Annotated in this window: 45 protein-coding genes and 4 pseudogenes (1 of these 49 running past the window's edge); 27 read left to right on the top strand and 22 right to left on the bottom strand. The window is 67.3% G+C overall.

The window, feature by feature from the left end:
* Positions 1–163 precede the first annotated feature (163 nt).
* The 12 genes from AVME950_RS22400 (at position 164) to AVME950_RS22455 (ending at position 13,659) form a co-directional block, all read left to right on the top strand.
* The gene (locus tag AVME950_RS22400; RefSeq protein WP_284431512.1) at positions 164–904 is read left to right on the top strand and encodes a 16S rRNA pseudouridine(516) synthase; all 741 of its coding nucleotides are present in this window, start codon (positions 164–166) and stop codon (positions 902–904) included.
* 158 nt (positions 905–1,062) lie between these two features.
* Complete coding sequence (locus AVME950_RS22405) at positions 1,063–2,022, top strand: YncE family protein (protein ID WP_502869444.1); 960 nt, start codon at positions 1,063–1,065, stop codon at positions 2,020–2,022.
* 15 nt (positions 2,023–2,037) lie between these two features.
* Positions 2,038–2,853 carry a polysaccharide deacetylase family protein gene (locus AVME950_RS22410; protein ID WP_284431513.1) on the top strand — a complete coding sequence of 272 codons (816 nt, stop codon included), beginning with the start codon at positions 2,038–2,040 and terminating at the stop codon, positions 2,851–2,853.
* A 38-nt stretch (positions 2,854–2,891) separates the two neighbouring features.
* Positions 2,892–3,935, top strand: coding sequence for a sterol desaturase family protein (locus tag AVME950_RS22415; protein WP_284431514.1), 1,044 nt, complete (start codon positions 2,892–2,894; stop codon positions 3,933–3,935).
* A gap of 37 nt (positions 3,936–3,972) precedes the next feature.
* The gene (locus AVME950_RS22420; RefSeq protein ID WP_284431515.1) at positions 3,973–4,848 is read left to right on the top strand and encodes an EI24 domain-containing protein; all 876 of its coding nucleotides are present in this window, start codon (positions 3,973–3,975) and stop codon (positions 4,846–4,848) included.
* Complete coding sequence (locus tag AVME950_RS22425; protein ID WP_284431516.1) at positions 4,845–5,666, top strand: competence/damage-inducible protein A; 822 nt, start codon at positions 4,845–4,847, stop codon at positions 5,664–5,666. Before AVME950_RS22420 ends, AVME950_RS22425 begins: the two co-directional genes overlap by 4 nt.
* A 169-nt stretch (positions 5,667–5,835) precedes the next feature.
* The gene (glnA, locus tag AVME950_RS22430) at positions 5,836–7,251 is read left to right on the top strand and encodes a type I glutamate--ammonia ligase (protein ID WP_272551879.1); all 1,416 of its coding nucleotides are present in this window, start codon (positions 5,836–5,838) and stop codon (positions 7,249–7,251) included.
* Between the two features lie 194 nt (positions 7,252–7,445).
* Positions 7,446–7,952 (top strand): hypothetical protein, encoded by a 507-nt coding sequence (locus AVME950_RS22435; protein ID WP_284431517.1) that lies wholly within the window; start codon positions 7,446–7,448, stop codon positions 7,950–7,952.
* Positions 7,953–7,957: 5 nt separating this feature from the next.
* Positions 7,958–9,031, top strand: a complete 1,074-nt coding sequence (gene glnL, locus AVME950_RS22440; RefSeq protein ID WP_502869442.1) for a nitrogen regulation protein NR(II) — start codon at positions 7,958–7,960, stop codon at positions 9,029–9,031.
* Positions 9,032–9,073: 42 nt separating this feature from the next.
* Positions 9,074–10,690 (top strand): nitrogen regulation protein NR(I), encoded by a 1,617-nt coding sequence (ntrC, locus tag AVME950_RS22445; RefSeq protein ID WP_284431518.1) that lies wholly within the window; start codon positions 9,074–9,076, stop codon positions 10,688–10,690.
* Between the two features lie 195 nt (positions 10,691–10,885).
* Positions 10,886–11,854: a ferritin-like domain-containing protein gene (locus tag AVME950_RS22450; RefSeq protein WP_284411663.1), complete on the top strand. Its 969-nt coding sequence runs from the start codon at positions 10,886–10,888 to the stop codon at positions 11,852–11,854.
* A gap of 668 nt (positions 11,855–12,522) precedes the next feature.
* A complete protein-coding gene (locus AVME950_RS22455; protein WP_284431519.1) occupies positions 12,523–13,659 on the top strand; it encodes a hypothetical protein in 1,137 nt (378 codons plus the stop codon).
* 36 nt (positions 13,660–13,695) lie between these two features.
* On the opposite strand, the gene xth is transcribed toward AVME950_RS22455, so the two are convergent.
* The 3 genes from xth to AVME950_RS22470 all read right to left on the bottom strand — a co-directional run bounded on the left by xth (position 13,696) and on the right by AVME950_RS22470 (position 16,386).
* Entirely contained in the window at positions 13,696–14,472 is a 777-nt protein-coding gene (gene xth, locus AVME950_RS22460; protein ID WP_284431520.1) for an exodeoxyribonuclease III, read from the bottom strand.
* Positions 14,473–14,813: 341 nt separating this feature from the next.
* Positions 14,814–15,182, bottom strand: a complete 369-nt coding sequence (locus AVME950_RS22465; RefSeq protein WP_284427740.1) for a response regulator — start codon at positions 15,180–15,182, stop codon at positions 14,814–14,816.
* A 130-nt stretch (positions 15,183–15,312) separates the two neighbouring features.
* Positions 15,313–16,386, bottom strand: a complete 1,074-nt coding sequence (locus AVME950_RS22470) for a mechanosensitive ion channel family protein (RefSeq protein ID WP_284431521.1) — start codon at positions 16,384–16,386, stop codon at positions 15,313–15,315.
* Between the two features lie 402 nt (positions 16,387–16,788).
* Between AVME950_RS22470 and AVME950_RS22475 the strand changes: the two genes are divergently transcribed.
* A complete protein-coding gene (locus tag AVME950_RS22475; RefSeq protein ID WP_284431522.1) occupies positions 16,789–21,705 on the top strand; it encodes a PAS domain S-box protein in 4,917 nt (1,638 codons plus the stop codon).
* Between the two features lie 12 nt (positions 21,706–21,717).
* Positions 21,718–22,848 carry a response regulator gene (locus AVME950_RS22480; protein ID WP_284427742.1) on the top strand — a complete coding sequence of 377 codons (1,131 nt, stop codon included), beginning with the start codon at positions 21,718–21,720 and terminating at the stop codon, positions 22,846–22,848.
* 91 nt (positions 22,849–22,939) lie between these two features.
* Here the strand turns inward: AVME950_RS22480 and AVME950_RS22485 are convergent, their stop codons facing one another.
* Positions 22,940–23,872: an inositol monophosphatase family protein gene (locus AVME950_RS22485; RefSeq protein ID WP_284427743.1), complete on the bottom strand. Its 933-nt coding sequence runs from the start codon at positions 23,870–23,872 to the stop codon at positions 22,940–22,942.
* A gap of 137 nt (positions 23,873–24,009) precedes the next feature.
* Between AVME950_RS22485 and AVME950_RS22490 the strand changes: the two genes are divergently transcribed.
* Together AVME950_RS22490 and cysE are read left to right on the top strand one after the other, a co-directional pair.
* Entirely contained in the window at positions 24,010–24,804 is a 795-nt protein-coding gene (locus AVME950_RS22490) for an RNA methyltransferase (protein ID WP_284431523.1), read from the top strand.
* A gap of 45 nt (positions 24,805–24,849) precedes the next feature.
* On the top strand, positions 24,850–25,635 hold the full coding sequence (cysE, locus tag AVME950_RS22495) for a serine O-acetyltransferase (protein ID WP_284402731.1): 786 nt from the start codon (positions 24,850–24,852) through the stop codon (positions 25,633–25,635).
* Between the two features lie 106 nt (positions 25,636–25,741).
* Here cysE and mog read toward each other — a convergent pair whose 3' ends face one another.
* The gene (mog, locus tag AVME950_RS22500) at positions 25,742–26,356 is read right to left on the bottom strand and encodes a molybdopterin adenylyltransferase (protein ID WP_284431524.1); all 615 of its coding nucleotides are present in this window, start codon (positions 26,354–26,356) and stop codon (positions 25,742–25,744) included.
* Complete coding sequence (gene yjgA, locus AVME950_RS22505) at positions 26,349–27,014, bottom strand: ribosome biogenesis factor YjgA (RefSeq protein WP_284431525.1); 666 nt, start codon at positions 27,012–27,014, stop codon at positions 26,349–26,351. The genes mog and yjgA overlap by 8 nt, the downstream gene beginning before the upstream one ends.
* Positions 27,015–27,100: 86 nt before the next feature.
* Between yjgA and pmbA the strand changes: the two genes are divergently transcribed.
* Positions 27,101–28,510, top strand: a complete 1,410-nt coding sequence (gene pmbA, locus AVME950_RS22510) for a metalloprotease PmbA (protein ID WP_284402734.1) — start codon at positions 27,101–27,103, stop codon at positions 28,508–28,510.
* Between the two features lie 85 nt (positions 28,511–28,595).
* Here the strand turns inward: pmbA and AVME950_RS22515 are convergent, their stop codons facing one another.
* The 7 genes from AVME950_RS22515 to AVME950_RS22545 form a co-directional block, all read right to left on the bottom strand.
* Complete coding sequence (locus AVME950_RS22515; RefSeq protein WP_284431526.1) at positions 28,596–29,282, bottom strand: IPTL-CTERM sorting domain-containing protein; 687 nt, start codon at positions 29,280–29,282, stop codon at positions 28,596–28,598.
* 212 nt (positions 29,283–29,494) lie between these two features.
* The gene (gene hpaI, locus AVME950_RS22520) at positions 29,495–30,295 is read right to left on the bottom strand and encodes a 4-hydroxy-2-oxoheptanedioate aldolase (protein ID WP_284431527.1); all 801 of its coding nucleotides are present in this window, start codon (positions 30,293–30,295) and stop codon (positions 29,495–29,497) included.
* Between the two features lie 56 nt (positions 30,296–30,351).
* The gene (locus AVME950_RS22525; RefSeq protein ID WP_284431528.1) at positions 30,352–31,362 is read right to left on the bottom strand and encodes an NAD(P)-dependent oxidoreductase; all 1,011 of its coding nucleotides are present in this window, start codon (positions 31,360–31,362) and stop codon (positions 30,352–30,354) included.
* Between the two features lie 100 nt (positions 31,363–31,462).
* Positions 31,463–32,500 carry a Bug family tripartite tricarboxylate transporter substrate binding protein gene (locus tag AVME950_RS22530; protein WP_284431529.1) on the bottom strand — a complete coding sequence of 346 codons (1,038 nt, stop codon included), beginning with the start codon at positions 32,498–32,500 and terminating at the stop codon, positions 31,463–31,465.
* Positions 32,501–32,690: 190 nt separating this feature from the next.
* Positions 32,691–34,160 (bottom strand): NAD-dependent succinate-semialdehyde dehydrogenase, encoded by a 1,470-nt coding sequence (locus AVME950_RS22535; protein ID WP_502869445.1) that lies wholly within the window; start codon positions 34,158–34,160, stop codon positions 32,691–32,693.
* A gap of 120 nt (positions 34,161–34,280) precedes the next feature.
* The gene (locus AVME950_RS22540; protein WP_284411691.1) at positions 34,281–35,831 is read right to left on the bottom strand and encodes a UxaA family hydrolase; all 1,551 of its coding nucleotides are present in this window, start codon (positions 35,829–35,831) and stop codon (positions 34,281–34,283) included.
* Between the two features lie 96 nt (positions 35,832–35,927).
* A complete protein-coding gene (locus AVME950_RS22545; protein WP_284431531.1) occupies positions 35,928–36,932 on the bottom strand; it encodes a tripartite tricarboxylate transporter substrate binding protein in 1,005 nt (334 codons plus the stop codon).
* Positions 36,933–37,081: 149 nt separating this feature from the next.
* On the opposite strand from AVME950_RS22545, the gene AVME950_RS22550 reads away from it, so the two are divergent.
* The 3 genes from AVME950_RS22550 (at position 37,082) to AVME950_RS22560 (ending at position 40,044) form a co-directional block, all read left to right on the top strand.
* Positions 37,082–37,540 (top strand): thioesterase domain-containing protein, encoded by a 459-nt coding sequence (locus AVME950_RS22550; protein ID WP_284431532.1) that lies wholly within the window; start codon positions 37,082–37,084, stop codon positions 37,538–37,540.
* Between the two features lie 111 nt (positions 37,541–37,651).
* A complete protein-coding gene (locus AVME950_RS22555) occupies positions 37,652–38,593 on the top strand; it encodes a LysR substrate-binding domain-containing protein (protein ID WP_284431533.1) in 942 nt (313 codons plus the stop codon).
* Positions 38,594–38,721: 128 nt separating this feature from the next.
* A complete protein-coding gene (locus AVME950_RS22560; protein ID WP_284431534.1) occupies positions 38,722–40,044 on the top strand; it encodes a hypothetical protein in 1,323 nt (440 codons plus the stop codon).
* Positions 40,045–40,122: 78 nt separating this feature from the next.
* Here AVME950_RS22560 and AVME950_RS22565 read toward each other — a convergent pair.
* Positions 40,123–40,517: pseudogene (locus AVME950_RS22565) on the bottom strand (isocitrate/isopropylmalate family dehydrogenase); the annotation flags it as partial.
* 214 nt (positions 40,518–40,731) lie between these two features.
* On the opposite strand from AVME950_RS22565, the pseudogene AVME950_RS22570 reads away from it, so the two are divergent.
* Positions 40,732–41,235 (top strand): annotated as a pseudogene (locus AVME950_RS22570) (Crp/Fnr family transcriptional regulator); the annotation flags it as partial.
* Positions 41,236–41,277: 42 nt separating this feature from the next.
* Positions 41,278–41,481, top strand: a complete 204-nt coding sequence (locus tag AVME950_RS22575; RefSeq protein ID WP_284431535.1) for a hypothetical protein — start codon at positions 41,278–41,280, stop codon at positions 41,479–41,481.
* Here the strand turns inward: AVME950_RS22575 and AVME950_RS22580 are convergent.
* The 3 genes and pseudogenes from AVME950_RS22580 to AVME950_RS22590 form a co-directional block, all read right to left on the bottom strand.
* Positions 41,468–42,772, bottom strand: coding sequence for a glycosyltransferase family 2 protein (locus AVME950_RS22580; RefSeq protein WP_284431536.1), 1,305 nt, complete (start codon positions 42,770–42,772; stop codon positions 41,468–41,470). The genes AVME950_RS22575 and AVME950_RS22580 overlap by 14 nt on opposite strands.
* A 4-nt stretch (positions 42,773–42,776) precedes the next feature.
* A pseudogene (wecB, locus tag AVME950_RS22585) lies at positions 42,777–43,895 on the bottom strand (non-hydrolyzing UDP-N-acetylglucosamine 2-epimerase).
* 694 nt (positions 43,896–44,589) lie between these two features.
* Positions 44,590–45,681, bottom strand: a complete 1,092-nt coding sequence (locus tag AVME950_RS22590; protein ID WP_284431537.1) for a tartrate dehydrogenase — start codon at positions 45,679–45,681, stop codon at positions 44,590–44,592.
* Between the two features lie 108 nt (positions 45,682–45,789).
* Between AVME950_RS22590 and AVME950_RS22595 the strand changes: the two genes are divergently transcribed.
* Positions 45,790–46,740 (top strand): LysR substrate-binding domain-containing protein, encoded by a 951-nt coding sequence (locus AVME950_RS22595; protein WP_284431538.1) that lies wholly within the window; start codon positions 45,790–45,792, stop codon positions 46,738–46,740.
* Positions 46,741–46,819: 79 nt separating this feature from the next.
* On the opposite strand, the gene AVME950_RS22600 is transcribed toward AVME950_RS22595, so the two are convergent.
* The gene (locus AVME950_RS22600) at positions 46,820–47,266 is read right to left on the bottom strand and encodes a GatB/YqeY domain-containing protein (protein WP_284431539.1); all 447 of its coding nucleotides are present in this window, start codon (positions 47,264–47,266) and stop codon (positions 46,820–46,822) included.
* Between the two features lie 118 nt (positions 47,267–47,384).
* Entirely contained in the window at positions 47,385–47,597 is a 213-nt protein-coding gene (gene rpsU, locus AVME950_RS22605; protein WP_007833691.1) for a 30S ribosomal protein S21, read from the bottom strand.
* A 300-nt stretch (positions 47,598–47,897) separates the two neighbouring features.
* On the opposite strand from rpsU, the gene AVME950_RS22610 reads away from it, so the two are divergent.
* Complete coding sequence (locus AVME950_RS22610) at positions 47,898–51,194, top strand: EAL domain-containing protein (RefSeq protein WP_284431540.1); 3,297 nt, start codon at positions 47,898–47,900, stop codon at positions 51,192–51,194.
* On the opposite strand, the pseudogene AVME950_RS22615 reads toward AVME950_RS22610, so the two are convergent.
* Positions 51,152–51,537: pseudogene (locus AVME950_RS22615) on the bottom strand (antibiotic biosynthesis monooxygenase family protein). The gene AVME950_RS22610 and the pseudogene AVME950_RS22615 overlap by 43 nt on opposite strands.
* Positions 51,534–51,929, bottom strand: coding sequence for an NIPSNAP family protein (locus AVME950_RS22620; protein ID WP_284431541.1), 396 nt, complete (start codon positions 51,927–51,929; stop codon positions 51,534–51,536). The pseudogene AVME950_RS22615 and the gene AVME950_RS22620 overlap by 4 nt, the downstream one beginning before the upstream one ends.
* Before the next feature lie 156 nt (positions 51,930–52,085).
* On the opposite strand from AVME950_RS22620, the gene AVME950_RS22625 reads away from it, so the two are divergent.
* The 3 genes from AVME950_RS22625 to AVME950_RS22635 all read left to right on the top strand — a co-directional run bounded on the left by AVME950_RS22625 (position 52,086) and on the right by AVME950_RS22635 (position 56,643).
* Positions 52,086–52,829 carry an ArsR/SmtB family transcription factor gene (locus AVME950_RS22625; RefSeq protein WP_284431572.1) on the top strand — a complete coding sequence of 248 codons (744 nt, stop codon included), beginning with the start codon at positions 52,086–52,088 and terminating at the stop codon, positions 52,827–52,829.
* A gap of 317 nt (positions 52,830–53,146) precedes the next feature.
* On the top strand, positions 53,147–55,489 hold the full coding sequence (locus AVME950_RS22630) for an FdhF/YdeP family oxidoreductase (protein WP_284431542.1): 2,343 nt from the start codon (positions 53,147–53,149) through the stop codon (positions 55,487–55,489).
* 38 nt (positions 55,490–55,527) lie between these two features.
* Positions 55,528–56,643: a catalase family protein gene (locus tag AVME950_RS22635; RefSeq protein WP_284431543.1), complete on the top strand. Its 1,116-nt coding sequence runs from the start codon at positions 55,528–55,530 to the stop codon at positions 56,641–56,643.
* 60 nt (positions 56,644–56,703) lie between these two features.
* Here the strand turns inward: AVME950_RS22635 and AVME950_RS22640 are convergent, their stop codons facing one another.
* Positions 56,704–57,671 carry the 3' portion of a BaiN/RdsA family NAD(P)/FAD-dependent oxidoreductase gene (locus AVME950_RS22640; protein WP_284431544.1) on the bottom strand. Its footprint extends 286 nt past the window's final position, so only the last 968 of its 1,254 coding nucleotides appear in the window; the start codon falls outside the window, past its right edge — the gene reads right to left on this strand; the stop codon is at positions 56,704–56,706.

A 57,671-nucleotide genomic window follows, 5' to 3' on the forward strand; every position in this document is an offset into this window, starting at 1 on the left:
CAGGACAGTGAAACGACTTTGCGCCGATGATAGTGCGGGTTCCCGTGTGAAAGTAGGTCATCGTCAGGCTCTTACAGCCCAAACCGCCCCGACATCCAACGATGTCGGGGCGTTTTGCTTTGGGGAATGAAAATTTTGAATCAAGCAATGCAGTTGTAGTCACATGCAATTACAAGATATTCTTTATTCTCAGGGTTTCGGAACACGAAGGGTATGTGCAGGGTTGATTCAACGGGGCTTAGTGCGCTTGTTTGACCCGGAAGCTAATGCATTCAGCGTTTGCGTGGATTCCTGCGTTGATGTAACTCCGGATGGATTGCGTTTTCAGGTTCAAGAGGAAACGTGGGTGTACCAACCCAAAGCCTATGTGATGCTTCATAAGCCATCTGGAACCGAATGCTCTCAGAAGCCTTCCACATATCCAAGTGTCTATACGTTGCTGCCTGTGCCGTTGCGACAACGACCTTGTAAAAGTGCGATACAGGGTGTGCAAGCGGTAGGGCGTTTGGATCAAGACACAACGGGACTGCTGTTACTCAGCGATGACGGGCAATTCATTCATCGCATGAGTTCTCCCAAAAAACATGTTCCCAAAGTGTACGAAGTGGCGACGAAACACCCTGTGAGTGCAGTTCAAATTGCTCGCTTGCTCGAAGGCGTGGTGCTTGATGACCATCCTGTTGCGGTAAAAGCCGCTGCTTGTGTTCAGACATCCGATCACGGTGTAAGCCTTACTTTGACGGAGGGTAAGTACCATCAGGTCAAACGCATGCTCGCTGCAGTGGGGAACCGGGTAGAGACATTGCACAGGTCGCGTGTCGGCAATCTGGCATTGCCGGCGGACCTGGCGCCAGGGCAGTGGAAATGGCTTGATGACAAGGATCTTGCAGCATTGACGAGCTAGCCTGCCGCCGACCGTCAATTGGTCTCTTGGGGTGGTTGAAGAGGCGCTGGGTTGTTACCTGAATGGGCAGATGCGGTGTACTTGCACCGGCTACACTGCCGCGTGTTGTGAAAGTACATGCTGTGAAGTTTTCATTTGGCGGAAGTTTCCGCGGTGCGTTGTTGGGGTGGACTTTTTTTGCTGCGACCGTGGTCAGTGCGGCCCCTTCGTCACCGCCTCCTGTGTTCGTGCTGAACTCGCTTGAAGCGGATATCAGCGTGATTGATCCGGCTACTTGGACGGAAACCTCTCGAATTCCCACGGGGAAAGAGCCGCACCACATGTACCTGACACCAGACGAGAAATCTCTCGTGGTGGCAAATGCGTTGGCAGATACGCTGACCTTCATTGATCCGAAGACCGCTCAAGTGCAACGCACGGTGCGAGGCATTGTTGATCCTTACCATTTGCGGTTCACCCCCGATATGAAGTGGTTGATCACCGCGGCCAATCGCTTGAACCACGTGGACTTTTATCGTTGGGATGGCAAAGACCTGACTTTGGTACAAAGGGTGGCGACGGCCAAAACCCCGAGTCATCTTTGGGTGGATAGCCAGAGCCGAACGGTCTACTCCACGATGCAAGACAGTGATGAACTTGTGGCGATCGACATCGCAACCCAGAAGATCAAATGGCGAATCAAGACCGGCGCCATGCCGGCCGATATCTACGGAAGCCCAGACGATAAATTCCTGTTCATCGGTTTGACTGGCAGCGATAGCGTCGAGGTGTTCGACGTGTCTGAAAATCCGCCTCGCAGCGTCCAAAGGATCAAGACCGGTAGCGGTGCCCATGCTTTCCGCGGCGCGGGTGACAAGCGCCATGTGTTTGTCAGCAATCGGGTCGCCAATACGATCAGCAAGATCGACATGGTCAAACGTCAAGTGGTCGATACCTATCCGGCGCCTGGCGGACCAGACTGCATGGACGTTTCTGCCGATGGCCGATGGATCTACGTCAGTGCCCGATGGGCTCGCAAGATGCTGGTCATCGACACGGTAGAACGGAAGGTCGTTCAGAAAATCAATGTGGGCAAATCGCCTCACGGCGTCTGGACCCTTCAGCACGCTCCACGGTGAGGACTCAAGGAAAAGATGGCATTGCGCAACCAGACGCTCTTAGGGCTGTATGCTATTTTTTTAATAGCATCTGTGCCCGTCAATATTGCGTTAGCGGCCGAAACTGCCGATTGTCAGAAACCGCTGTACCTGACCTTCGATACGGGGCACATGGAAATTGCCCCCTTGGTTGCTGATGTGCTTAAACGAAAAAAAGTCCTCGTCACTTTTTTTGCAGCCAATGAAAAAACAAAAACGGGCGATGGCAGTTTGGGGGCTGCGTGGGCACCGTGGTGGCATGCCCGGGCGGCAGAGGGGCATGCTTTTGCCTCTCACACGATGGACCATACCTATTGGCGCGCCGATGCTGGTGCGCCGAATGCGCCGCAGTTCCATGTGCGTTCCTCATCTGGCCCCCAGGCAGGCAAGGATTTGACCCTCAGCGCAGAGCAGTACTGCACCGAGATACGAAGGGCTTCCGATCGCCTGCGCGAAGTGACGGGCAAGGCACCCCTTCCACTTTTCCGAGCGCCTGGCGGAAAGACATCGCCTCGCCTTCTGGCCGTTGCCAAATCCTGCGGCTATGCGCACGTGGGGTGGTCGCCGGCAGGTTTCTTGGGCGATGAACTGCCCAGTGAGAAATTCAGTAATGCAGCGTTGTTGAAGAAAGCGCTGGACAATATTCGCGGCGGAGACATTCTGCTGGCCCATCTGGGTATCTGGTCGCGGAAAGACCCGTGGGCTCCAACGGTGCTGGAGCCCCTGATCGACGGGTTGAAGCAGCGCGGGTTCTGCTTCAGAACGCTGAATGACCATCCCGATTACCGTGATTGGCTGGCGGGCAAGCGTTGAGTCCAAACAGTCGATGGACAGGACAGGAGTTGTGAGCGATGGATTGGTTGAGTAACGGTTTCGACACCGCACAGCAATGGCTGTTCGAGTCGGTGATTCAGCCTGTCATGTTCGCAACGGGCATGGCGGGGCTGTTGGAGGATGGCTATGCTGCCACCGGGTGGCTGCTGGTCGGATTGCTGCAGTTGGTCGTGATGTTGGCAATCATTGCGCCGCTGCAGCGCTGGCGGCCCGTGGAGCCCCTGGTTGACCGGGCCGCGGTGCGAACGGACATCCTCTACACACTGATTCACCGCCTCGGCTTGTTCCGGTTGGCGCTTTTTTTCAGTGTCGATCCGTTGTGGGATGCATTTTTCGGTGCGCTGCGCATGGATGGGATCAGCACGTTCCATCTGGATGCGTTATGGCCGGGCGTGACCGACCTGCCTTGGGTCAGCCTGCTGGTTTATCTGGCAGTGTTTGATTTTCTGGACTACTGGATTCACCGCGGACAACACCATTTCGAATGGTGGTGGCGGCTGCATTCGCTGCACCATTCGCAGCGGCAAATGACGATGTGGAGCGACAACCGCAACCACCTTCTGGATGATCTGCTTCGGGATGCCATCGTGGTCACTGTGGCGCAACTGATCGGTGTGGCCCCGGGCCAATTCGTGGCCATTGTGGCCTTGACCCAGTTGAGCGAGAACTTCCATCATGCCAATTTGCGTTTGTGGTTCGGTCCCTGGGGGGAGCGTCTCTGGGTGAGTCCCCGGTTTCACCGCCTGCACCATGCGATCGGCATCGGGCATGAATCGGTGGCAATGCGCTCAGTCCCGTCTCCAACGAAGGTGATGGCGGAGCGGTATGTCCAGGCTGAGCCCGTTCAGAAGCCCGTCACGGTGTTGGGCGGCTGCAATTTCGGCGTGTTGCTGCCTTGGTGGGACATGCTCTTTCGGACTGCCAATTTCGAACTCCGATACGATCCGACCGGCGTCCGTGATCAGGTCCAGCCAGGGCCGGATGGCCGCGTTCGCAACTATGGGCAAGGGTTCTGGGCGCAGCAGTGGCGAGGTGTTTTGCGCCTGCTGGGCAAAGCCTAGCCGCCGACTGGACTCGTGTCCACGCTATGCTCGCGCCATGGCATTGCTGATCGATTCCTTCTGGCGCGCGGCCGCCTATTGCCTGCACCCCCGCGTGATTGCGCTTTCCCTGCTGCCGTTGCTGCTCATGCTGCTGCTGGCCTGGGTGGCCAGTCATTTTTTCTGGGGCATTGCGGTGCAGGCGGTCCGCTCCGCACTGGAGTCATCGGACATCCTGGCGATGGTGTGGGGATGGTTCCAGGCCTGGGGCATCGAGCAGGCACCCGCCGCCATCGCTCCTTTGATCGTGGTGGTTCTCTCGACACCGGTGATCATGATCGTTTCGGTGCTGGTGGTCGCAGTGATCATGACGCCTGCGCTCGTGACAGTCGTGGCCAGGTGCCGTTTCCCATTGCTGGAGCGCAAGCGCGGCGCGTCGATGGTGGCCAGCCTGGCATGGTCTCTCGGCGCGACGATGGCCGCCATGGCGGCGCTGGTGGTGTCCGTTCCGCTCTGGCTCATTCCACCGCTGGTGCTGGTGCTGCCACCGCTGATCTGGGGTTGGCTGACCTATCGCGTCATGGCGTTTGACGCCTTGGCCGAGCATGCGAGCCGACAGGAGCGCGAAGCCATTTTCAAGCGCCACCGCATGCGCCTGCTGACCATCGGCATCTTGTGCGGCTACCTGGGGGCAGCGCCTGGAATCGTCTGGGCGTCCGGGGTGTTGTTCGCCGCGGCGTTTTTCGTCCTGATTCCGTTGGCCGTCTGGATCTACACCCTGGTGTTCGCCTTCTCCTCCTTGTGGTTTACCCACTACGCGCTGGACGCGCTGCAGCAGTTGCGCGCCGAGCACGCTGGCGGTCCTGGTGGTGGCGTTGGCACTCCACCAGCCCCCATCCTTCCCCCCATTGCCCTCGCAAACCCGACACCATGACCCCCTCTTTCGGACTCATCATCATTGGCGACGAAATCCTTTCCGGCAAGCGCGCCGACAAGCACCTGCCAAAGGTGATCGAGCTGCTGGGCGCGCGCGGTTTGCAGCTGGCCTATGCCGACTATGTGGGTGACGACCCAGGCCGCATCACCGCAACCCTGCAGCGAGCCTTTGCTTCCGGGGATGTGGTGTTTTCCTGTGGTGGCATCGGTGCCACGCCCGACGATCACACCCGCCAGTGTGCTGCGCGCGCGTTGAGCGTTCCGCTCCGATTGCATCCGGAGGCCGAATCGCTGATTCGGGAGCGGATGCAGGATGTCGCGATGGAGCAGGGCGTGGCTTATGAACCCGACCGTGCGGACAATGTGCACCGGCTGAACATGGGGGTGTTTCCCGAGGGGGCTCGCATCATCCCGAATCCGTACAACAAGATTCCTGGTTTTTCATGCGATGGCAGTGCCGGTGGTGCCGTGCACTTCGTGCCAGGCTTTCCCGTGATGGCGTGGCCGATGGTGGAGTGGGTGCTGGACCATCACTGTGCGCAGTGGTTCAACCGTGCGCCCCAAACCGAGCACTCCGTCGTCGTCTACGGCGCGATGGAGGCAGCTTTGACGCCGTTGATGGAGCGCATTGAAAGCCAGCACGCGTCGGTACGTGTTTTCAGCTTGCCGAGCGTGGACCATCCCGTGCACGGGCGCCATATCGAACTCGGCGTCAAGGGGCCTGCAGAGCTTGTACCTGCCGCCTGGACCGCTTTGCAGGTGGCTTTGCATGAATTTGGTGCAAACTGCGGCCCTGAAATGGTGCGAGATATTTGAAACGACGCTGCGCTCGATGATTTGCACTTTAATGGTGCAAATTCGGTGGCGCGGCAGGTTTGGAGGAGGGCGTGCTCCGCCTTAGTGCATTGCAGCACCTGGCTGGCACGCAACCTGCTTTTCTTTCGTGGTGTTTTTTTCAACAAGCGCTTAAATCCTGGAGAACCTGATGGCAAAGACCGTTGCAGACGTGATGAAGATGGTGAAGGAGAACGAGGTCAAGTTTGTTGACTTTCGCTTCACCGATACCCGCGGCAAGGAACAGCACGTGACTGTGCCCGTGTCCCATTTCGATGAGGACAAGTTCTCTTCGGGTCACGCATTCGACGGCTCTTCGGTGGCGGGCTGGAAGGGCATTGAAGCTTCGGACATGCAGCTCATGCCCGACCCCAACACCGCCAACATCGACCCGTTCTTTGAGGAAACCACGCTGTTCCTGCAATGCGACGTGATCGAGCCAGGCGATGGCAAGGCCTACGACCGTGACCCCCGCTCCATCGCCAAGCGCGCTGAGGCCTACCTGAAGGCTTCCGGCCTGGGCGACACGGCCTTCTTCGGCCCCGAGCCTGAATTCTTCATCTTCGACGGCGTGCGCTGGTCCAATGAGCCCGGCAAGGTCATGTTCGAGATCGAAGAATACGAAGCGCCCTGGAACTCCGGCGCCAAGCTCGAAGGCGGCAACCGCGGCCACCGTCCCACGGTCAAGGGCGGCTACTTCCCGGTGCCCCCCGTCGACAGCACGCAGGACATGCGCGCTGAAATGTCCCTGATCCTCGAATCCCTGGGCATTCCGGTCGAAGTGTTCCACCACGAAGTGGCGGGCGCAGGCCAGAACGAGATCGGCACCAAGTTCAGCACGCTGGTCGAGCGTGCCGACTGGACCCAGGTCCTGAAGTACGTGGTCTGGAACGTGGCCAATGCCTACGGCAAGACCGCGACCTTCATGCCCAAGCCTTACGCTGGCGACAACGGCTCCGGCATGCACGTGCACCAGTCCATCTGGAAGGACGGCAAGAACCTGTTCGCTGGCGACGGCTATGCAGGCCTTTCGGACTTCGCCCTGTACTACATCGGCGGCATCATCAAGCACGCACGTGCCCTGAACGCCATCACCAACCCTGGCACCAACAGCTACAAGCGCCTGGTGCCCGGCTTCGAAGCCCCGGTGAAGCTGGCCTACTCGGCCCGCAACCGCTCGGCCTCGATCCGCATTCCTTACGTGGCCAACCCCAAGGGCCGCCGCATCGAGGCACGCTTCCCCGATCCATCGGCCAACCCGTACCTGTGCTTCTCGGCCCTGATGATGGCCGGCCTGGACGGCGTGGAAAACAAGATCCATCCCGGCGAAGCCGCCACGAAGGATCTGTACCATCTGCCGCCCGAGGAAGACAAGCTGGTGCCGACCGTGTGCCACAGCCTCGATCAGGCGCTGGAGTATCTGGACAAGGACCGCGGCTTCCTGACCAAGGGCGGCGTGTTCTCCGATTCCATGCTCGACGCCTACATCGACCTGAAGATGGGCGAGGTCACGCGTTTCCGCATGGCTCCCCACCCCGTGGAATACGACATGTACTACTCGCTGTGATCCCTGGGCTGCGGCCACGGGACACACCACCAAAAGGCGGCTTCGGCCGCCTTTTTTCATGGCGCTGCCAGCGCCGTGGTCCCTGGGCGAATAACCGCTCCCGACCGGGGGCGCCGATTGGCGAGGCCCAGCGATTGGGAGATACTCCCCTGGCATCTCCCGCATGCCGCCGGCATGCCTTGCGAGGAACCTGAATGAAAAAAACACTCATCGCACTGATGGCCATCGCCGCCGTGGCGCCCGCCGCGTGGTCGCAGGATCGCATCTACCGCTGCGGCAATGAATACACCAACAATGCCAGCCAGGCCAAGGAGCGTGGCTGCAAACTGGTCGAAGGCGGCAATGTGACGGTCGTGCAGGGTGCGCGGCCAGGCGGGACGCCAGCGGCCTCGGGTGGCAGCGCGCCGAGCGCCAGCACCTCGCCCGCCAACGCCCCCCGGGTGGACACCAACGACCAGCGCGCAAGGGACTCCGATGCTCGCGCCATCCTGGAAGCCGAACTCCGCAAGGCCGAGGCACGTCAGGCCGAGATCGCCAAGGAATACAACAACGGCGAGCCCCAGCGCACGGCCCTCGAACTGCGCAACCCCCAGCTGTGGATGGAGCGCACCGCCGAGCTGAAGGCCAGCCTCGCCCGTGCGGACAGCGATGTGGCCGGCATCAAGCGCGAACTCGCCCGCCTGCCCGCGGCCAATCGCTGAGCGTGGTGGCTTCTTCCAAATCCGATACCGCGCGCTACCAGGCGCTGGACCTCGTGTCCACGCTGGTGGCTGTGCTGCAACCCGACGGGGCCGTGCTGTTCGCCAATGCGTCCCTGGAGAACATGCTGGGGCTGTCGCGGCGCACGCTCGAAGGCTCTGACTTCAGCGGCTATTTTTCCGACCCGGCGCTGCTGCAGACAGCCCTGGCCGGAGCGCGCGGACAGGACTTTGCCGCGCTGCGCTTCGAGGCCGCGCTGCGCCGTGCACAGCAGCAGGATGCGATGCCCGTTCATGTGCACCTGGCGGTCGCAGAGCACACCGGCGAGATCCTGGTCGAGCTGTGGCCCCTGGAGGCTCAGGCCCGGCAGGACCGCGAGGAGCGCCTGCGTGAACAGGCGCTGGCCAACAAGGAGTTGATCCGCAACCTGGCGCACGAGATCAAGAACCCCCTGGGCGGCATTCGCGGCGCGGCGCAGTTGCTGGAGATGGAACTCGACAATCCCGAGCTCACTGAATACACCCAGGTCATCATCCACGAGGCGGACCGGCTGCAGAGCCTGGTGGATCGCCTGCTGGCACCGCACCGCCATCCGCACCTGGTGGGCGACGTGAACATCCACGAGGTGTGCGAGCGTGTACGGTCGCTGGTGCTGGTCGAGTACCCGCAGGGGCTGCGAGTGCAGCGCGACTACGACACCTCCATTCCCGAGTTCCGCGGCGACCGCGCACAACTCATCCAGGCGCTGCTGAACATCGTGCAGAACGCGGCGCAGGTACTCACGGATCGCATCGCCGTGGGCGACGCGCTGATCACGTTGAGCACGCGCGTGGCGCGCCAGGTCACCTTCGGCCGGCAGCGTTATCGGCTGGCACTGGAATTGCATGTCATCGACAACGGACCGGGCGTGCCCGAAGCCATCAAGGAGCGGATTTTCTATCCCTTGGTGACAGGGCGTGATGGGGGATCGGGGTTGGGGCTGACGCTGGCGCAAACCTTTGTGCAGCGGCACCACGGATTGATCGAGTGCGACAGCGTGCCGGGTCGCACCGATTTCCGAATCCTCATTCCCTTGCCTTGAGGTCCCGATAAGCAATCCATGGGAACAAGGTAGAACCAACACATGAAGCCGATCTGGATAGTAGATGACGACCCCTCGATCCGCTTCGTCCTAGAGAAGGCGCTGGCACGCGAGAGCTTGCCGACGCGCAGCTTCACCCACCCGCGCGAGGTGCTGGAAGCGCTGGCTGAAATCACCCCCGGCGATCCCGAGCGGCAAGGTCCGCAGGTGCTGGTGAGCGACATCCGCATGCCGGGTGGCTCGGGCCTGCAACTGCTGGAGAAAGTGCGCGAACAGCAGCCGGGCCTGCCCGTCATCATCATGACGGCGTATTCCGATCTGGACAGCGCGGTCTCGGCCTTCCAGCGCGGCGCTTTTGAATATCTTCCCAAGCCCTTCGACCTGCCCAAGGCGGTGGAATTGATCCGCCGCGCCGTCGAAGAAAGCCAGCGCGAAGAAGTCACCGAAGAGCGCCAGACCGCCACCCCTGAAATGCTGGGACAGGCCCCGGCCATGCAGGACGTGTTCCGGGCGATCGGTCGGCTGAGCCAGAGCCAGGTCACGGTGCTCATCACCGGCGAATCGGGTTCTGGCAAGGAGCTGGTGGCGCGCGCGCTGCACAAGCATTCGCCCGTGGCCGGCGGCCCCTTCGTGGCCATCAACACCGCGGCCATCCCGAAAGACCTGCTGGAGAGTGAACTGTTCGGCCACGAGCGCGGCGCCTTCACCGGCGCGCAGACGCAGCGGCGCGGGCGCTTCGAGCAGGCGGAAGGCGGCACGCTGTTCCTTGATGAAATCGGTGACATGCCCTTCGACCTGCAGACGCGGCTGCTGCGCGTGCTGTCCGATGGCCAGTTCTACCGGGTAGGTGGCCATGCCGGCGTCAAGGCCCACGTGCGCGTGATCGCGGCGACCCACCAGGACCTGGAACGCCGGGTGAAGGACGGCGTGTTCCGTGAAGACCTTTTCCACCGCCTCAACGTCATCCGGCTGCGCCTGCCCGCGCTGCGCGAGCGCCATGAAGACGTGCCCATGCTGACGCGGCATTTCCTGCAGCAGAGCGCGCGGCAACTGGGCGTGGAACCCAAGCGCATCTCCGACGCCGCGCTCGTCCGGCTGGGCCAGTTCGGCTTTCCTGGCAATGTGCGGCAGCTGGAGAACATCTGCCACTGGCTGACCGTGATGGCGCCGGCGCAGGTGATCTCGCTGCAGGACCTCCCGCCCGAAGTGCTGGAGGCGCCCGTGGCGGCGGCGCCACTGGAAGCTGCACCGGCCGTGCCGGAGCCGCGCAGCGAGGCGCCGGTTTCCACGCTGGCGGCCCCGGCTTTACAAGGCACTGCACCGGCCATTCCTGCGGCGGCGGCGCCCCGGGAAGACCGGGTGTTTGCCGCACCGGCCCTGGGGACGGCCTTCCCGCCGGCCGGGGCGTCGCAGGCGATCCTGGCGGACTCGCCGGGTTGGGAGCAGGCTCTGGAGGCCGAGGCGCACAAGCTGCTGTCCGGGGGGCAGACCGAGGTCTGGGATGCGCTGTCGCGGCGTTTCGAGTCGCGCCTCATCCGCACGGCGCTGGCCGCCACGCACGGCCGGCGCATGGAGGCGGCGCAGCGCCTGGGCATTGGCCGCAACACCATCACGCGCAAGATCCAGGAGCTGGGCCTGGACGCGCCCGAAGATGCATGAAAAAAAGGCCTCCACGGCAATGAAAACGCCGGCATGTAGCTATTAATTTTGTAGCAAAGAAGCAATATTCGGCCAGTGTTTTCACACAGGCCTGTGCAGGCACGAGTCCTACAGGCGTGCGGTGCACAGGCCGACCTCCGGCGCAATGGATGCCTTGAAGAATGAAGGCACTGTTCAACCAACCGGAGTTACTTCATGTCCGATTTCAACGATGCAAACCGCGACCCTCTGACCAACGAGCCTGGCGCGCACCCCGTGGGCACCGGCGTCGGCGCTGCTGGTGGCGCAATGGCGGGAGCGGCGGCCGGTGCCTTCGGCGGCCCGATCGGCGCGGCCGTCGGCGGTGTGGCGGGTGCCGTGGTCGGCGGTCTGGCCGGCAAGGCCGCCGCCGAGTCGGTCAACCCCACCGTGGAAGATGCCTACTGGCGTGAAAGCTACGACCGCGAGCCCTACTACGTGAAGGGCCGCGCCTATGACGAATACCGTCCTGCCTACGAGCTGGGCTGGAGTTCAGTTGGCCGCTACGACGGCGATTTCGACGCCGTCGAACCCAACCTGGCCCGCGATTGGGGCACGGCACGTTCCACCAGCCGCCTCGAGTGGGAAGAGGCCCGCCCCGCTGCCCGCGCCGCCTGGGAGCGCGCAGGCCGTGGCACCACGCTGGGCTCCGACTCCGCTTACGGCAACACCTACGACAACACCACTGCCCTGGTGGACAACGACGACGTGGTCGATGTGCTGGACGACCTGCTCGAATCCTGCCGCGACGGCGAATACGGCTTCAAGGCATCGGCCGAGCATGCCGACTCGCCTGAACTGAAGGGCATCTTCCTGCGCCACGCCAGCGAATGTGCGGCGGCCGCCACCGAGTTGGAGCGCGAAATCCGCAACCACGGCGGCGAGCCTTCCAGCGGTGGTTCCATGTCCGGCGCACTGCACCGCGGCTGGGTGTCCGTCAAGGCGGCGATGTCCACCCGTGACGACAAGGCGGTGCTGGAAGAGTGCGAGCGCGGCGAAGACGCGGCCGTGGCCCGTTACCGCAAGGCGCTGAAGGCGTCCCTGCCGGCGAACGTGCGTGCCATGGTGGAACGCCAGGCCGAGGGCGCACAGCGCAACCACGACGAGGTGCGTGCCTTGCGCAATCGCTTCCAGGCTGCGGCATAACGCTTGTATAGCCGGTCTGCGAAAGCTGAGGAGCCGCTGTTACCGCCACCGCGGTGACCATGGCGGCGTCCATTTCGCTGCAACCCAATCCCCCCAAAGCCCCGGACCCGGGGCTTTTTTTCGTCTGCGGGCAATTCCTCACATCCGTTCGCATCGTGCTGCGGCGCTTCGCATGGGGGCTTTGAACGGTCCATGGACGAACCCTAGAGTGAGCGGTTCACCGGTGTTGTAACAACCCGGTCGACCATTTCGTTCACAACAAAGGGGGGGATTTCATGAACGCAATCTACAGCAGCCCGGTATCCGCACGGCGACCGGTCCCCGAGCGGGGGCAGAGCTTTCCTGGTGCCGATCGGCGCGAGGCCAATGCCAACAGGGCTGAGCCCCAGCAACGCTCCCGTACGCGCACCACGGTCTCTTCCGACGGGCTGCAGCCGCTTTTTCCGCGCTCTGGCCGGCTGAACGGCGGTGCCGCCATGCCTTCGCCCCGGGCCGAATTGCCGCGCCCATCGGGGCCGGTGCAGCCGGCTGGAGACGTACATGCCGCCGTGCCTGGGTCAATCTTCCTGGAGGCCGCTTCATTCGTCGAGGTCGACCTGTCCGACAGTATGTCCGATCAGACATCGGTCTATTTCTCTGGCAGAACGTCTCTCCCTCGGGAGGAGGCATTGCATGACGTTGTCGAGGACACCATCGCCGCTCTCCTGGGCCCGACCGCCGCGCAGGCACCGGACGTCGTCGCGCGGCTGGAGCGCAACACCGAAGTGCTTTTCACGAAAGGCATCGACACCCCGAAGAAGCTCCACGATTTCCTGAGCCAGGCGTGGCGGCACGATGCGGTGCTGAGTTTTATCGGGATGGGCTTTGCCGACGGCGCGGGCTACATGGCCGGCATGACGGCGGCCAACGAAAAGCTGGTGGCGATGCTGCCGTTGACGCTGCTCAGGAATCCCTCGCTGCTGGGGCTGGCGGTGGGCGTCGGCGTGGGCGCGGTCGATGTGTTCACCAGCGTGGTGGGCGGGGCCGTCATCAAGCCCGGCATCTACAACGACTATGGCGGCAACGCCCGGTTGCCGGCGTCGTTGCGGCCGGATCCGCACGCGGAGATTCTGAAGAACGCGGGCGTTTCGGCGGGTCTCAACGTGGCCAAGAACCTGCCCAGGACGGTGGAGCCCTACATCCAGGCTGCCATCGAGGGCCGGGGCGACCACAGCGTGAACCGTGCCTGGGCGGACCGCATCGACGCGACTTTCATCGATGGGTTCGGCGGCATGCTGGCCGCCGGGGCGAAAAACGTGATGAAGCTGTCGCAGACGGTGCCATATGACGCCCGCATGCTGCTGCGCGACGACCTGCCCGAAGTCATCGACAAGACCCAGACCTCCTGGGGCGACAGGATCAAGGCCATGGGCCCGTCGGCGCTGCAGGGCGCCAAATCCCTGGTGACCTCGCCCGTGCCGGTCGCGGTGGTGGCCACGGTGGGCCTGTTTGCGTCCGAGCTCTTTGCCGCCAACGCCAGCATCGACCTCGCAGGATCGCCGGCATCGCTGCCCCCCGACCGGGCCGATGCCGGCATGCTGGCGGGCAAGCGGGCCTCGTCGGTCATGCTGTTCGGACTCATGTCGGGGTTGATCGAAATCGGGGTCCCGTATGTGGCCCAGGGCGGTGCATACGCCGCCCGGAAAATCCAGGACGGCTGGCAGCAGGCGCCCAACGTGATGGCCTGGGCGCAGGAGCGCCTGGGGCCCGCCGCCCGCAGGCCGCTGGATGTGGAAATGGGGCTGGCGGGCACGGCCCGTCGCTGACCGCCGCCGGCCCGCGAGGGGCCGCGGTTTCGTTGGTCAGTCCAGCGTGGCGACGACCGGCGCGTGGTCGCTGGGCTGCGGGTTCTTGCGCGGCGCGCGGTCGATCGTGCAAGCGGTCACGCGCGCCCGCAGCGCTTCGCTCACCAGGATGTGGTCGATGCGCAGGCCGCGGTTCTTCTGGAAGCCCAGCATGCGGTAGTCCCACCACGAGTAGCTCTTTTCGGGCTGGTCGAACAGTCGGTAGGCGTCGGTCAGGCCCAGTTGCAGCAGCTGCTGGAAATGGCCGCGTTCCTCCACGGTGTGGTGGATGGTGTCCTTGAGGCCCACCGGATCGAACGAGTCGCGGTCTTCGGGGGCCACGTTGAAATCGCCCAGCAGGGCCAGGCGCGGGTGCGCCTGCAGTTCCTCACGCAGCCAGCGGTGCAGCGCTTCGAGCCACAGCATCTTGTAGGCGAATTTTTCCGACCCTGGCGCCTGGCCGTTGACGAAATAGCCATTCACCAGCCGCAGGGGGCCGTCCGGGGTGTCCAGCGTGGCGGCGATCACGCGGGCCTGCGCGTCTTCGTGGGCGGGGATGTTCCGCACCACGTCGCGCAGCGGGCTGCGGCTCAGGATGGCGACGCCGTTGTAGGTTTTCTGGCCGAAGGCCACCGCGTGGTAGCCGATCTCCTTCAACGCGTCGTGGGGAAACTTTTCGTCCACCAGTTTCAGTTCCTGCAGGCACAGCGCGTCCACGGGGTTGTCGGCGAGCCAGGCCATCACCTGGGGCAGGCGCACGGAGAGGGAGTTGATGTTCCAGGTGGCAAGTTTCATGTTCGACCCATCTTGGTGGCGCAAGCGCCGTTCGTCTTCGGAGCATCCTCCGCCTGCGGCCATATGGCTTCGCGTGGGGATGAATCCGCCGATTTTCCCCCGGGTGGGCAAGGCCCGTGCGAAATCGCTGGGCGAGGCGTCGCTGCGGTGTCGTGGAGGGCCGCTCGCCGTGTCGCTTGTGGGTCGAGAAGGCCTGCAATGCCCGGGAAAAGAGGCCTGAGTGGCAGCGCGGGGAAACCGATGGCGGCAGGCCGCGCGGCGGAGAACGAAGGCGTCGTAAAGGCAGGGGAGGGGTTTCTGCGCGGCGCCTTGAAGCCGCAACCTTCGCCCAGCGAAAGCGTTCAGCGCAGCGGCGACAGAATGCCCGTGAGGCGCCGCCAATCGACGGGCTTGAGAAAGTGGTGGTCCACCACCGCCAGCAGTTCGGTGACGCGGTCGTTGGTGTCCGTCCAGCCGGTCAGGGCGATCAGGACGATATCGTCGTTGTGCTTGTCGCGCACGCGCCGCGCCAGTTCCAGGCCATCCATGCCTGGCATGTCGAAATCCAGCAGCACGCAGGCCGGCTGGTGCTTTTCGATGTAGTTCAGCGCGTCCGCGCCGCTGTTGGCAATCGCAGCGGTAAAACCATCCAGTTGGAGGGCCATCGCTGCCAGCTCCGCCGTCTCGGGATGATCGTCCACCACCAGTATTTCCGCCGCCCTTTGGGTCATTCCGCTCGTCTTTCTAGTAACTGCGTTTTATACCTGCAAGCGCTCCAACCGCCTATGTCAAAAGACATGGCATGGCCGCCAGCGCCGCGTGGCAAACGGAGTTCCTGCAATAGGGGTTTGTGGGTGGTCGTCACGGCGACGGGGCGAGCGATGCGTCGGCACGCGCGGTCTCCTGCGGGCCACGCACCTGCGGCAGGCAGTCCGGGTATTCGCGCTGGATGAAGGTGACCAGCGCCTCGCGCACGCGGCAGCGCAGGTCGAACGCCAGGCCCGACGATCGGGCCGAGACCAGCACGCGGATCTGGATGGTGCGCTCGGTCACGTCGGTGAGCTGCAGCACGCTCACGCGCCGGTCCCATTCCGGAGCCGTCTCCAGGACGCGGCTCAGTTCGGCGCGCAGCGGGTCCAGCGGCAGGCGGTAGTCCGCGAACAGGAACACGGTGCCCAGGATCTGCGAGCTGGTCCGTGTCCAGTTCTGAAAGGGGTTCTCGATGAACCACTGCAGCGGGATGATCAGCCGCCGCTCGTCCCAGATGGCCAGCACCACGTAGGTGCCCGTGATCTCTTCCACGCGGCCCCATTCTCCCTGCACGATCAGCACGTCGTCGATGCGGATGGGCTGGGCGAGCGCGATCTGCAGGCCCGCGATGATGTTGCTGAACACGGGCCGTGCCGCGATACCGGCCACGATGCCGACCACGCCGGCCGAGGCCAGCAGGCTGGCGCCCACCTGCCGTGCGCCAGGAAAGGTCATGAGCATGAGCGATACGGCGGCCATCACCACGCCCGTCATGGCGGTGCGCGACAGCACCCGGGCCTGCGTGGCCACGCGGCGCGCCGTCAGGTTGTCTTCCACGTTCGCCGGGTAGCGGGCGATGAGCCCGTCCGCGACCCCGCCGATGGCGGCGATCAGCGCCCAGGCCGTCACCGCGATGAGCGCCAGCCCCGTGAGGTGCCGCACCGTGCCGAGGTGGGGCAGCGTATCGGCCGCGGCCACCCAGACCAATTGCGTGGCGAACAGGGGCAGCAGCACGCGCATGGCGGGGACGCAGGCCTGCACGACGGTCTGCAGCACGGGCAGCCCGCGCGTGGCCCGCAGGGCGAGCAGCGCGGCGATGCGGTGGGCCATGGCACCGGCCATTGCGGCCAGGCTGGCGCCGAGCAAGGTGGCGAGCCAGGGGGAGAGGGACAGGAAATCCAGCATCGTCGAGGGGGCTCCTTGGGATGGGGTGGCAAGAAAAGAAACGGCGGCGGGATGGGCGGCCGCTTCGGGGCGGCCGCTCGCCGGCCGGGCGAGATGGGAAACGAACAGGACCAGTTGACCCCCCGGTTTTGACAGGGCGGTGCCCTGGCCGAAGCGGGCCGGGCGCGGGTACATCCCGATTGTCCAGAAACGGCTTGGAAGTAAAAGGTTCCAAGAACTGTTACGTTTTGACATACTGCAGGGCGCGTGCCCCTCAGGCATGTCCTGACCAGTGTGTGTGTCCTGCCGTGATGGAAGGTTCAAAGCGACTGTGATGGTGTCTCCACGAATGCATAGCGAGCGCGCTGCCTGCGCGACCGCCTTCGGCCCCCGGGGCCGGCCAGCGGCATGGGGTACCGGCCCATGGCGGTGAGCACCCGCTCCGGCGGCATCGGCGGCCTGCACGACCACGCCATGGGCGACGCGCGGTGGCGCCGTGGGGCTGCGCTGGTCATCGCCATGGCGCTGCTCGGTGCGTGGCTGGTGGTCGAAACCGTGGCGCACGTGCGTGCGTCGGGCCGGGGGGAAGAGCGCAGCCGCCAGCTGGCGCACACGGCCGATTCGCTGCTCAACCAGAGCATGGGCAGCCCGATCCTCGGTGCCGTGACGCTGCTGGGGCTCAGCGAGCCCGCGCTCAAAGAGGTGGCGACCGGCGAGCTGCCCCCCGATGCGCCCGAGGCGCTCGCCCGCTTGGCCGTGGTGCGCGGCCGGTTCCTCATGAGCGGCGTGTACGTGCTGTCGCGCGATGGCACCGTGGTGGCGCACGAGACGCCGGGCGCGCCGTCCACCGGCATCAACCTGGCCTACCGGCCGTATTTCAAGCAGGCCATCCGGGGCGGCGTGAACGTGTACCCGGCCCTGGGCAGCAACACGCAGGAGCGCGGCCTGTACTACGCCGCGCCGCTGTACGAGGGCGATTCGCCGGCCAGCGCCATCATCGGCGTGGTGATGGTCAAGGTGTCGTTCGACGCGTTCGATGCGCAGATGGCCCGCTCGGGCTACCCCATGCTGCTGATGTCGCCCAAGGGCGTGGCCTTTTCGGCCACCCGGCCTGAATGGCGCTACGCCATGGCGCCGCCGCTCACCCAGGCACGCATCGATGCCGTGCGCGACCAGCGGCAGTTCGGCAAGGTCTTCGACAACGGCGTGGCGTCGGCGCTGCCGTTTCGGCTCGATGCGCGCGAGGTGGTGGTGAACGGGACGACCTACGCGCTCGAAAAGCACCCCCTCGACTGGAAGGACCCCGACGGCACCTGGCAGCTTGTCGCGCTGGACGATTTGAGCGCGCTGCTGCCCCCGTCGCGGCGCTGGCTGATCGGCGGCGGTACGTTCGCCCTGCTGCTGTTCATGGGCGGGATGATGCTGGAGATGCTGCGCCACCGCGCCCGCATGACGTCCGCGATGGAGCGGTTCCAGGTGCTGGGCGCGGCGCTGCAGACCAGCCCGGTGGCGGTGGTCATCACCGACGCGCAGGGGCGCATCGAGTGGGTCAACACCGAGTACGAGCGCAACAGCGGCCGCACGCTGCAGGAGGTGCGTGGCCGCAAGCCCTCGGTCATCTCCAGCGGCCAGACGCCACCCGAGACCTACCAGCAACTGTGGGCGCGGCTACTGTCGGGCCAGTCCTGGCGCGGCGAATTCATCAACCGCCGGGCGGACGGCACCCTGTTCCATGAAGAGGCGACGCTCTCGCCTGTGTTCGACCAGCGGGGCCGGCGCATCGCCATCGTCGGGCTGCACGAGGACGTCACCGACCGCATCACCGCCCACCACGAACTGCAGCGGCGCGAGCGCCTGCTCAACGACCTGCTGGCCCAGCAGACCGCCATCTTCGACAACGCGCCGCCCATCCTGCTGGTGTGCGACGGCGTGTTCCGCCAGTTCAACCCGGCATTCGCCGAGTTGATGAAAGGCTCGGCCACCGAGTTGCTCGGCCACTCCGTGTCGCGGATGTTCGGCGGCGCGCAGGGCCATGGCGTGTTTCTGGAGCGCACCGGCGCCCGGCTGGCGGCGGGCGAGGCGGTCCGGGAGGTCTGCACGCTGCACCGACTGGACGGCACGACGTTCGAGGCCCGCGTGTCCGGCCGCGGCCTGGAGATGGACGGCTTCAGTGATTCGTGCCTGTGGGTGATCGAGGACGTGAGCGAGGCGCGCGCGGCCGAGGAAGCCATGCGCGAGATCAACGACCGCCTGGCGCTGGCGCAGGAGGCCGGCAAGGTGGGCGTGTTCGACCTGGACCTGGCCTCGGACCGGCTGGTGTGGAGCGACAAGCTCGAATCCCTGTACGGCGTGCCGCCGCAGCCGCAAGGGCGCAGCCTGCAGGACTGGCTCGACCGCCTGCACCCCGAGGACCGGGCCCGCGCCCAGGCGCGCATCGACAGCGCCCTGGCTGGCAGCGACGGCCAGTTGCAGGACTCCTGGCGCGTGGTGCGGCACGATGGCGAGGTGCGCTGGTTCCTGTGCGCGGCGCGCATCATCCGCGACGACGAAGGCCGCGCGCGGCGACTGATCGGCGTGCAGGTGGACGTGAACGACCAGAAGCTGCTGGAGGCGCAGGTGGCCGAGCAGCTGGTGTTCCAGCAGGCGCTCATCGACGCGATTCCCGTGCCGCTGTTCTACAAGGACGCGGAGGGGCGCTACGTGGGTTTCAACCGCGCCTACGAGCGCGCCTTCGGCGTGCGGCGCGACGACCTCATCGGCCGCACCGTGCTGGACCTGCACTACCTGTCCGAGGCCGAGCGCGCCGCCTTCGACTCCGATGCGCAGTTCGCGCTGAGCGGCGCGCAGTCGGTGCACAAGGAGGTGGACCTGCCCTATGCCGACGGCGAGATCCACCACACGCTGTTCTGGCTGCATGGGTTCCAGAGGCCCGATGGCACGCCGGGCGGCGTGATCGGCACCTTCGTGGACATCACCGACCGCCAGCGGGCCGAGCGCGAGCTGCGCCGCGCCAAGGAGATGGCGGAGGAGACCACCGCGCTCAAATCCAACTTCCTGGCCAACATGAGCCACGAGATCCGCACGCCGATGAACGCCATCATCGGCATGTCGCACCTGGCGCTCAAATCGGGCCTCACGCCGCGCCAGAGCGACTACGTCTCCAAGATCCAGCAGGCCGGCCAACACCTGCTGGGCGTGATCAACGACATCCTGGATTTCTCCAAGATCGAGGCTGGCAAGCTCATCGTCGAAAAGCAGCCCTTCGTGCTCGACCGCATGCTGGAGGGCGTGGCCGACGTGGTGGGCTACAAGGCGGGCGTGAAGGGGCTGGAGCTGGTGCTCGATGCCGCCGCCGACGTGCCCGCGCACCTGGTGGGCGATGCGTTGCGGCTGGGGCAGATCCTCATCAACTTCGCCAACAATGCCATCAAGTTCACCGAGCGCGGCGAGATCCACATCCTGGTGCGCGTGCTCGAGCGCGCGGGCCAGCGCGTGCTGCTGCGCTTTGAGGTGCGCGACACCGGCATCGGCATGACCCCCGAGCAGATGGGGCGGCTGTTCCAGAGCTTCCAGCAGGCCGATGCATCCACCACGCGGCGCTACGGCGGCACCGGCCTGGGCCTGGCCATCTGCAAGAACCTGGCCGAACTCATGGGCGGCGAGGTGGGTGCCGAGAGCGAACCCGGCAAGGGCTCGGCCTTCTGGGTGACGCTGCCGCTCGATTGCGGCATGACCGCTCCCGCGCTGCGGCCGCCGCCCGGCGTGCGCGGGCGCCGCGTGCTGGTGGTGGACGACAACCAGACGGCGGCCACCGTGCTGTCCGACATGCTGCAGGCCATGGGCTTTGAGACGACCCAGGTGGAGTCCGGCCTGCAGGCGCTGGCTGCGCTGCGCCAGGGCATCGACGAGCGGCACCCCTACGGCCTGCTGTTGATCGACTGGCACATGCCGGGCATGGACGGCATCGAGCTGGCCCGCCGCATCCGCGAGATCGGCCTGGACCGCGTGCCGCAGATGCTCATGGTCACCGCCTACGGTCGCGAGGAGGTCATGCTCGCCGCCCGCGCCCAGGGCATCGAGACCGTGCTGGTCAAGCCGGTGAGCGCCTCGGTGCTGTATGACACGCTCATGCAGCCGCTGGAGCACGGCTGGATGCCCACGCAGGCCCACCTGGCCCAGCCCGGCGGCGATCAGCCGCCGCTGGCTGTGCGCGGCGCCACCGTGCTGCTGGTGGAGGACAACGAGCTGAACCAGCTCGTGGCCCTGGAGTTGCTGCGCGATGCCGGATTCGTGGTGGACGTGGCCGCGCACGGGCAGGCCGCGCTCGAATGCATCGAGCGCCAGGACTACGACGCCGTGCTCATGGACATGCAGATGCCGGTGATGGACGGCGAGACCGCCACGCGCGCGCTGCGCGCGGACCCGCGCCACTCCAACCTGCCGATCATCGCCATGACCGCCAACGCCATGGAGTCCGACCGCCAGCGCTGCTTTGCCGCCGGCATGAACGACCACGTTCCCAAGCCCATCGAACCGGCGGTGCTCTGGCGGGCGCTGGCCCGCTGGATCCGGCCGCGCCCGGGACTGGGCGTGCGCCTGGACGAGGCCGGCGGGGCGGCGGAGCCCTCGGCGGCCGCCGGCCCGACGGGCTCCGGGGCCTCGGCCGCGATCGCGGCGGCGGTGGCCGGGCCCGCGCAACCGCCTCAGGGCGTGCCGGGGCTCGACACGGCACTCGGGCTGCAGCGCGCGCTGGGCCGGCCCGCGCTGTATGCCGACATGCTGCGCCGCTTCGCCGAAGGCCAGCGGCACGTGGCGCGCGACCTGTCGGGCGCGGTGCGGGCGCAGGATTGGGAGCAGGCCGAGCGGCTGGCGCACACGCTGCGCTCCGTGGCGGCCAACATCGGCGCACAGCCGCTGTCGCACGAGGCCGAGGCGCTGGAGCAGGCGCTGCGCACCGGCCAGCGCAGCGCCACGCTGCAGCGCCTGTGCGACGGCGTGGACCGGCGCGTGGCCGAGCTGCTGGAAGGCCTGGACGCCTGGGCGGCGGCGGCGCAACCCGCTGACCCCTTGCCGGCGGATGCGCTGCCGGGCCAGCCGGCGCCGATGGCGCTGCGCCCGGCCTTGCAGCGCCTGCAGGTGCTGCTGCAGGCCGACGACCCGGCCGCCGTGGACCATCTGCAGCAAAATAGGCCGGTGCTGGAAAGTGCGTTGGGCGTGGCGTTCGCCGCGCTGGAAGCGGATACCCGGAGTTTCGAGTTTGAGCGGGCCTTGGACACGCTGCATGCCGCGGCGCAATCGGACCTCGACGGGTCCGAGCCTTCACCAGGCGGGGCCGCATGACAGGACCACCCCATGGACATTCCCCATTTCTATGCCGACGAGTCCCTCTTTGTCGAAAAACCCATCGCCACCGTGCTGGTGGTGGACGACACGCCCGACAACCTCACCCTCATGGGCACGCTGCTGCGTGACCACTACCACGTCAAGGTCGCCAACCAGGGGGAGAAGGCCCTGCGGATCGCGCAGTCGTCCCCGCCGCCCGACCTGATCCTGCTGGACATCATGATGCCGGGCATCGACGGCTACGAGGTCTGTCGCCAGCTCAAGGCACACCCGCAGTCGCGCGACATCCCGGTGATCTTCCTCACCGCGCGCTCCACCTCGGACGACGAGCGCACGGGCCTGGCGGCCGGTGCGGTGGACTACATCACCAAGCCCATCAGCCCGCCCATCCTGCTGGCGCGCGTGCACACCCATTTGGCGCTGAAGGCCACCGCCGACTTCCTGCGCGACAAGAGCGCCTACCTGGAGCGCGAGGTGGCCATGCGCACGCTGGAAGTGCAGGCCATCCAGGACGTGACCATCATGGCCATGACCTCCCTGGCCGAAACGCGCGACAACGAGACGGGCAACCACATCCGCCGCACGCAGCTGTACGTGAAGGCGCTGGCCGAGCACCTGCGCCTGCACCCGCGCTTCGAGCAGACGCTGACCGAACGCATGATCGAGCTGCTGTACAAATCGGCGCCGCTGCACGACATCGGCAAGATCGGCATTCCCGACCGCATCCTGCTCAAGCCCGGCAAGCTCACGGTGGAAGAGTTCGAGGTCATGAAGACGCACACCACGCTGGGCCGCAATGCCATCGAGGACGCCGAGCGCCGCCTGGGCATGCGCGTGGCCTTTCTGAGCGTGTCCAAGGAGATCGCCTACAGCCACCAGGAAAAGTGGGACGGCAGCGGCTATCCGGAGGGCCTGGCGGGCGATGCCATTCCCGTCTCGGCCCGGCTCATGGCGGTGGCCGACGTGTACGACGCGCTCATCAGCAAACGCATCTACAAGCCCGCGTACTCGCACGAACAGGCCTGCGCCACCATCGTGCGGGGCCGCGGCACGCATTTCGACCCCGACATGGTGGATGCCTTCGTGGACCTGGCCGACGACTTCCGCCACATCGCGCTCAAGTACCCCGACCCGGAATAGGCCCACACGGGCCACGGGCCTGAAAAGAAAAAAGGGACTGCCGCGCGGCCCGTGGGCCGCAGCGGCAATCCCTTCGCGCGGGCGCTGCCGGTCAGCGGGCGCCGGTGGCGGCTTCGCCGTCCTCGGCCGGGGTGGCCGGCACCACGTCGTCCAGGCCGTCCGTGGGCAGCGAGAGGTTGGCCGCCGCCTGGCGCACGGCCGCCTTGTCGCCGGCGCTGGCGAACTGGCTGTACTTGGTGAGGATGGGCACCAGCTGGCCGTAGATGCGCGGTGCGCCGGCCAGGCATTCGCGCTGCTCCAGGAAGTCCGCCTCGCCCGTGAAATTGCCGACCAGGCCGCCGGCCTCGGTCACCAGCAGCGAGCCGGCCGCCACGTCCCAGATCGACAGGCCGGTCTCGAAGAACGCTTCGGTGTAGCCCGCGGCCACGTAGGCCAGGTCCAGCGCGGCGGCGCCCGGGCGGCGCAGGCCGGCGGTGCGCTGCATCACGTCGGCCATGATGTTCAGGTAGTTCTTGAAGTTGTCGCCCGGGCGGAACGGAAAGCCGGTGGAGATCAGGCATTCCTTGAGCTGCGTGCGCTTGGAGACGCGGATGCGGCGCTCGTTCAGGTAGGCGCCGCGGCCCTTGGTGGCGGTGAAGAGGTCGTTGCGGGTCGGGTCGTAGATGACGGCCTGCTCGACCTTGCCGCGCACGGCCAGCGCGATGCTCACGCAATAGACCGGAAAGCCGTGGATGAAGTTGGTGGTGCCGTCCAGCGGGTCGATGATCCAGACGAACTCCGAATCCTTCGCGCCGTACTCGCTGCCCGATTCCTCGGCCAGGATGCCGTGGCCGGGGTAGGCCGTGAGCAGCGTCTCGATGATGGCCTTTTCGCTCGCGTGGTCCACCTCGGTCACGAAATCGTTGATCTGCTTTTGCGAGATCCGCACGGATTCCACGTCCAGGGCCGCGCGGTTGATGATGGCGCCGGCGGCGCGTGCGGCCTTGATGGCCACGTTGAGCATGGGGTGCAGATTGGTCGACATTGGATTGTGGCGTGGGCCGGGCGCGCGGCAAGGGCGGCCTGGCGGTTCAGGAACGGGGAATGGCGCCCCGGCGATGCGGACGGCGACAATGAGCGCGCGATTTTACCCGTACTGCCTTTTTTCACCGACCGCGCGCCATGAAGACCCGTTTCATCCTCCTCCACACCAGCCATGCCGGCAACGTCGGCGCCGCCGCCCGCGCCATGAAGACCATGGGCTTCGGCGACCTGGTACTCGTCGCCCCGCGCTGGGCCAACGTGCTGCGCCGCGAGGAAACCATCCAGCGCGCCAGCGGCGCCTTGGACGTGCTGGAGAACGCGCGCATCGTCGCCACGCTGGACGAGGCCCTGGACGGCATGAGCCACCTGTGCGCCACCGCCATGACCCCGCGCGACTTCGGCCCGCCCACGCGCTCGCCGCGCGAGCATTTCGATTTGCTATTGAAAAGTGAGCAATATGCCATAGAAGAACATGTGCTGGAGCCCGATTCGGCTCCCACTCCCACTGCGGAGGCCGGCGTGGCCTTCCTGTTCGGCAGCGAGCGCTTCGGCATGGCCAACGACGACGTGTACCGCTGCCACGTGGCGCTGTCGATTCCCACCAACCCCACCTTCGGCTCCCTCAACCTGGGTGCGGCCATCCAGGTCGTCGCCTACGAATGGCGCCTGGCGCTCGGCGGGTTCGCCGCCGCCGACGGCGCGGCGGCCGCAGCACCCGCCACCGAGCGGGCCGATGCCGCGCAGGTGGCCGGCATGCTGGCGCACTGGGAGCGCGCGCTGGTGGACATCGGCTTTCTCGACCCCGCCGCGCCCAAGAAGCTCATGCCGCGCCTGAACCAGTTGTTCAACCGCGCGCAACTCACGCCCGAGGAAATCCACATCCTGCGCGGTGTCGCCAAGGCCATGACCGGCGCCGCGCAGGCAAAGCGCTAGACTCGGCGGCTCTTTTTCCGCTGCGCCCCCACGCCCCACCACCCCATGTTTGCCCGCCTGCGCTCCGACGTCCAGTGCATCCTCGACCGCGACCCCGCCGCGCGCAGCACCTGGGAGGTGGTCACCTGCTACCCCGGCCTGCACGCGATCTGGCTGCACCGACCGGCGCACTGGTGCTGGCGCCACGGCCTGCCGTGGCTGGGGCGCTTCATCTCGCATTTCGCGCGCTGGATGACCGGCATCGAGATCCACCCGGGCGCCAGGATCGGCGAGCGCGTCTTCTTCGACCACGCCATGGGCGTGGTGGTCGGCGAGACCGCCGAGATCGGCGACGGCTGCACCATCTACCAGGGCGTGACGCTGGGCGGCACCTCGCTCTACAAGGGCGCCAAGCGCCACCCGACGCTGGGCAAGGACGTGGTGGTGAGCGCCGGCGCCAAGGTGCTGGGCGGCTTCGAGGTGGGCGACGGCGCCAAGATCGGCAGCAACGCGGTGGTCATCAAGCCTGTGCCGCCAGGCGCCACGGCCGTGGGCATCCCGGCCCGCATCATCCCCTCCAAGGCCGGCCAGAGCGCCGACGTGACCGAGCCGCAGGCCGCGCGCCCCTTCACTGCCTACGGCATCACGCAGGAAGACGATCCGCTCTCGCAGGCCATGCGCGGCCTGATCGACAACGCGTCGTCGCAGGAGCACCAGATCGCGCTGCTGTGGCAGGCCATCGAAAAGCTTTCGGCCAACCCGCAGGCACCGGCCAAGGACTGCGTGCCCTGCGACGCGGCGCGCGAGGAGCAGTTCCAGGCGGACAAGCTCAACGAGCTGGTGGGGAAGTAGCCGGCGCGTTGGCAGGTGGCCGGTGGCGGCCCCGGCTTCGGTGTGCAAGCCAAAAAGGCCTGCAGCACAATAAATACTAGGGCATTATGCTATAAAAAATATAGCATCAGCGCCGCACGGCCGATTTCGGCCGGAACGCCTTGCACACCGCGTCGTGCGTTTCCAGGTACGGCCCGCCGATCAAATCGATGCAGTAGGGCACCGCGGCGAAGATGCCCGGCACGATCTGGCTGCCGTCCTCGCTCCGCAGGCCCTCCAGCGTTTCCGCAATCGCCTTGGGCTGGCCGGGCAGGTTGACGATGAGCGTGCTGCCGCGCACCACCGCCACCTGGCGCGAGAGGATGGCCGTGGGCACGAAGCGCAGGCCGATCTGGCGCATCTGCTCGCCGAAGCCCGGCATCTCCTTGTGGGCCACGGCCAGCGTTGCCTCGGGCGTCACGTCGCGCAGGGCGGGGCCCGTGCCGCCCGTGGTCAGCACGAGGCTGCAGCCGGCGGTGTCGGCCAGCTCGATCAGCGTGGCGCTGATGGTGGCCTGGTCGTCGGGGATCAGCCGGGGCTCGAAGGCGATGGGGTTGCGCAGCGCGCGGGTAAGCCAGTCCTGCAATGCGGGCAGGCCCTTGTCCTCGTAGACGCCGGTGCTGGCCCGGTCGCTGACGGAGACGATTCCGATGCGCACCGGCTCGAAGCCGCCGGTCGCGGCAGGTGCCACGGCCTCAGGCATCGCGGCCGGTCTCTTCGTGGCGGGCGTGGGTGGCCGCGTCTTCCATCTGTTCGCGCACGAGCTGGAACAGCTCGCGGTAGGCGCGTCCCTTGCGCGGGGCCAGGCCCTCGGACACCTGCACGTTCGCGGTCTTGCCCTCGGGCTGCGCATCCTTGCGCGCCTGGCGGATCAGCGCGCGGATCTGCTGCGTGTCGGTGCGCGGAAAGCGCTCCAGCCAGTCGGGCAGTGCGGCGTCGTCGGCGATCAGCCGGTCGCGCCAGCGCTCGGAGGCGTGCAGCGCGAGCTTTTCGGCGGCCGAGCCGTTGTGCTGCTCGTCCAGCGCGGCCTGGGCGGCGGCCACGGCGGCGGGATCGAGCTGGCGCATGATCTTGCCGACGTACTGCATCTGGCGGCGCTTGCCCTCGAAGTTGGTGATGCGCCGGGCCTCGGCCAGCGCGTCGCGCAGCTTCTCGGGCAGCTGCAGGCGTTCCATCAGGTCGGCGCGCAGCGTGAGCAGGTCTTCGCCGAGCTTCTGCAGCGCATCGCTCTCGCGCTTCAGGTCGGTCCGGCTCGCTTCGTGCGTGCCTTTGAGCTCGGCTTTCAGTTCGATGTCCAGCTCGCTGCCTTCGGCAACGAACTGGCCTCGCACGTAGTAGCCTTTTTTGGGTTTGCGTGACATGGTGGGGGCAATGGGAGGGGCACGCGTGTGCCCATACAGGCTTCGGCACCTTGGTGCCGAAGGCGGCAAGTATCATAGCCGCCGATATGAATACACCCAGCCCACGCGCCGCCGGCGCCGCCCCGAAGACACCCGACAGCGGTTTCAGCTACACCCGCCCGTTTTTCGAAGACCTCGTGGACCGAGCCCTGGCGCACGCCAAGAAGCTGGGCGCCACCGACGCCGGCGCCGAGGCCTCCGAGGGCTGCGGCCTGTCGGTCAGCGTGCGCAAGGGCGAGCTGGAGAACGTCGAGCGCAACCGCGACAAGTCGCTGGGCGTGACGGTCTACATCGGCCACCGGCGCGGCAACGCCAGCACCTCGGACTTTTCCAGCGCCGCCATCGAGCAGACCGTGCAGGCGGCCTACGACATCGCCCGCTTCACTGCCGAAGACCCGGTGGCCGGCCTGCCGGACGAGGCCGACATCGCCCCCGAGGACTCGCACCGCGAGCTGGAGCTGTTCCACCCCTGGGCCATCACCAGCGAGGAGGCCGCGCGCATCGCCATGGAATGCGAAGCCGCCGCGCTGCAGACCAGCCGCCGCATCACCAACAGCGAAGGCGCGGGCGTATCGGCCCAGCAGAGCCACTTCTTCAGCGCCCACACGCGCGGCTTTCGCGGCGGCTATGCCAGCTCGCGCCACAGCCTGTCGGTGGCGCCCATCGCCGCGCTGCCCGGCAAGAATGCCGACATGCAGCGCGATGCCTGGTACAGCTCCATGCGCGATGCGCGCGAGCTGGCCGCGCCCGCCCAGGTGGGCCGCTACGCCGCCGAACGTGCCCTGAGCCGCCTGGGCAGCCGCAAGATCCCCACCACGCAGTGCCCCGTGCTGTTCGAGTCGCCCCTGGCGGCCGGCCTGCTGGGCGGCTTCGTGCAGGCCGTGAGCGGCGGCGCGCTGTACCGCAAGAGCACGTTCCTGCTCGACTCGCTGGGCAAGCCGGTTTTACCGAAGCACATCGACATCCTGGAAGACCCGTTCATTCTTCGCGGCAAGGGCAGCTCGCCCTTCGACGACGAAGGCGTGCGCGTGGCGCCCCGCAAGGTGGTGGATGCCGGCCGCGTGGAGGGCTACTTCCTCTCGAGCTACTCGGCGCGCAAGCTGGGCATGAAGACCACCGGCAACTCGGGCGGCTCGCACAACCTCACGCTCACCTCGCGCCGCACCCGCGCGGGCGACGACCTCGACGCCATGCTGAAAAAGCTGGGCACTGGCCTGTTCGTGATCGAGCTGATGGGGCAGGGCGTGAACTACGTGACGGGCGACTACTCGCGTGGCGCCAGCGGCTTCTGGGTGGAAAACGGCCAGATCGCCTACCCGGTGCATGAGATCACCATCGCCGGCAACCTGAAGGACATGCTGAAAGGCATCGAAGCCGTGGGCGCCGATGCCTACAACTACGGCGCCAAGACCGTGGGCTCGATCCTCGTGAACCGCATGAAGGTGGCGGGCAGCTGATGCAAAACGCAGCGGTGCCGAAAGCGCCGGCCCCAACAAAAAACCCGCCAGCGGCGGGTTTTTTGTTGGGCTGAACGAAAGCCGATCAGCGCTGGCGGCGCAGGCGGGCGATGCCGAACATGCCGAGCAGCGAGGCCATCAGGATCAGGCCCCATTCGGACACCGTGGGAATGGGCGATGCCGTCACCGCGGCGGCCGCCATGGAGAAGCTCACGGGCGAGGCGTTGGCCGTGCTGCGGGAGGTGTCGGTCACGGTGGAGACGAGGCAGGTGTTGGTGACGCCGCTGTTGCCCGTGCCCACGGTCTGGCAGCCGGAATTGTGGGTGGCGGTGCCTGCGTTGCCGGAGATCACTGCGGCCGTGAAACGGTCCGCCGTGGTGTGGGGCGCCGTGCCCGTCAGCCACAGCACGGCCTGCATCAGATTCACGTTCGTGAGGTTGCCGGAGGCGTCGGTGGAGATGCGCAGCGTGTTCAGGCGCGCATTGGCATCGGTCGAGGCGACGGTATCGAGCCCGGTGGAGAAGCTGTAGGAGGTGACGGTCGAGCCGATCTCCAGGTTGCTGGCGTTGGCCGGCAGGTTGCCGGCCGTCGTGAACGTGCCGGTGACGTTGTTCGTGGTCAGGAAGTTGGCGCACAGGCTCGCGGGCGTCGTGGTGCAGTTCGTGTAGTTCTGCAGGCTGGCGTAGTTGCCGGTGCTGTTGATGTTGACCGTGGCACCGAACGACGTGCCTGCCGCCAGAGCGAGCACGGTGCCCAATAGGATTTTCCTCATAACCGCCTCCAAGGGTTAGTAATTGTTACCGCCTGAAAGTTTAATTCGGAACCGGGGGCGAATTTGTAAGTGTTGCGTGGGTGCCAATTTCGAAACCACCCCCTGGCGCGGCGCGCGATGGCATTGGCACCCATGTTCCCCCCGCATGGTCCCCGTCTCCCCATCTCCCCGGCGGGCCGCAGCGCGCCCGCACCCTCCGCCGCGGGGACCCTTCAATACGCGGCACCCGCCTGCGGAGGCACCGCCGCTGGCCCGCCGAACTGCGCGCGCAGCTTGCGTGCCGCGCCGACGAACATCAGCACGTCCACACCCACCGCCACGAAGGTGCAGCCCAGGTCCAGGTAGCGCTGCGCCAGCACGGGATCGGAGGTGAGCGTGCCGGCGGCCTTGCCGCTGGCGATGATGGTCCGCATGGCGCCTTCGATGGCGGCCTGCACGTCGGGGTGGCCGGGGTTGCCGCGGTGGCCCATGGACGCGGCCAGGTCGGCCGGGCCGATGAAGACGCCGTGCACGCCGTCCACCGCGCAGATGGCGGGCAGGTTCTGCAGCGCCGTCACCGTTTCGGCCTGCACCAGCAGGCAGACCTCGTCGTCGGCCACCTGCAGGTAGTCCGTGCGGCTGTTCCACTGCGACACGCGGGCCACGGCGCTGCCCACGCCGCGCGTGCCGTGCGGCGGGTACTGCGTGGCGGCGGCGATGGCGCGGGCCTGCTCGGCCGTGTCCACCATGGGCACGAGCAGGGTGCGCGCGCCGATGTCCAGCATCTGCTTGATGAGCGCGGTGCTGCCTTCCACCACGCGCACCACCGGCTGGGCGGGCTGCGCGGACACGGCCTGCAGCGTGGCCAAGGTGCTGCGCACGTCGTTGGGTGCGTGCTCGCCATCGATCAGCAGCCAGTCGTAGCCGGTGGTGGCCGCGGCCTCGGCCAGGTACGGGTCGGCCATCGACAGCCACAGGCCGATCTGGGGCTGGCGGGCGGCGAGGGCGGATTTGAAGGGGTTGTGTGCGGGCATGGTGCGGGTCGTGCGTGAAGCGAAGGGGAAGAAGAACGAAGGGTAGCCGGCCGGGCTCAGACCCCGGCCAGCAGGTGGCCGGGCGGCAGCGGCCGGCCCTGCAGGTGGTCCACGATGTTGCGCGCCGTGGCGGTGGCCACGCGCAGCGCGGCATCGCGCGTCACGCCGGCGACGTGGGGCGTCATCAGCACCTGGGGCAGGGTGTTGAGCGGGTGGTCCGCGGGCAGGGGCTCGGTGTCGAAGGTGTCCAGCCCCGCGCCGGCGAGGTGGCCGCTGCGCAGCGCCGACAGCAGGGCCGCTTCCTCCACCACCGGGCCGCGCGCGGTGTTGACCACAATGCTGCCGGGCCGCAGGCAGTCCAGCTCGCGCGCACCGATCAGGCCGCGCGTGCGGTCGGTCAAGGGGCAGTGCAGGCTCAGGATGTCCACGCGCGCCAGGAAGGCATGCAGGTCCGGCTCGGTGGCAAAGCCGTCGGCCTGGCCCGCCGGGCGCAGCACCAGCACCTGCGCGCCCAGCGCGGCGGCCAGCCGCGCGGTGGCGCGGCCGATGCTGCCGTAGCCCACGATGCCCACCGTGCTGCCCCGGAAATCCCGGCCCTGCCACTGGCTGTCGGCCCAGCCGCCCGCGCGCACGCGCCGGTCCAGCTCGGGCAACTGGCGCGTGAGCGCGAGCATCAGCGCCAGCGCGTGTTCGGCCACCGCATCGGCATTGGCGCCCAGGGCCACGGCCACCGCCACCTGGCGCCGCTGTGCCGCGGCCCGGTCCACGCTGTCCACCCCGGCGCCGTTCTTGGCCACGATGCGCAGCGCGGGCGCGGCGGCCATCACGCGCTCGGTGATGGGCTTGGAGCCGCGCAGCACGATGGCCTGCGCGCCCGTGGCGGCCAGCCGTTCGGACAGTGTGTCCTCGGTGATGGGCTCGGCCATGCAATGCACGCGGCCGCCGCTGCGGCGCACCAGGTCCTGCGCGGCCTCGGGCCAGTGCGCGGCGGTGACGAGGACATCGAACGGGGCGGGGGAAGGGGCCAGGGAGGATGGGGCCGGATCGGGCGTCGTGGAAACGTTCATGGCGCGTGCGTGCAGTGGGGCAAATGGGTAAATGGGGTCGGCGAACTGGACAGGCGCAATGCAGGGCGGGCCGGGCCACGCCCGCCCCGTGCGTGCCGTGTCAGTCGATGCGGATGCCGTTGGCCTGGATCACCTTGCCGTAGCGGCCCAGCTCGTCCTGCGTGAAGCGGGCCAGGGCCTGCGGCGTGCCCGGCTGGGGGCGCACGCCCAGCGCGGCCATGCGTTCCAGCACCTCGGGCTGGCGCAGCACGGCGTTCAGCGCGGTGTTCAGGGTGGCCACCACGTCCTTGCTGGTTTTGGCGGGGGCGTACAGGGCATACCAGGCGTTGACCTCGAAGCCGGGGTAGCCCGCCTCGGCGAAGGTGGGCACGTCCGGCAGCTCGGGCAGGCGCGTGGGCGCGGCCACGGCGAGCGCCCGCACCTTGCCGCCCTTGATGAGCGGCGAGGCGCTGGTGAGCGTGTCCAGGATCATGTCCAGCCGCCCGCCCATCAGGTCCATGGTGTGGGCGTTGCCGCCCTTGTAAGGCACGTGGTTGATCTGCACCTGCGCGGCCTGCTTGAAGAGTTCCGCCGCCAGGTGCAGCGGCGAGCCGTTGCCCGACGAGCCGTAGTTGAGCGCCCCCGGCTGCTTGCGCGCGGCCTCCACCAGCGCGCGCACGCTGGTGTACGGCGAATCCTGCGCCACCACCAGCACCATCGGCACCACGCCGATCAGCCCGATGGGCGTGAAGTCGGCCACCGCGTCGTAACCGGGCTTGGCATACAGGTGCGGGCTCACCGCGTGGCTGGCCAGCGAGCCCAGCACCAGCGTGTAGCCGTCCGGCGCGGCCTTGGCGGCCACCGTGGTGCCGATGGTCGTGCCGGCCCCGGGGCGGTTGTCGATCACCATGGGCTGCTTGAGCGCATCGCCCAGCTTCTGCCCCACGAGCCGCGCCACGGCATCGTTGGCGCCGCCGGCCGGGTAGGGCACCAGCAGCGTGACGGGCTTGGTCGGATAGGCGTCGGCCGCATGGACGGCGGCGAGCGGCGCGGCCAGCCCGCACAGGGCGAGCGCGGCCGATACGACGAGCGCTCGGCGGCCGGTGGTGCGGGTGCGTGCGCCGGGGTGTGCATCGGCACGGGAAGCGATGGGAACCATGGTGTTGTCTCCTGGTGTGTGGTTTTTACTTGGACGAAAAAACCGGCACCGCGCCCATGTCGCGCCGTGCCGGTGGGGAAATCGATCAATGCATGGGGGGCTTCCGTGGTGGGGGCTTGCGTGGCGGTGACAGGCGGTTGGGTGGAGGGAGCTTCGTGCGGTCGGTGTGCTGGTGTGGGCCGTTTGCCTGTCAGCCCAGCCCACCTTGGCACACATACTTCGTGTGCAGGTAATCCTCCAGCCCGTGTGTCGATCCCTCGCGCCCGTAGCCCGACTCCTTCACCCCCCCGAACGGCGCCGCCTCCGCCGCCAGCGCCCCTTCGTTGATCCCCACGATCCCCGTCTCCAGGGCCTCCGCCACGCGCCAGATGCGGCGCACGTCCTGGCTGTAGAAGTACGCGGCCAGCCCGAACGGCGTGTCGTTGGCGGCGGCGATCACCTCTTGTTCGTTGTCAAAGCGCGTGAGCGGCGCCACCGGGCCGAACGTCTCCTCGCACGCGCAGGCCATGGTCGCGTCGGCGTTCTCCAGCACCGTGGGGGCGTAGTAGGTGGCGCCCAGGTCGGCCAGGCGCTTTCCACCCGTGAGCACCTTCGCGCCCTTGGCCACGGCGTCCTGCACGTGCCGCTCGATCTTCTCCACCGCGCGGGCGTTGATCATCGGCCCGATCTGCGAGGCGGGGTCGCTCGCCGGCCCCACCTTCAAGGCCGCCACGCGGGCGGTGAGCTTCTGTGCGAACTCGGCATGCACCCTGGTGTGCACGAACACCCGGTTGGGGCACACGCAGGTCTGTCCGCCGTTTCTGAACTTGGCGGCCATGAAGCCGTCCACCGCCGCGTCCACGTCGGCATCCTCGAACACGATGAAGGGGGCGTTGCCGCCCAGCTCCAGCGAGAGCTTCTTGAGCGTGTCGGCGCTGCGGCGCGCCAGGTGCTTGCCCACGGGCGTGGAGCCGGTGAAGGTGATCTTGCGCACGCGCGCATCGTCCAGCCACACGTCCACCACCTCGGGCGTCTTCTCGCGCGAGGCGGTGACGATGTTCAGCACCCCGGGCGGCACCCCGGCCTCGTGGGCCAGCAGCACCAGGGCCAGCGACGTGAGGGGCGTGTCCTCGGCGGGCTTGCAGACCACCGTGCAGCCGGCGGCCAGGGCCGGGGCGATCTTGCGGGCGATCATCGCGGCGGGAAAGTTCCACGGGGTGATGGCGGCCACCACGCCCACGGGCTCCTTCAGGGCGAACATGCGCCGGCCGGGCACGGGGGCGGGGATGACCTCGCCGTTCATGCGCGTGGCCTGTTCGCCGAACCATTCGATGTAGCTGGCGGCATAGGCCACCTCGCCCTTGCCCTCGGCCAGAGGCTTGCCCTGCTCCAGCGAGATCAAGGCGCCCAGGTCGTCCTGGTGGGCCAGCACCAGATCGTTCCAGCGCTTGATGATGGCCGCGCGCTGCTTGGCCGGCACCTGGCGCCAGGCGGGGAAGGCGGCATGGGCGGCTTCCAGCGCGGCCCGGGCCTCGGGGGCGCCGGAGTCGGGCACCTCGGTGATCACGGTGCCGGTGGCGGGGTCGGTCACGGGCAGCCGCGCGCCGGGGCCGGGGTGCCACTGGCCTGCGATGAAGTTGGCGCTGCGGATCAGGTCGGGGCGGTGGAGAGTCAGGGGCAGGGTCAGGGGCATGGCAGGGACGGAATGGGGTTGGAATGAAATCGGGCTCCAGTGCAAATGACACTAGGGCATCGTGCTATCAATTTTGTAGTGATTGTGCCTGGCCCGGTTCAGCCAGGGTCAGCTCACGATGCCCAGGTGCCACGGCACGAACTCGTGGTCGCCCAGGCCCAGCAGCTCGCTCTTGGTGGCGCCGCCGCTCGCGTGCCGCAGGATCTGCTCGAAGATGCGCTGGCCCATCTCGGGCACCGTCAGTTCGCCGTCCAGGATCACGCCGCAGTTGATGTCCATGTCTTCCTCCAGCCGCTGGTACATGGCCGTGTTGCTGGCCAGCTTGATCGTCGGCGCCGGCTTGCTGCCGAACATCGAGCCGCGCCCGGTGGTAAAGCAGATCAGCTGCGCGCCGCTGGCGATCTGCCCCGTGGCCGCCACCGGGTCGTAGCCCGGCGAATCCATGAAGACGAAGCCGCTCTCGTCGATGCGCTCGGCGTATTCGTACACCGCGCGCAGCGGCGTGGTGCCGCCCTTCATCGCCGAGCCGAGCGACTTTTCGAAGATGTTCGCCAGCCCCCCGGCCTGGTTGCCGTGGCCCACCACGCCGTTGAACTGCGCGTTCTGCCCGGCCGCGTAGCGCTCCCACCAGGCCAGGCGGTCCAGCAATTTTTGCCCCACCTCGGGCGTGATCGCGCGGCGCGTGAGCATGAACTCCACGCCGTGGATCTCCGGCGTTTCCGACAGGATGGCCGTGCCGCCGTGGCGCACCAGCACGTCCATCGCCGCGCCTAGCGCCGGATTGGCCGTGATGCCCGAGAACCCATCCGAGCCGCCGCACTCCAGCCCGATCTTGAGGTGGCTGGCGCTCACCGTGCTGCGCCGCGCGGCGTTGGCTGCGGGCAGCATCGCCTCGATCGCCTCCACGCCCGCGGCGATGGTGGCGCGCGTGCCGCCCACCTCCTGCATCACCAGCGTGCGCATCAGGCGCCCGCGCTGCAATCCTTGCGAATCCACCAGCCCATCGACCTGGTTGCGCTCGCAGCCCAGGCCCACGATCAGCACGCCCGCCAGATTGGGGTGGCGCGCATAGCCGGCGATCGTGCGGCGCAGCACGTCGAAATGCTCGCTGGGCGACGACATGCCGCAGCCGCTCGTCTGCGCGAACGCCACCACGCCATCGACGTGCGGGAAGGCCTTCATCCGCTCGGGCGTGAAGTGCGCGGCGATCTGCTTGATGACCGTGGCCGAGCAGTTCACCGACGACAGGATGCCGATGAAGTTGCGCGTGCCCACGCTGCCGTCCTCGCGCACGAAGCCCTGGAACGTGGCGCGCTCGGCTTGCGGCACATAGTCCACCGGCCGCACGTCCGCGCCGAAGGCCGGGTCGCGGTAGTAGTCGACCAGCTCGATGTTGTGGCTGTGCACGTAGTCGCCCGGCTCCAGGTCGCGCGTGGCCACGCCGATCACCGTGTCGTACTTCTTCACCTGCTCGCCCTGCGCGATGCGCCGCGCGGCGATCTTGTGGCCCGCCGGCACCTGGGCGCGCGTGCGCACGCCCAGTTCGGCGATGGCCTGCCCGATCGCCAGCGCCGACTTGGCCACCAGCACGTTGTCGTTGGGATGCAGGTGCAGCAGCGGGCTGTCGGTGGGGGCGGGGAGCGGCGCAATGGCGTTCATCGGTAGGGCTTTCGGGTGGGGGCGCTTCGGGAGGGGCGCTCTCTCGCGGGGTGGGGCGGCGCGGCGGCTGCGATGCCGCCGCCCGTTCGCTCGGCATCAGCTTTTCATCAGCTCGCGCAGCTTGAGCTTGTCGATCAGCACGGTCTCCTTGGCGTAGACCGTGTTCACGTATTTTTCGTAGTCGGGGCCGTCCAGGTAAAGCAGCGGCGCATCGAGCCGGTCGGCCACGGCCTTGAACTCGGGGCTCGCCACGGCCTGGCGGAAGGCCTCGCGCAGCTTCGCCGCAATGGCCGGGTCCAGCCCCTTGGGCGCACCGATGCCGTTGGGCGCATCCACCACCACGTCGTAGCCCAGCTCGCGCAGCGTGGGCGTGTCCTTGAAGCGCGCGGTGCGCTGCTCGCCCCAGGTGGCCAGCAGGCGCAGCTTGCCGGCCTCGACATGCGGCGCCCACGAGCTGGAATCGGCCAGCGCATCCACATGGCCGCCCAGCACGCCCTGCAGCGCCTCAGCGCCGCCCTTGAACGGCACGTGGTTCAGGCGGATGCCTGCCACGCTGGCGAATTCTTCCATGCCCACGTGCGTGGCACCGCCCACCCCCGCGTGCGCATAGGTCACCTGGCCGGGGTTCGCCTTGGCGTGCTGCACGAAGTCCTGCAGCGTCTTGAACCGCGAATCGGCCGGCACCGCGATGCCGAAGGTCTGGCCCGAGGTGCGAGCGAGGTAGGTGAAGTCCTTGCGCGGGTCGGCCTGCAGCGTGCCCAGTTGCGAAAACCGCGTGACCGAGATCGGGATCTGCCCGATCGTGTAGCCGTCCGGCCGGGCGGAGGCCAGGGCCTTCGAGCCGATCATGCCGGAGGCCCCGGCGCGGTTTTCCACCGCCACCGCCTGGCCCAGGATGCGGCCGGCCACCGTGCACAGCGTGCGCATCGACTGGTCGGCCGTGCCGCCGGCCGGCCAGGGGCAGATGAAGGTGATCGGGCGCTCGGGGTAGCCGTTGGCCAGGGCGCGGGAGGGAAGGAGGGTGGACGTGGCGGCCAGCGCGGCCGCGCCGGCGGCGCCCAGCACGAACTGGCGCCGCTGCAGGGGGCGGGAAGAATTCATCGATGTCTCCGGTCTGTTTTTTATCGGTAAAGCACAGGCTGGATTCTTGGGCAGACAATCATTGCTTTCCAATGAATTAGCAGACTCGCTTCATAGCCTGCAGGTTATGAAGCCGAACGGCACCTTCCCCTTTGTTGAAAGACGCACCGATGACCACCGAGCCGACCGAGGCCTTGCAGCAGGTGCTGCACCACGACATCCCGCTCACCCGCGACATGGGCCTGACCGTGCTGCGCTGGGAGGGCCACGCGCTGCACCTGCATTTGCCGTTGGAGCCCAACGTCAACCACAAAAGCACCATGTTCGGCGGCAGCCTGTATTGCGGCGCCGTGCTGGCCGGCTGGGGCTGGCTGCACCTGCGCCTGCGGGAGGCGGGCATCGAGGGGGGGCACATCGTGATCCAGGAGAGCCACATCCGCTACCCGCTGCCCGTGCGCGGGGCCGCGGTGGCGATCTGCGAGGCGCCCGACCCGGCCTTGTGGCGCACCTTCATCACCACGTACCAGCGCCGCGGCCGCGCGCGGCTTGCGCTGCACACCGGCGTCCGGGCCGAGGGCAGCGAGGACGATGCGGTGCAGTTCACCGGGCAGTTCGTGCTGCACCGCTGACCGGAGCGGCGGCCGGCCCGTGCCGGCCTGTGCCGCGGTGCACGCGCTGCATCGCCCACCTGCGGCTTCCTTTCCTGTCCTTTCCTTCCACCACCTTCCACGCCCACGCCCATGAGCCAGATCGACCGCGTTTTACGCTCCAACCTCAAGCTGCGGCACCTGCAGATGCTCGTGGCGCTGGACCAGTTTCGCCACGTCGGCCGCGCGGCGGATTTCCTCTCCGTCACCCAGCCCGCCGTCTCCAAGACCCTGGCCGAGATCGAGCGCATGTTCGGCCTGCCGCTGTTCGACCGCTCCACCCGCGGCACCGAGCCCACCGCGGCCGGTGCGAGCGTGGTGCGCTTCGCGCGGTCCGTGCTGGCCGGCTACGACCGCACCCGTGACGAGATCGCCGCCGAGGCCAGCGGCGCGCGCGGCCGCACCAGCGTGGGCGCCATGGTGGCCGCCACGCCCGTGCTGCTGGCGCAGGCGGTGGAAAAGCTCAAGGCCCGGTCCCGCCACACCACCGTGCTGATCGAAGAGGGCGACCTGACGCGCCTGCTGCCGAAGCTGCGCCTGGGCGAGCTGGACCTGTTCGTCGGCCGCCTGGAGCCGGGCTACGCCTCGCCCGACCTGGAAACCGAGGCCCTCTACGACGACCCCATGGTCGCCGTCGTGCGGCCGGGCCATCCCCTGGCCACGAAGCGCAAGCCCCGCTGGGCCGACATCGCCGGGCAGCCCTGCGTGCTGCCCCCGCCCTGGGCCTCGCTGCGCGTGAAGCTGGAGCAGCAGTTCTTCGCGCACGACCTGCACCCGCCGGCCGACATCGTGGAGTCGGCGTCGTTCCTGTCGCAGATCACCTTCTTGCACCAGCGCGGCGCCGTGGCCTTCATGGCGCGCACGGTGGCGCGGCATTTCGCGGAGCAGGGAATGCTGGCGGTGGTGAAGGTGCCGGTGGAGATCGAGTTGCCGCCGGTGGGGCTGATCCGGATGCGGGGGGCGGAGGGGACGCCGGTGACGCAGGCGTTGGTGGGGTGTTTGAGGGAGGTGGGGAATTGGGAAAGTGTTCTTTGAAAATAAATTTATATCGCGTCCAGTTTTGTAATAGAAAAATTAAATAAATTTGTTTGTTATTTTTTGCGACAAGTAATATATTTGTAACTAAGGGATTCATATCTTGGCTTTTAGCAACCAAAGGATGTATGCAAAACTTAGCTGCGTATTTGTTTGAAGCTGATATAGACGATCCAAACAGTCGTTTGGATGTTCTTGATCATTTGATTGATAGCTGGCTGGAGAAAAAGGGCGTACAAGGGCCACGCACATCAGACGGCTACTTTGTGTCGAAGACTGGCGATGGCACTGGGCATTTCTCTCGGCAAATGGTCAAAAGTAGTGTTGGCTCCCTGAGTCAAGTAGAGCTAATGGAAAGCGTGGACGATGGTGCGATGTTCACAACTCGGATGCAGATTGCCACTACTGGACGTCGTATCGTCGTTTACGCCACGCTTTCAGCGACTCCAGCGGAGTCACGTGTAGCGCCGATCAGGGTTTATCCCCGATGCCCCCTTGTAATTCGCTCAATAATTGAAAAATTTGGAGATTGGAAATTTGCGGATCAATCAGTTCCATTGGCTCAAGCATTTGACGCTACCAGTTCGAAAAACGCAAAAATTCTTTGCGATATTCTCCGATCAGAAAGTCGCCGATTACCTGTGGTCGTTGTGTCAAACGATGAAGATGAGGCAATTTGGCCTGATCTTCAGACAAAAATTGCAGAGCATTTAGTTGGTTTAGCTGATACAGCTTTTGTGAGTGCTGAATCATCTTGGGTTTTGACTGATGAACTTGAGCAGCGTGATTCTTGCTATCTAGGTGCGGTTCGACTTTATTGGCCTGGTCGCAGGCATGACGGTTCATTGGCGGGCATTAATTGGATTGCATCAAAATTGGCTTCATTAGGAATTGATGATGGCGGGCGCAATCGATTTCTCGCCGCTTTGCGCCGAGAAATAATGTCTGTGGCCGCATTAACTATGGTGCCTCCTGTACTGTTTCGGGAGATTAGAACTTCTGCTGAAAAAGAGCGGCTTTTAGCTCTTGAGGAAGATGCTCGTGATTATGAATTGACATCAATAATTGAGGAAAATGCTCGGCTTTCGGTTGAGGTGGAGAAAGTCAATTCGATCAATCAATCTTTGCGGTGGAAGCTTGATCATCCTGGTTATCATGAAGTCGCCAATGATCAAAATGAAAGTGCTTCCGAATTCACTCATGAGACTATAAAAAAGAAAACTCCTACAGCGGGGAGCACTATTTACTATAAAAAGATTGGAAGCGGTGGCGGCGTCGATACACTTGTCCAAACTGCGTCTTGCAACCACAAAGAGTCAAATTGGAAACCTGCTTTCAAGGGGGATCAAGCTGAAAAAGGCCTGCATAAACTCGAAGGCAGGAATAATTGGAGAAGTATTGCCCATTGCTCTGCATGCACAGGTGGCGGCAGATGGAGGGTCAATTGGTAATAGCTGATTTCATATCGATATTTGCTCAGTCGCCGCTGTTGGGCCCTTAGACAAAAGCTGACTACTTTCATTGAATTGCCGTTTCGCAACTGTCGACGCAATCGCTTCCCCGACCTGCGTGGTGTTGGCCGTGCCCCCCCCAAAAAAAAATCCGGCGTCTTCGGCCCGGTCTTGATGACCTCCTCGATCGCCGCCACGATGGCATCGTGCGCCTGCCGTCCCGCGCCCTGGCCTTGCGTCAAAAAGTCCAGCATCAGCGCGCCCGATGGCAATGGAGTTGGCGATGTTTTGGCCTTAGATATCGGGTGCATGGGCTCGAACAAGCTGGGGAAGGTGCGCTCGGAGTTCAGATTGGCCGAAGGCGCCAGGCCGATGGTGCCGGTGGTGGCGGGCCCCAGGTCGCTGAGGATGTCGCCGACCAGATTGGTGGCGGCCACCACGTCGAAGCAGTCGAGCCGCACCACAAAGTGGGCTACTGGTGGCGAAGGCAACATGTTTCCTGGCGCCGCTTCGCGCAAGGGCTTTTCCGCAACAAAGCCCCTTATGTGCGCCACCGCACATAACGTCTACCGCGTTGTTCATATACTTTTTGAAACACATCCCAGCGAACAAGTCAAAAATATGTCCCGTGTGCCACTGCAGCCACTGCAACCTGAAGACGTCTCCAGCAACGGAATACTGCATGCGATGGCCGCAGACGATTTGCAGCGCTGGTTGCCCCTCATCGATGTGCTGGAGCTTCCGCTGGGGCAGGTGCTGTACGAGTCCGGTGCGGCGGTGCGGCACATCTACTTTCCGGCCACCGCCATCGTGTCGCTGCTGTATGTGATGGAGGACGGCTCTTCCGCGGAGATCGCCGTCGTGGGGCGGGAAGGCGTGGTGGGCATTTCCCTCTTCATGGGGGGCGGGTCGATCCTGAGCCGGGCCGTGGTGCAGAGTGCCGGCCGGGCGTTCCGCATCCGGGCCGATCGCATCCGCGGCGACGTGGCCAATCCGGCCATCCTGCCGCTGCTGCTGCGCTACATCCAGGCACTCATCACGCAGATGTCGCAGACCGCGGTCTGCAATCGCCACCACATGCTGGACCAGCAACTGTGCCGCTGGCTGCTGCTCAGCCTGGACCGGCTGGAGGGCAGCACGCTCGTCATGACGCAGGAGCTGATCGCTGGCCCATGCCGCAGGCGCGGCGTCGGGCGGGATCAGGTCGAAGGACTCGTACCCCGTTGACTCCCCGTGGCCGAGCCGGGCCTGCGCATCGGCGCGCAGCCGCCGGGCAAAGTGGTCGATGTCGGCCGCATGGTCGGGTGGAACCAGCAGGGCGGCGCTGTCGGTCGGGCGGCGCCATTCGCGGATGGCGGGCACGAAAGGCAGCAAGAACAGCGCGGCGCAGGCCGTCGTGAAGGCCAGCAGCATGGAAGGATATTCAGGCATTTTTGACCTCGTTGCGGTAACGCGCCGTCTTGTCCCACACCATCTCGCGCTTGAAGAGAGCGTCCAGAAGCAGGCTCCACACGGCGCCGGAGATGGCGAACAGGCTCACCATGAAGCCCAGCATGTTCAATGGCAGCAGCCGCAGGCGCCTGCGGTTGCCATCGATCAGCACCGCGATGACGATTTCGAAGAACGCGGCGAAGTTGCCCAGCGTGCCGTAGACCATCAGCGCGAACACGGGGATCAGTTGCGACAGCAGCGACCCCGCGTTGAGGAAGTAAAGCCCCAGCGCCAGGCACCAGCCGGCCAGCATGATGAGCGGGATCACGAAGACGAACAGCAGCAGCATTCCGTCCACGCGCTGGCCCAGCGTGAGGTAGGGGCTGGTGACGAACTTCCACCAATGCCGCGCCAGCACCTGGTTGTGCCCCTTGGCCCAGCGCTTGACCTGCTTGATGCGCACGGGCCATTCCTCGGGCACTTCCTCGTAGCACTCCGAGCGGTTGGTGTAGACCGTCTTCCAGCCGTTGAACATGAGCCGGAAGGTGATGTCGGTGTCCTCGGCCAGCGTGTCGTCGTGCCAGCCACCCACGGCCTCCACCGCCGACATGCGCACGCCCCCCACGGTGCCGCCGTACTGCGGCATCAGGTTCATGTTCATGCGCGCCTGCTGGTCGACCTGGTAGCCGGCCGAGCGCTCCAGGTCCAGCAAGCGGGTCAGCAGGTTCGCACCGCTGTTGACGGGCACCACGCGGCCCATCACCGCACCCACTTCCGGATCGAAGAAGGGCGCCACCAGCTGCTTGAGGAGCCCGCGCCCGGGTACGTAGTCGGCATCGAAGATGATGGCGATGTCGCCTTCGGCAAAGCGCAGTGCGTCCTTGAGCGCCGCCGACTTGCCCGGCTTGCCGCTGGTGCGGTGAAAGGGGGCCAGCCGGGACGGGAACCGTTCGTCGTAGCCGTTGATGATCTGCGCCGTCGCATCGCTGGAGCGATCGTTCACCGGAATGATCATCATGCGGTCGGCGGGGTAGTCGGTCTTGAGCAGCGCCTCGATGCAGCCGGCGATGACCTTCTCTTCGTTGTGCGCGGCAATGAACACGGTGATCATGGGCCACTGGGCCACCGCGATGTCCAGATAGGGGTGGCGCTGTGTGCCGACGAGCCGGCTCATGGTGAACGCAAAGTGTCGGATGCCGTACAGCACCATGAACAGCACCACGAACATGAGCAGGTAGGCCATCACGGCGGCGACCGGCTGCGCCGAATAGGCGGGAAGAAGTCCGAGCGGATGCATGGTGTCAGGCCGCCAGGGGCAAGGGCATGGGTGCCGCGGGCGCCAGGTGGCTCGCCAGCACGGAGACGATGCGCTGGCAGGCCTGGCCGTCGCCGAACGGGCTGTGCACCTGCGCCATTCGCCGGTGCGCCTGGGGGTCGCCCAGCAGCCGCGTGACGTGCGAGACGATGGCGTCGTACGACGGTCCGATGAGCAGCGCACAACCGGCCTGCACGGCCTCGGGCCGCTCGGTTTCGTCACGCAGCACCAGCACGGGCACGCCGAAGGTCGGGGCCTCTTCCTGCAGCCCGCCCGAGTCCGTGAGCAGCAGCCAGGCGTCGGCGAGCGCCTGCTGCATGTCCATGTAATCGAGCGGATCGCTCAGCCGGATGTTGGCGATGCCGCCCAGCAGTGCCTGCACCGGCTCGCGCACCACGGGGTTCTTGTGCACCGGAAACAGCACCTGCAGCCCGGGGTTCTGCCGCGCCAGATCGGCGATGGCGCGGCAGATGCCGCGCACGCCTTCGCCCTAGCTCTCGCGCCGGTGGAAGGTGACCAGCAGGTGCCCCCGCCCGGCGGCGCGGCGGCGCACCCCGTGGTGGGTGCAGGTCCAGTGCTGCGCATCCACCACGGTGTTGCCCGTCACGTGGATGCGTTCGTCGGGAATGCCCTCCGACCGCAGTGCGGTGCGTGAGCGCGAGGTGGGCGGAAAGTGGAACTGCGCGAGCCGGCTGATCATCTGGCGCAGCCCTTCTTCGGGAAAGGGCCTCGCCAGGTTGTAGGTGCGCAGCCCCGCCTCCACGTGGGCCAGCGGCAGTCCACGGTAAAAGCCCGCCAAGGCCCCGATGAACGCGGATTCGGTATCGCCCTGCACGATGACCAGCGCGTAGTCTTTCGCCTGCAGCACCCCGTCGATCTGGCGGCGGCAGCCGGCGCTGAATTCCTGCAGGGTGCTGCCTTCGCGGTGGAGCACGATGTCCGGCCGGATGGTGAAGCAATCGAGCATCTGGATGGCCATTTCGTCGTGCTGGCCCGTGTGCAGCCAATGCACGCGGGCCCAGCTGAGGGCCCGCAGCGCGTGGTACAGGGGCGCCAGCTTGATGATCTCGGGGCGCGTGCCCGAGACGATGAGAATGTCCTGCATGGCTCGATCCTTTGCGGTGTCGGGGGTGGGAGAGAGGAAAGAGGAAAAAGCCAGGCATCCCGGAGGGAAGTCGCAGTGCCGGCGCGCGCGCTGCAGTGGAGTGGCCAGAGCCCATGCTCCATCGGCCCGCTCTCCTTTTGCACGGCACGGGCGATGGTGCGTGCGGGTTGGAACGCGGTCTGTTCGCTGACCCACATAGCGTTGTAGGCGTGGGCCGCCTCGCCGCCTGGGTGCAAGAGAAGGGGCGGGTGCCGAAGGCGCGTGGCGGTGGAGCGCCTGCCCGGCACCGTTTCAGGGAGGGCTCAGGGAATGAATGCGGGGTTGCGTTGCGTGCGAAGCCGTGCCCGCGCCGGCGGCCTGGACGCGCCAGGACGTACGGCTGTGCAAGGTTGCACACGGCCGCGTGCCATCGGCCGCATGTGCTGGATCGGAGATGGGGCCGTTGGCCCTTGGCTGAGCACGGGCCGAAGCCAGGGCCGCTGGCAGGTCATGGCGAGGGAGCGGATCGCTGACGTGCCTGGCATGCGGCGCGAAGGCGTGACCCGAGTGGCCATGCGTGCGCTCGTCCATGCGCGCCCCGGCATCCGCCTCTGCCGCTGCCGCGGCAAGCGCCTGCCCGGCTGGCAGGGAGGACAGGACCTGCGTTGGAAAGAGGCGCTGGCAGCGCCCTCGTCGAAGGCGTGCCGCGCGTGGATCAGGCCCGTGCGATGTGTGCCGCGATGGCCTCGCCCACCTGCGTGGTGTTGGCCGTGCCCCCTAAGTCGGGCGTCTTCGGCCCGGTCTTGATGACCTCTTCGATCGCCGCCACGATGGCATCGTGTGCCTGCCTTCCTGCGCCCTGGCCTTGCGTCAAGAAGTCCAGCATCAGCGCGCCCGACCAGATCATGGCGATGGGGTTGGCGATGTTTTGGCCGTAGATGTCCGGTGCCGAGCCGTGCACGGGCTCGAACAGGCTGGGGAAGGTGCGCTCGGGGTTCAGGTTGGCCGAAGGCGCCAGGCCGATGGTGCCGGTGGTGGCGGGCCCCAGGTCGGAGAGGATGTCGCCGAACAGGTTGGTGGCCGCGACCACGTCAAAGCGCCCGGGCTGCAGCACGAAGCGCGCGGTGAGGATGTCGATGTGCTGCTTATCGAGCGTGACCTCGGGGTAGGCCTTGGCGATGTCGTCGGCGCGGGCGTCCCACCAGGGCATGCTGATGGCGATGCCGTTGCTCTTGGTGGCGAGGGTGACGTGCTTTTTGGCGCGGCTTTGCGCCAGGTCGAAGGCGAACTTCAAGAGGCGGTTGGCGCCGTGGCGCGAATAGACCGATTCCTGGATGACGATCTCGCGGTCGGTGCCCTCGTACATGATGCCGCCCAGGGACGTGTATTCGCCCTCGGTGTTCTCGCGCACGACGAAGTAGTCGATGTCGCCGGGCTTCCTGCCGGCCAGGGGGCACGGCACGCCCTCAAAGAGGCGCACGGGGCGCAGGTTGATGTACTGGTCGAACTCGCGGCGGAACTTGAGCAGCGAGCCCCACAGGGACACGTGGTCGGGCACGGTGGCGGGCCAGCCGACGGCGCCGAAGAAGATGGCGTCCACGCCGGCGAGCTGGGCCTTCCAGTCGTCGGGCATCATTTTTCCGTGGGCGGCGTGGTAGTCGCAGCTGGCCCAGTCGATGGTGCGGCATTCCAGCTCGAAGCCGAAGCGCTCGGCGGCGGTCTGGATGGCCCGCAGGCCTTCGGGCATGACTTCCTTGCCGATGCCGTCGCCGGGGATCACGGCGATCTGGTACTTGGTTTTTTGCATGGGGGTCCTTGTGGAAAAAAGCAGAGCGGCAGGTGCCGGATGGGGGCATTGTTCGGCAGTGCCTCGCAAAATACAATCCGCCGCCTGTGGTCTCATTCTTCACACTTCGTGCACAAAATTCCTTCCAACGACGACCTGCGCGTGTTCACCGTGGTGGTGCGCAAATCGAGCTTCGGCGAGGCTGCGACCGAGCTGGGCACATCGCCCGCCTATGTGAGCAAGCGCATCCGACTGCTGGAGGAGGATTTGGCCGTCAAGCTGCTGCACCGCACCACGCGCCGCGTGGTGGTGACGGAGGAGGGCGAGCGCGTCTTCCACTGGGCGCAGCGTATCCTGGACGATGTGGACCAGCTGCTGCAGGAGGTGGCCGTGACGCGGCGCGAGCCACGCGGCCTGCTGCGGGTGAGCTGCAGTTTCGGCTTCGGGCGGCGCGTGGTGGCGCCGGCGTTGTCGCGGCTGGTGGAGCGCCATCCGGCCCTGCAGGTGCGGCTGGAGGTGTTCGACCGGCTGGTGGACGTGGCGGGCGAGGGGTTCGACCTGGACGTGCGCGTGGGCGACGAGATCGCGCCGCACCTCATCGCGCGGCGGCTGGCCGACAACCACCGGGTGCTGTGCGCGGCGCCCGCCTATCTGGCGCGCCATGGCACGCCGCGCACGCTGGCGGAACTGTCCAGCCACGACTGCCTCGTCATCAAGGAGCGTGACCACCCGTTCGGCGTGTGGCGCCTGCGCAGCGGCGGCGTGGAAGAGTCGGTGAAGGTGCGCGGCCCGCTGTCGGCCAACCACGGGGAAATGGTGGTGCAGTGGGCCGTGGACGGCCGCGGCATCACGCTGCGCTCGCTGTGGGACGTGGGACCGCAGTTGCGCGCGGGGCATCTGGTGCCGGTGCTGCCCGAGTGGCGGCAGGAGGCGAATGTGTGGGCGGTGTATCCCACGCGGCTCCATCTGTCGGCCAAGGTGCGCGTGTGCGTGGAGTTTCTGCAGGAGCACTTCCGCCAGGAGTGGGCGGCCGGCGGCGACGGCGCACCCATTGGCGCGGTGGGCGGTACGGGGGAATGAGGAGGGAGATATGGCGGGGTGCAGCGCGCTGGCACCCCGCTTTGCAAGGACGCGCATGGCACGCGTCCCGAGGGCCCGATCAGCCGGCCAGCGCGGCCTTCACGGCGGCGGACACCTGGCCCATGTCGGCCTTGCCGGCCAGCCGCGTCTTCACCACGCCCATGACCTTGCCCATGTCGCTGGGGCCCGCGGCACCCAGTTCAGCCACGATGGCTTTCACGGCGGCCAGGGTTTCGTCGGCCGACATGCGCTCGGGCAGGTAGGCCTGCAGCACGGCCGTTTCAGACTTTTCCTTGTCGGCCAGGTCCTGGCGGCCCGCGCCTTCGAAGGCGGTGATGGAGTCCTTGCGCTGCTTGATGAGCTTGTCCAGGATGGCGACGACGGCGGCGTCGTCCAGCGTGATGCGCTCGTCGACTTCCTTTTGCTTGATCGCCGCCTGCAGCAGGCGGATGGTGCCCAGGCGCTCGACGTCCTTGGCGCGCATGGCGGTCTTCATGTCTTCGGTGATCTGTTCTTTGAGGCTCATGGTGTTCTCCGTTCAAACCAGGGGTGGGTGGGGTGGCGCGCTGTGCCCCAAACGAAAAAACCCGCGCTTGGCGTCCCTAGCGCGGGTTTTGCGGCGGTGAGGCCGACTCTGTCAGAGCTTAGTACAGCTTCTTGGGCAGCTGCATGCTGCGAACGCGCTTGTAGTGGCGCTTGACGGCGGCGGCCTTCTTGCGCTTGCGCTCGGCGGTGGGCTTCTCGTAGAACTCACGGGCGCGCAGGTCGGTCAGCAGGCCGAGCTTTTCGATGGTGCGCTTGAAGCGGCGCAGGGCGACGTCAAAGGGTTCGTTTTCTTTTACGCGGATGGTGGTCATTAGCTAATGGTTTCCAAAATGTGCCCACAGAGGGTATCCAGGAGATCGGGCCTGAATGCCGTGTGCAGCGGGTTCCCCGTCTGTAACTAGTATTGGCCGACGGGGTATTGCCAGCAAAGCCGAAGATTATAGCCCTGTAATCCGCTCTGTCGATGACTGCGTTCCGATCGCGTGGCCATCGGGCGTGTGGCTTGGAATTTGCATGGGGCTCTGGTGGCGCTGATTCGATTCATCCCCCCGTTCGTTCCCGCAACCGCCCCGCGCCTTTCTTTCCCCGCGCGGGGCCCCAAGCACGACACCATGGCAATCATGCACCGCGTATCGGGCTGGCTGGGCCGGCTCAGTGTGGGCCGCAAGCTCATGCTCATCTACCTGCTGGACCTGACGGCCGTGATCTACGTCTCGGGCATCCTGATCCACGAGAAATTCCTGGCCATCGATTTCGCGCGCAAGGAGATCGTGGGCACCGCCTACGCCTCGGTGGTGCGCGACGGGCTGATGGGAGCGTTCATGGAGGGCGACGGCATTGCGGGCATCCTGCTGATCGACCGGCTGGCCGCGGTGCGCAGCGCGCACGACGGCGCGCTCAAGACCGGCGAGCCGGCTGCGCGCTTCGAGGCGCTGTTGCGCCAGTCGGCCGCCGGCGACCCCGCGGGCGAGGGGGGGGTGGGCGAGCCGGTGCGTGGACCGCTGCTGCGCCAGGGGCGCGAGCTGCTCACCACCGTGGGCAACCAGTCCAACCTGATCCTCGATCCCGACCTGGACAGCTACTACGTGATGTCGTTGATCCTGCTGCGCTTTCCGGAGTTGCTGCAGGTCACGCACGACACAGCGGCCTTCCTGAATGCGCCCGGTGCCCGCCAGGGCGACCACCGCGCGGCCGAACTGCTCACGCTGGCGGGCCGGCTCGATGCGGTGATGCTGGGCATCGATGCCGACTACGATCAGGCCTTCATCGCCGGCTCGCCCGCGCTGCGGGCGGCGCTGGACGCGCAGCGCGCGGCCTTGCGCCAGGCCGGCAACGATCTGCAGGCGCTGCTGCAGGGCATCGCCCAGGGCGAGGGGCGTACCGCGGCAGCCGAGCTGCCCGCACGCCAGCGTGCGCTGCTGGGCGCGCTGCAGACGGCGTGGGTGCAGGGCACGGCGCAGCTCGACCGCCTGCTCTACGCCCGGGTGGACGACCTCTTCGCGCGCATGTGGCTGCACCTGGGCACGGCCGTGCTGCTGCTGGGCTGCATCCTGAGCCTGGTCACGCTGGTGGCGCGGCAGATCGCCAAGCCCCTGCAGCAGCTGGCCCGGGTGGCCGACGAGGTGCGCCGCAGCGGCGACCACACCCTGCGCGCGCACTGGATCAGCCGCGACGAGATCGGCCGGCTGGTGACGGCCTTCAACGGCATGCTGGCGCAGCTCGACCGCGAGCGCGTGCTGCAGCAGGAGCTGGCCGCCAGCGCGCGCGCCGCCGAGGCCCAGCGCGAGCTGGTGGAGGCGCTGCCCATTCCGATGGTGGTCACCTCGGTGCCCGAGCACGAGGTGCTGCACGCCAACGCCCCGGCCGGCCTGTGGCTGAACGGCACCACGCTGGACCCCTGGCGCACGGGCATGGAGCCGGGCGTGCGCGCACGCTTTTTCCAGCGGCTGGCCGACCAGGGCGTGGTGGACGAGTTCGAGGTGCGCTGGAAGGGCAGCGCCGAGCCGCTGTGGGCCGTGCTGTCGGCCCGGCGCCTGCACTTCCAGGGGCGCGATGCCATGCTGACCGCCTTCACGCCCATCAACGTGCTCAAGGTGATGGAGCAGCGGCTGGAGCTGTGGGCCAAGGTGTTCGAGGCCTCGTCCGAGGGCATCATCATCATGGCGGCGGACCAGAAGATCCTGAGCGTGAACAAGGCGTTCTGCCGCAGCACGCACTACGACTTCTACGAGGTGATCGGCGAGAACCTGGGCTTCCTGCTGGAGGACCCGGGCGAGCCGCCGCTGGGCGCGCGCATCGCCCGCACGCTGCTGGACAAGGAGTCCTGGCAGGGCGAGGTGCGGTTCCGCCGCCGCTCGGGCGAGACCTACCCGGCCTGGCTGATGGTGTCGGCGGTGCGCGAGGGCGGCAAGGGCGGCGCCGTGGCCAACCACATCGGCATCGCCATCGACATCACCGACCGCAAGCGCAACGAGGAGCGCATCCAGTTCCTGGCCCACCACGACGTGCTCACCGAGCTGCCCAACCGTTCGCTGTGCGTGCAGCGGCTGCAGGCGGCCATCGCGCATGCCGCCATCACGGGCGAGCGTGTGGCGGTGCTGTTCATCGACCTGGACCGCTTCAAGTCCATCAACGACACGCTGGGCCACCACATCGGCGACGGACTGCTGCGCTCGGTGGCGGCGCGGCTGCTGCAGGCCGTGCGAACGCACGACACCGTGAGCCGCCTGGGCGGCGACGAGTTCGTGATCGTGATGCGCGACGTGGAAGGCCCGGACGACGTGCTGCAGGCCGTGGAGCGCCGGCTGATCCCGCTCATCCGCCAGAGCCATCCGGTGCAGGGGCACGAGCTGAACGTGTCGTGCAGCGTGGGCATCGCCGTGTACCCCGACGACGGCACGGGGCTGGACGAGCTGATGCGCCGCGCCGACGCCGCCATGTACGAGGCCAAGACCACCGGCCGCGACATGGCGCGCCTGTATTCGCTGGAGACCGACCGGCGCGTGCAGGCCCGCCAGGCCATGGAGCAGATGCTGCGCCGCGCGCTGGAGCGCCACGAACTGGAGCTGCACTACCAGCCGCGCGTGGACACGCGATCGGGCCGCCTCACGGGCGTGGAGGCGCTGGTGCGCTGGAACCACCCGGTGCTCGGCCAGGTGCTGCCGGGCGAGTTCATCCCCATCGCGGAAGAGGCTGGCCTGATCCGTGCGATCGGCGGCTGGGTGCTGGAGCAGGCCTGCCTGCAGTGGACGCGCTGGCAGGCCGCGCACGGAGGCGGGCGTCACGCCGCAGGCCCGGCAGCGCAAGGCGCGGAGGAGGGCCAGGCCATCGCCCACGACGCCCGGCGGGCGAGGCCGCCCGTGGCGCTGGCGGGGCTGCCGGTGTCGGTCAACCTCTCCGCCGCGCAACTGGCCGACCCGGCCCTGGTGCCCGACATCCGCGCCCTGCTGGCGCGCTGCGGCATGCCCCCCAAGTGGCTGGAGCTGGAGCTGACCGAGTCGCAGCTGATGGAGAACGCCGAGGCCACGCAGCAGCAGCTGGCCGCGCTCAAGGGGCTGGGCGTGCAGCTGTCCATCGACGATTTCGGCACCGGCTATTCGAGCCTGGCGTACCTCAAGCGCTTTGCCATCGACAAGCTCAAGGTGGACAAGTCGTTCATCCGCGACATGCTGACCGATGGCGCGGACATGGCCATCACCCGCGCCGTCATCGCACTGGGCCACACCCTGGGCCTCAAGGTGGTGGCCGAAGGCGTGGAGGATCTGGCCACGGCGCAGGCGCTGGATTCGCTCGACTGCGACGAACTGCAGGGCTACCACTTCAGCCAGGCGCTGCCCGTGCCGGCCCTGGAGGCCTGGGTGCGGGGCTACGCGGGCGAGCGCCCGCGGCTGGCGCTGCTGCCGTCGTGAACCGTGCGCGAATCGGCCGGCGCCTGCGCGCGCTCGTTCAGCCCGTAGTCGCGCAGCACGGCCGCCACGCGCAGGCGATAGTCGGCGAACACGCCCGCGCGGCCGGCGGCCTGCGCCTGGCGATGGCTCTCGCACTGGCGCCACTGCGCCACTGCGCCACGGCGGCCTCGTCGCGCCAGAACGACAGCGACAGCAGCTTGCCCGGCTGGCTGAGGCTCTCGAACCGCTCGATGGAAACGAAGCCGTCCATGCGCTCCAGCTCGCAGCGCAGCGAGGCGGCGGTGTCGAGGTAGGGCTGGCGGCCTGCGGCACTGGGCACGACCTCGAAGATGACGGCGATCATGCGGCGGCCCCGGCGGCGGGCGGCTCCCCTGCGGATGCCAGCAGCGACAGCGGCGGGTGCGGCGGCAGGGCGGGGCGCTGGAACGTGCCCTCCACCACCTCGGCAAAGGTGCGCTGCTCGCGCAGGATGAAGCGCTGGCGCTGCGCCCGCTCGAAGTTGGCGCGGCCTTGCGGGTCGGTCCGCAGCCGTGCGCGGTAGGCCTCGTAAGCGGCCAGGCTGTCGAACGCGATCAGGCCCCAGGCCTCGTCGTTGGTGCCCTCGCTGGGCACGAAGTAGCCCAGCAGGTGGCCGCCGCAGCGCGGAATGATGTGGCCCCATTGCGCGGCGTACTCGCGAAAGGCGGCGATCTGGAAGGGGTCGAGCTGGTAGCGAATGAAGCAGGTGAGGGCCATGGAGGGTTCCTTGGGTAGAAGGTCGGGGGCGAAGGCACGGGGCCGGCGGGGCGCCGCATCCGCACGGCATGGCCGCCATTGGGCCGCGTTCCGCGGGGTCGATGCTTCGCCGTGGAACGAAGCATCCCGGCCGGCGCCTGCGGCACACTGGCCGGCATGAACACCAACCAGATCGCGCACATCGCCGCGCTCGTGGGCGAGCCGGCGCGCACCGGCATGCTGCTGGCGCTGATGGACGGGCGGGCGCTCACGGCGCGCGAGCTGGCCGATGCCGCGCACATCACCCCGGCCACCGCCAGCCGGCACCTCGCGCTGCTGGTGCAGGCGCGCCTGCTGTCCGTGCAGAGCCAGGGCCGCCACCGCTACCACCGCCTCGCCTCGGCCGAGGTGGCGCGGCTGCTGGAGGGGCTGATGCAACTGGCCGCGGGCCAGGCCCCGCCGGCGCGCCCGGTGGCGGTGGGCCCGCGCGATGCGGCGCTGCGCAGGGCGCGCACCTGCTACGACCACATCGCCGGGCGCCTCGGCGTGGCGGTGGCCGAGCACCTGCTGCAAGAGGGCGCGATCGTGTTCGACACCGAGGCGGGCGGGCAGGTGACCGACCGGGCCGCCACCGTGCTCGGGCGCCTGGGGCTGGACCTGGCGGGCCCGTCCGCTGGCCCGTCGCAGCGGGGCCTGCGTCCGCTGTGCCGCCCGTGCCTGGACTGGAGCGAGCGGCGTCCGCACCTGGCCGGGCGCCTGGGCGCGCTGGTGTGCGCGCACTGCCTCGACCAGGGCTGGCTGGTGCGCCGCGAAGGCTCGCGCGCGCTCGCCATCACCCCGCCCGGGGCCGCCGCCCTGCAGGGCTGGCTGGGCACCACGCGCTGGAGCGGCGTGGTGCAGACGCCATCGCCCGGCGCCTGAAACGACGAAGGCCCGATCGGGCCCGGGCCCTCCCTGGCCTGCAGCGGCAGCCGCCCGGCCCACCGCGCCGGTGCGTTGGCAAAGGCCTCGTCGGCCCGCTGTCGGCCAACGCGCATGGCCATTAGGCGCTCCATCCGACAGGGCCTGCACGGCCCCCAGCCGCGTAATCGGGGGCCACGCCCCATTGCCCGCCGAGCCCCGCATGCCACCCCCTTCGATCCATCGATTCCGACACCGCCATCCACTGCGCGCCCGCCCTGGCTTCCTGGAGCGGGCCGCTGCCCCGCACCGCCGCAGGCCTGCGTCGAAGGCGGTCCATGTCCGATAAGCCGTCGCCCTCCGCCCAAGACCTGGCCACGCCAGCCAGCAGCGCCTCCCCCGATGCAGGGCAGGATCCTCCGCCGTCCGGCGGCTGGGGCTCCGTCAGAGCGGTCGCCGGCACCTTGCTGCGCGATCGCCCGGGCGTCACGGTGATCAAGGCGCTGGCCCTGCAGAACAAGCACGACGGTTTCACCTGCTCCAGTTGCGCCTGGGCCAAGCCGCTGCATCCGCATCCCGCCGAGTTCTGCGAGAACGGTGCGAAAGCGACGTCGTGGGAGCTGACGGACCGGCGCCTGGACGCCGCCTTCTTCGAGGCCCACCCCTTGGCGGAACTCGCCGGCTGGACCGACCACGCGCTGGAGGCGGGCGGGCGGCTGACGGTTCCTCTGCGCTACGACGCCGGCCGGGACCGGTATGTTGAGGTCTCCTGGCAGGAGGCCTTCGACGGCATCGGCCGGGAACTGAAAGCGCTGCAACCCGATGCGGTGGTGTTCTACGCGTCGGGCCGGGCGTCGCTGGAGACGTCGTACCTGTGGCAACTCTTCGCCCGGCTGTATGGGACCAACAACCTGCCCGACAGCTCGAACATGTGCCACGAGAGCACATCGGTCGGCCTCAAGCAGTCCATCGGGTCGCCGGTGGGCACGGTGGACCTGGACGACTTCGACCAGTGCGACGCCATCTTCTTCTTCGGCCAGAACGTCGGCGTGTCCAGTCCGCGCATGCTGCATCCCCTGCAGGACGCGCGGCGCCGGGGCGTGCCCATCGTGACCTTCAATCCGCTGCGCGAGAGCGGCCTGGTGGCGTTCAACAACCCCCAGTCGCCGGTGGACATGCTCACGCCGGGCAGCACCGCCATCAGCACGCAGTACCTGCAGGTCCGGCCCGGGGGCGACATCGCCGCGCTGACCGGCCTGTGCAAGTTCGTGATCGAGGCGGACGACGCGGCGCTGGCATCGGGCGGCCCCCGCGCCATCGATGCCGGGTTCGTCGCCGAGCACACGCAGGGCTACGACGAACTCGCGCAGGCGATGCGCGCCGCCTCGTGGGCCGACATCGAAAGCGACTCCGGCCTGTCCCGCTCGGCGCTGGAGGAGGCCGCACGCACCTACCTTTCGGCCGAACGCGTCATCGGCATCTACGGCATGGGGCTCACGCAGCACCGCGAGGGCGTGCTCAACGTGCAGATGCTCGCCAACCTGCTGCTGCTGCGCGGCAACGTGGGCAAGCCCGGTGCCGGGCTGTGCCCGGTGCGCGGGCATTCCAACGTGCAGGGGCAGCGCACGGTGGGCATCACCGAGAAGCCGGAACTCGCCCCGCTGGACCAGCTGGCCTCGCAGTTCCAGTTCGAGCCCCCGCGCAAGAAGGGCCTGGATACCGTCGCCGCCTGCCGGGGCATCCTGGACGGGTCGGTGCGGGCGTTCCTCGGCCTCGGCGGCAATTTCGTGCGCGCGGTGCCCGAGACGGCGCTCATCGAGGGCGCGTGGCGCCGGATGCGGCTGACCGTTCAGATCGCGACCAAGCTCAACCGCAGCCACGTGATGCATGGCGAGGTGGCCTACCTGCTGCCGTGCCTGGGCCGGGTGGAGATCGACCGGCAGGCCAGCGGCGAGCAAACGGTGTCGACCGAGGATTCGACAGGTTTCATGCACCCCTCCCGTGGCGTGGCCGAGCCGGCGGCCGCGACGCTGCGCTCCGAGCTGTCGATCGTGGCGGGCATCGCGCAGGCCACCCTCGCGCCGAACGCCTGCGTTCCGTGGGCCGGGTGGACCGACGACTACGCCCGCGTGCGGGACGCCATCGCGCTGACCTTCCCCAGGATCTTCCACGACTTCAACCGCCGGTTGGCCGTCCCGGGCGGCTTCGCGCGGCCCATCGCGGCCCGCCATCGGGTGTGGGAGACCGACAGCGGCAGGGCCGCTTTCGTCGCGCCCGGCGGCCTGCAGGCCGATCCGGACCAGGTGCCCACGCCCGTGGACGGCGAGGTGCTGCGCCTTTTCACGATCCGCAGCGACGACCAGTTCAACACCACCATCTACAGCCTGAACGACCGCTTTCGCCGGATCGAGGGCACGCGCCAGGTGCTGTTGATGAATGCCCACGACATCGAGCGGCTCGGCTTGCAGGCCGGCGCCCGCGTGACGGCGCGCACGCAGTGGCGCCAGGACGATGTCCGCCGCGAGGTGTCCGGACTGACCGTCGTGGCCTACGACCTGCCGCGCGGTGCCGTGGCGGGCTACTACCCCGAACTCAATCCGTTGATGCCCCTGGACCACCACGCCAGGGAAAGCCACGTTCCCGCCGCCAAGTCCATTCCCGTCCGCCTGTTCCCAGGCTGATGCGCCCGCCCCCACCCTCTCATTGCCAAGGACCCGCCATGCGCCAAGACCCCGCCAGCCAGTCGCCCGTTCGCTACCACCCTGCCGTCGAGCAGGCCGATCCCGACGAGCCGCAGGTTTTCGCCGACCTGGACCAGACGCTCGCCAAGATCCGCGAGACGACGTTCGAGCACAGCGGCCACGCGCGCCGCAGCGTCCATGCCAAGGCGCACGGCGTGCTGCGGGCGCAATTGATGGTGCTGCCGGACTTGCCCGAGCCGCTCGCCCAGGGGCTGTTCGCCCGGCCCGGCACGTACGACGCCATCCTGCGGTTCTCCACCAATCCGGGCGACGTGCTGGACGACAAGGTGTCCCTGCCCCGGGGCCTGGGCTTGAAGGTCCTCGGCGTCGAGGGCGCGCGGCTCCCGGGTTCGGAGTCCGACACCACCCAGAACTTCGTCTTTGCGGACAGCCCGGTCTTCGCCGCGCCCACGGCCCGGAAATTCCTGAGCAACCTCAAGCCCCTGGCGGCCACGACCGATGTGGCGGAGGGGGCGAAGAAAGCGCTGTCGGCCACCCTGCAGGTGGCGGAGAGGGTCGTCGAGGCCTTCGGCGGCAAGAGCGGCAAGCTGATCTCGCTGGGCGGGCATGCCCCGACGCACGTGCTGGGCGCCACCTTCTTCTCGGGCGCGGCCTTGCGGCACGGCCAATACATCGCCAAGCTGTCGCTGGCGCCGGCATCGGACGCCTTGAAGGCGCTGGTGGACCAGAAGGTCGATCTCGACGGCCGGCCCGATGGCCTGCGCGAGGAGGTGGTCCGCTTCATGGCGGTGAACCCCGCGCAGTGGGACCTGCGGGTGCAGCTGTGCACCGACCTGGAGTCGATGCCGGTCGAAGACGCGTCCGTGGAGTGGCCGCAGGAACAGAGCCCCTACATCACCGTGGCCCGGCTGGTGGCGCAGCCGCAGACCGCGTGGAGCGAGGCCGTGGCCGCCGTGTCGGAAGACGGGCTCTTCTTCAGCCCCTGGCGCGGTCTGGCGGACCACCAGCCCCTGGGCAACGTGATGCGCGCCCGCAAGCTGGCATACGAACGCTCGGCGCAGTTCCGCGCGGACCGCAACCAGACGCCCGTGCGCGAACCGAGCGAGATTCCGCCGTCCATCGGGCGCGCATGACCGCAGGCCCTGGCCTCGTGCCGGGGCCCGGGCTGGCGCCGGTGCCCGTGCCGGCGGGGCTCAGCCGCCCGGCAGCGCCTGCGCACAGGCATGCGCGCTGGCCCAGGCCCACTGGAAGTTGTAGCCCCCCAGCCAGCCGGTCACATCGACCACCTCGCCGATGAAGTACAGCCCCGGCTGGGCCTTGGCCTCCATGGTCTGCTGCGACAGCGCCCGCGTGTCCACGCCGCCCAGCGTCACCTCGGCCTTCTTGTAGCCCTCGGTGCCCGTGGGCACCACCTCCCAGCGCGACAGCCGCTCCGCCAGCCGCGCCAGCGCCTTGTCGGAGGCCTCGTTGATGGGCCGCTGCCAGTCCGCGTCCTGCTGCACCCAGGTGTCGGCCAGGCGGCTGGGCACCAGGCCGGCCAGTTCGTTGGCGATGCGCTTTCTCGACCGCGCCTTGGCCTGCGCGAGCAGGGCGGGCAGGTCGGTGCCCGGCGCGAGGTGGATGGACAGGGGCAGGCCCTCCTGCCAGTAGCTGGAGATCTGCAGCACCGCCGGGCCCGACAGCCCCCGGTGGGTGAACAGCAGGTCTTCGTGGAAGGCCATGCGCGCCTTCCTGGCGCCCGTGGAAATCTCCACCGGCAACGCCAGCCCGGCCAGCTGAGCGTAGGGCGCCCAGGCATCGCCGTCGAACGTCAGCGGCACCAGCCCCGGGCGGCGCTCCACCAGCGGGATGGCGAACTGCTGCGCGATCCGGTAGCCGAAGTCGGTGGCGCCGATCTTGGGGATCGACAGCCCCCCGGTCGCCACGACCACGCTGCGGGCCAGCACGGGACCGCGATCGGTATCAATTTGATAGCAAAACGCCCTAGTGGAATCTGCGCTGGAGGCCGAAAAGACCACATTTTTCACCCGGCACGGCTGCCAGCGCTGCACGCCGCCCGCGGCGCATTCGGCCAGCAGCATCTGGATGATGTCCTCCGCCGAGCGGTCGGCGAAGAGCTGGCCCTTGTGCTTTTCGTGGTGGGCGATGCCGTGCCGGTCCA

The organism is Acidovorax sp. SUPP950 (assembly GCF_030158935.1).
Classification (GTDB): Bacteria; Pseudomonadota; Gammaproteobacteria; order Burkholderiales; family Burkholderiaceae_C; genus Paracidovorax.

Excerpts from the sequence above, each read along its gene's own strand:
- rpsU (WP_007833691.1), bottom strand. The coding sequence starts at position 47,597 with ATGACCACCATCCGCGTAAAAGAAAACGAACCCTTTGACGTCGCCCTG.
- xth (WP_284431520.1), bottom strand. The coding sequence starts at position 14,472 with ATGAAACTTGCCACCTGGAACATCAACTCCCTCTCCGTGCGCCTGCCC.
- AVME950_RS22545 (WP_284431531.1), bottom strand. The coding sequence starts at position 36,932 with ATGAATTCTTCCCGCCCCCTGCAGCGGCGCCAGTTCGTGCTGGGCGCC.
- glnA (WP_272551879.1), top strand. The coding sequence starts at position 5,836 with ATGGCAAAGACCGTTGCAGACGTGATGAAGATGGTGAAGGAGAACGAG.
- ntrC (WP_284431518.1), top strand. The coding sequence starts at position 9,074 with ATGAAGCCGATCTGGATAGTAGATGACGACCCCTCGATCCGCTTCGTC.
- pmbA (WP_284402734.1), top strand. The coding sequence starts at position 27,101 with ATGAATACACCCAGCCCACGCGCCGCCGGCGCCGCCCCGAAGACACCC.
- AVME950_RS22555 (WP_284431533.1), top strand. The coding sequence starts at position 37,652 with ATGAGCCAGATCGACCGCGTTTTACGCTCCAACCTCAAGCTGCGGCAC.
- AVME950_RS22580 (WP_284431536.1), bottom strand. The coding sequence starts at position 42,772 with ATGCATCCGCTCGGACTTCTTCCCGCCTATTCGGCGCAGCCGGTCGCC.
- AVME950_RS22475 (WP_284431522.1), top strand. The coding sequence starts at position 16,789 with ATGGCGGTGAGCACCCGCTCCGGCGGCATCGGCGGCCTGCACGACCAC.
- AVME950_RS22450 (WP_284411663.1), top strand. The coding sequence starts at position 10,886 with ATGTCCGATTTCAACGATGCAAACCGCGACCCTCTGACCAACGAGCCT.
- AVME950_RS22515 (WP_284431526.1), bottom strand. The coding sequence starts at position 29,282 with ATGAGGAAAATCCTATTGGGCACCGTGCTCGCTCTGGCGGCAGGCACG.
- AVME950_RS22540 (WP_284411691.1), bottom strand. The coding sequence starts at position 35,831 with ATGAACGCCATTGCGCCGCTCCCCGCCCCCACCGACAGCCCGCTGCTG.
- AVME950_RS22415 (WP_284431514.1), top strand. The coding sequence starts at position 2,892 with ATGGATTGGTTGAGTAACGGTTTCGACACCGCACAGCAATGGCTGTTC.
- mog (WP_284431524.1), bottom strand. The coding sequence starts at position 26,356 with ATGCCTGAGGCCGTGGCACCTGCCGCGACCGGCGGCTTCGAGCCGGTG.
- AVME950_RS22435 (WP_284431517.1), top strand. The coding sequence starts at position 7,446 with ATGAAAAAAACACTCATCGCACTGATGGCCATCGCCGCCGTGGCGCCC.
- AVME950_RS22400 (WP_284431512.1), top strand. The coding sequence starts at position 164 with ATGCAATTACAAGATATTCTTTATTCTCAGGGTTTCGGAACACGAAGG.
- AVME950_RS22550 (WP_284431532.1), top strand. The coding sequence starts at position 37,082 with ATGACCACCGAGCCGACCGAGGCCTTGCAGCAGGTGCTGCACCACGAC.
- AVME950_RS22625 (WP_284431572.1), top strand. The coding sequence starts at position 52,086 with ATGAACACCAACCAGATCGCGCACATCGCCGCGCTCGTGGGCGAGCCG.
- AVME950_RS22490 (WP_284431523.1), top strand. The coding sequence starts at position 24,010 with ATGAAGACCCGTTTCATCCTCCTCCACACCAGCCATGCCGGCAACGTC.
- AVME950_RS22635 (WP_284431543.1), top strand. The coding sequence starts at position 55,528 with ATGCGCCAAGACCCCGCCAGCCAGTCGCCCGTTCGCTACCACCCTGCC.
- AVME950_RS22470 (WP_284431521.1), bottom strand. The coding sequence starts at position 16,386 with ATGCTGGATTTCCTGTCCCTCTCCCCCTGGCTCGCCACCTTGCTCGGC.
- AVME950_RS22620 (WP_284431541.1), bottom strand. The coding sequence starts at position 51,929 with ATGGCCCTCACCTGCTTCATTCGCTACCAGCTCGACCCCTTCCAGATC.
- yjgA (WP_284431525.1), bottom strand. The coding sequence starts at position 27,014 with ATGTCACGCAAACCCAAAAAAGGCTACTACGTGCGAGGCCAGTTCGTT.
- AVME950_RS22630 (WP_284431542.1), top strand. The coding sequence starts at position 53,147 with ATGTCCGATAAGCCGTCGCCCTCCGCCCAAGACCTGGCCACGCCAGCC.
- AVME950_RS22590 (WP_284431537.1), bottom strand. The coding sequence starts at position 45,681 with ATGCAAAAAACCAAGTACCAGATCGCCGTGATCCCCGGCGACGGCATC.
- AVME950_RS22425 (WP_284431516.1), top strand. The coding sequence starts at position 4,845 with ATGACCCCCTCTTTCGGACTCATCATCATTGGCGACGAAATCCTTTCC.
- AVME950_RS22610 (WP_284431540.1), top strand. The coding sequence starts at position 47,898 with ATGGCAATCATGCACCGCGTATCGGGCTGGCTGGGCCGGCTCAGTGTG.
- hpaI (WP_284431527.1), bottom strand. The coding sequence starts at position 30,295 with ATGCCCGCACACAACCCCTTCAAATCCGCCCTCGCCGCCCGCCAGCCC.
- AVME950_RS22530 (WP_284431529.1), bottom strand. The coding sequence starts at position 32,500 with ATGGTTCCCATCGCTTCCCGTGCCGATGCACACCCCGGCGCACGCACC.
- AVME950_RS22600 (WP_284431539.1), bottom strand. The coding sequence starts at position 47,266 with ATGAGCCTCAAAGAACAGATCACCGAAGACATGAAGACCGCCATGCGC.
- AVME950_RS22525 (WP_284431528.1), bottom strand. The coding sequence starts at position 31,362 with ATGAACGTTTCCACGACGCCCGATCCGGCCCCATCCTCCCTGGCCCCT.
- AVME950_RS22485 (WP_284427743.1), bottom strand. The coding sequence starts at position 23,872 with ATGTCGACCAATCTGCACCCCATGCTCAACGTGGCCATCAAGGCCGCA.
- AVME950_RS22560 (WP_284431534.1), top strand. The coding sequence starts at position 38,722 with ATGCAAAACTTAGCTGCGTATTTGTTTGAAGCTGATATAGACGATCCA.
- AVME950_RS22410 (WP_284431513.1), top strand. The coding sequence starts at position 2,038 with ATGGCATTGCGCAACCAGACGCTCTTAGGGCTGTATGCTATTTTTTTA.
- cysE (WP_284402731.1), top strand. The coding sequence starts at position 24,850 with ATGTTTGCCCGCCTGCGCTCCGACGTCCAGTGCATCCTCGACCGCGAC.
- AVME950_RS22420 (WP_284431515.1), top strand. The coding sequence starts at position 3,973 with ATGGCATTGCTGATCGATTCCTTCTGGCGCGCGGCCGCCTATTGCCTG.
- AVME950_RS22465 (WP_284427740.1), bottom strand. The coding sequence starts at position 15,182 with ATGACCCAAAGGGCGGCGGAAATACTGGTGGTGGACGATCATCCCGAG.
- AVME950_RS22480 (WP_284427742.1), top strand. The coding sequence starts at position 21,718 with ATGGACATTCCCCATTTCTATGCCGACGAGTCCCTCTTTGTCGAAAAA.